Below are 57,671 nucleotides of genomic sequence, written 5' to 3'. Positions count from 1 at the left end.
TTTGGGTGGAAAACGGTACGTTCCCGGCGCGAGGGATTCCCCTGCTGTTTCACTTCCGTTTTCGTCCCACAGATTTTTTTCACACATGTTAATCGCTCCCTAGTGTTGTTTTAAGAGTGGTGGGTTCTCGACACTCTTGATGGACAAGGGATTTCGCGGTCTAATCACCACGAAAAAGGCCCGTTTGCAAAGAATATGCAAACCACGGGCCGAAAAAGCTTTTTCCCGTGGTAAGTGTAACATATTTTCACAGCTTTTGTGCTGCACTTTTTGGTAAAGGAGAAATGAGGAACCCCATCGATTGGCTGCAAAGCGCCAGGGATCGAAAAAAGACACGCGGAAAAGCGTGTCTCTTCAGGTTGAGTCAACTCAAGATAGCAACTGCCGTAGCTCCTCTGTTATTTTCTGAACCAACTCCGGTCTTCCGTGAAATTGAGCTGGGGTATTCTGAAAGAGCACAATGCGCCACTTGTCCGCACGCTTCACAGTGACAAGTGTGTGATGCGTATTGAGTCTGGGCTCAATGTCCGTCTGCCCAGGTGACACCATACCTGCGACCGCGCGTAGGATCGCCACTTCAGGACTCAAAAAGCGCACGCCTCTGACTTTGGCCACGAAGGCGGCAGTGGGGTGATCGGCAAAGATTTGCTGAAGATGCGAAGCGATCTCTGTCCGACCTGTGATATTGCTTCCATCGAAGCCGATGAGTTCCCCGTCCTCAGCGAAAGGACTGGTCATGGCATCGGCACTTCGCTTGTTCCAACCATCCAACAGTTGTTGATAGAGTGCACGAACTTCGGTCTCATCAGTTGAGTATGGCGGTTCAAATGTAGGGGAGCTCATGTTTCAATTCCTCCTTGGAAGACTGTGTACAGGCGTATGTGCTACTTCCTTACAATATATAGCAATTTCCACTTGGAAGCCAACATATCGGTGGGATGGACATTTTTGATTTGCTTTAGGATATGTTCTCGGTTTCTTGTTCCACATCGGGATCGGGGATTATGAAAACAACTGAAAAGGGAAGCAGCCGTTGTTGACACAATCTGCGGGCACCGATTTCCCGTTTTCGTGTCTGGTCAGGACGCAAGGTTTTCCAGAAGTTCGCCTGACCAACCCCTAACCAGCTACGACTCGGAAAGCACCGGTACATTCATGGGCAATTTCCTTTAAGCCATGTACATTGCCCGCGTCATGCGCTCCCCCGTTCAAAAAGGCAAAAACGAGCTTCCTTGCGGGGCGCAGGTGGAACCATCCGGGATAGCGAAGCGGACAGGCTCATCAGAGATACAACTTCTATCGTAGTTAAATGTTTCAGGCCGGTATTCACCGGCCTGAAGTTAACAACCATCCCGAAAAATGTTTACCCTGGGGGAAGCGGACACATACTGGGATGGGATGTTCCCCGAGCGATTGATCAGGTCTGAGGGCCCTTTCCGTCTTTGTCCGCGTCCATGGCCTTGCCGATATACGCAAAGATCTTCTGATCCAGCCCCATCTGTGCCCCGAAATCTGGATTCTCCTCATACATGCGTTGCAGGGACTGCCGGATGCCGGGATCGCCTCCGGTGAACATCTTTACCAGCCCTTTCCATCTCCGAGCCAATTTCCGTACGTTTTCGTCATGCGGGGGTGTTCCTTTCTCCATCTCTTCCCGCACCCGCCGGATCAGCTCCGGCCACTCGCGTTCCGTTTCACGGATTGTTTCTTCTCCCAATAGTTTACGACGTTCTTCCAGTTGCTTCAGTTGTTCTTCGGTGTAATACTTTCCACGCAGCTGTTCGCTCATGCGGATCACCTCCAACGTATGAAGCAATGTCTCCGTATTGACTTTCTGACGGGTGTCCAACCAGCGCCGGATCAGGATCAACCGTTCCCGAAGTGTTTGCATGAGTTGGATTTTGTTCTCCAATTGCTCCAGCTGTCGGTCGATGATGTGTTCCGGGGAGAATGTCGGTTTTTGCAAGCATGCCTGGATCTCTTCCAGTGAAAACCCCAGACTTTTGAGCGACAAAATTTGTTGCAGTCGTATGACGTCATCCGGTGTGTAGACGCGATGGCCAGATTCCGTGTGGCGGGACGGTTTTAACAGCCCGATCTGATCGTAGTAATGCAAGGTTCGGATAGTAAGCCCTGTCTCTTGGGCCAGTTCCCCGATTTTCCACTGGCGCTCTTCCATCGTGTTCCCTCCTTTCTGCAGGTTACAGCATACAACCTGACGTAACGTCAGGTTCAAGCCTTTTTTCGGTGTCAAGACAAATCGACGAGTTTTGTGGTAGGATGGATATGGAAGGTATGTACGGTCCGAGACCCTGAATAGCTGGAGGATGATCGTATGGCCAAAATCGACGCGCTGCTCGAGCGTGCATTGAACGGGGAACGACTCGGGTTGGAAGAGGGAATCGCCCTTTGGGAATCTGACGAGATCGAAAAACTGGGTTGGGCGGCCAATAAGCTGATGGAACGCCGTCACCCGGAACCGATTACCACATTTGTGATCGGGCGAAACATCAACTACACCAATGTCTGTGATACGTATTGCCGGTTCTGTGCATTTTACCGGGCACCGGGATCGGATGAAGGATATGTGCTGTCCAATGAGGAGATTTTTCGCAAGATCCAGGAGACGATCGATGTAGGCGGCACGGAAATTTTGATGCAGGGCGGGACCAACCCCAATCTGCCGTTCTCGTATTATACCCAGTTGCTGCGGGAGATCAAAAAGCGGTTCGATATTCATATGCATTCGTTCTCCCCGGCAGAGATTTTGAAGATGAAAGAAGTCTCGGGTCTGCCTCTGGAAGAAGTCATCCGCCAACTGAAAGAGGCCGGCCTGGACTCCATCCCCGGTGGCGGAGCGGAAATCCTGGACGACCGAACCCGCCGGAAGATCAGCCGGTTGAAAGGATCATGGCGCGACTGGATGGATGTGATGCAGACGGCGCACCGTCTGGGGATGCACACCACGGCCACCATGGTGATCGGGTTTGGCGAATCGCTGGAGGAACGGGTACTGCACCTGCTGCGCATTCGCGAAGCACAAGATGAGACAGGCGGATTCCTCGCTTTCATCGTTTGGACGTTCCAGCCGGAAAATACCTATCTCCAACGGGAAAAGCTCCCGCCGGAAGAGTATCTGAAAGCGGTGGCCATCTCCCGTATCATGCTGGACAACATTCCCAACTTGCAATCGTCCTGGGTGACGATGGGACCGGAGATCGGGAAATTGTCTCTCTCATACGGCTGCAATGATTTCGGAAGTACCATGATCGAGGAGAACGTCGTCTCCGCCGCTGGCACGACGTACAAGGTGAATACCAACATGATCCTCCGCCTGATTCGCGAAGCGGGCAAGATTCCCGCCCAACGCAACACCAAATATGAGATTCTGCGGATTTTCAGGGAAAACGAATCGGTGGAAAAGGATTTTGTGATGCAAAACTGATTCAATCAGCGGGTAGTGAAACCACGAGCGCCGGAGCGGAATGACCGCGCCCGGTGCTTTTTCCTTCTTTAAAAACCAAACATATGTTTCCATAACTGTTAATGGAGGGGAGTTTGGTGACCGGAAAAACCCACCTGGCGGTCGGGATCGCGACCGGAACGATTGTGGCCGGTGTGACAGGGGTTTCCGACAAATTGATCCCGACGGTAACTACCATTGCTGTTGCCGGCTTTGCGTCCTTATTGCCGGATATTGACGAAGACGGCAGTATGCTGAATGAATGGTTATTCCGATTTGTCCCCAAATCCTTTCAACTCCGCTCCATTTTGCTGGCACTCCTGGGAGCGGTGGTCTTGTTCCTTTCCTATTGTTATCATGGGCCTGTTTGGGCATGGGCTAGCGGAATTTGGGCGATGGTAGTCGCCTTTGTTCCACATCGGACGATTACCCATTCCGTTGTCGGCACGGTTTTTTTGGCGTGGGTGATGCAGCAGGCATGGCCCGAATATGCATTGGCAGCGGTGGCCGGCTACGGATCCCACTTGCTGACAGATGCCATGACGCCGAAAGGGATTCCACTTTTTTGGCCATGGAAATTGAAAGTCGGTTTCAAGGCATTGGGAATTCGCGTGAAAACGGGTGGTGGATTGGACAAGGTGTTGGGAATTATCGCTTTGTGGTGTGCCTGTTTGTTGATGGTATGGTTCGTATTCTCCTTTTTTTATGAGGAAGCGGTGGCGGCGGGACTCTTTTCACTTCCCCAACCAAGTGAGTTGCGCTGCCGCTGACTAAGGCACTTCACCGCCGTGAAGGCTGTTTTTCGGGATCACATTTCCGGGATACAGCTTTTTTCGGGATTAATGATTTCTTCCCGCAAACGGTCACCCGTCAAATACTTTTTTATGATTGCTTGGAACATCATTGAGCGAAAACAATTCGGGTGAGGTCCAGAGTGAATGTGAAAGCAGAGCGGTTCTTTTGCCAGTAAGCGACTTTTTTTAGATTGAGAAACAAAGAAAAAGGGCCCACCCGAATGTCACGAGGATACGGAGCGGAGCCTGGATACTGTCTGTCTATAGTCGCTTATATGCTATCTGCGGATCAGCTGGCCCAGATCCGCTTTTTTTGTTCCAACATTTCTTCGTTGGTGATTACTCCCTGCTCTTTCAACCGGGCCAACCGTTCCAATTTGATCAGGATGTCGTCATCCAGGGGTACTTTTATGGCCGATTCGGCCGATTGGACAATCCGTTGCCGAATCGTGGCGACGAGTGGTTGGATGCGTGTTTTATCAATGCCACTGATGCGGAGATGATTGCCGGAAACATGGATCTCCAATGAGCCGAACAAAATACCGGTGGAAAAGCCAACTGAGGCGATTTTGTGGTAATCAAACGTCTCGACGTGCAGGGAAAACAGCCGTTTCTCCAGAAAGATCAACCGTTGATTTGTAGCCGCCAAAATGCCGTGACGGTTCTGGTACCGACCGTACACCAAGGATTCGATGTTTTCCCCTTCCAATAGCACTTGTGGCAACTGCTTGATTTCCCGCCAAACCATCCAAGAACGAACCCGATTAAATCCCAACCGCTTGATTTGTGCACGTACTTCCTGCGGGGTTGGCATCGCACATACCTCCTTTTTGCACAAGGGGGAGATGACTCCATCTTAAAAAATAAACCGATTTCAGTCTATTGCCAAAAGGTATTAATTTTCCTTCCGCAGGCCGTCTGATTGATTCATGTATACCTCCGCTTTTGAACCCATATACTAGGAATAACACTTATTGGACAAAGGAGCGGACGGGGATGGCGGCGTATCTGATCACATTGCCCAATCAAGCGCAGAATGAAGTGGATCAGCTCAGGCGCTGCCTGAACCGCAGGCAGGAACATCTTGCTGCCGCCGGGTGGGACTGCCGGTTGCAGGAATGGGAAACGCCAGATCGCGTTGTGTTTCGGTTTTCCTGTCTCAAACGAGGGACAAAGGCGGAAGAAACCGTCTGTCGGGAACTGGGAAAAGGGATTGCCCATTTTATCTTGTCTTACCGGGAACCGGCCATGATCCGGAGCTTGATCCGGCGTGGTTATCAGGCACAACAGCCGGGCGAAATCAAACAGATTGAAGCGTATGCCGGCCGGATTGCCAGTGAGAAAAGCGGGCAGTCGTCTCGTCTTCGTTTGCAGAGAAAGGAAAAAATCGCCCGTCACCTGGAACGTTTTCTTCACACCAGCTCCATGCTATCCGTCGATGGGTTTATCACTTTCCGTTTAAAGTCGTATCTGCGGGCGCTGCACAAACTGGTGAACCACGCCATTGACGAATATCTCCTGGACCAGGAGTACAAGGAATTTATTCAACTCTTGCGTTACTTTGTCTCCATGCAACAACCGAAGGTCCCGTTGGTCCATGTGATGCATGTAGAGGATCGTTGTTTCCAACTCTTGCAATCCGATGGGAAACCACTCACCGTTCAGGAGACGGACAGTACGATCGATGAGTTGCTGGAACAAGCGTTTTCGCACGAAGACCTGATTGTCAGCACGCTGCTTACTGTGGCACCCGAACAAGTGATTATGCACACTCGTCACGAAGAGGCCAATGTTGTCCGAACCCTGAAGCAGGTGTTCGAAGGCCGAATCCATATATGTAAGGGGTGTGCGCGCTGCGGGGAGGAGGCCCAATCGCACTCGGATGCTTGACTAGGGTTTCCTCCTGCCGTTATAATACATACAAATTTCAATTTGAGGACTGGCCATGACGAGGACATGAAACGGTCACACATGGTTGCCAGAGAACGGGGGCCATCGGCTGGAAGCCCTCGAACCCGCTGGTGATCGTTTTACCACCTCCGATGCTGCAACCGGGAACGTTCGTGTAGGGGACGAATCAGTATCGGTTGCCGGGTTCACGCCGTTATCCGTGATGAGAGGGACATGTCCGATATGGGCGTGTCCGAAAAAGGGTGGAACCACGACAACCACGCTCGTCCCTTTGGGCCGGGCGTTTTTTATTTGTCGAAAAGGAGGAAGAAGCATGAGCGTAGCGGTCAAATTGCCCGATGGTTCGGTTCGCGAGTATGATCGGCCGGTTACGGTGGAAGATGTCGCCGCTTCAATCAGCAAAGGGCTGCACAAAAAAGCAGTTGCCGGTATGATCAACGGCAAGACGGTCGATCTTTCCACCGAAGTGCCGGATCAGGCAGAGGTGAAGATACTCACCCTGGACGATCCGGAAGGGTTGGAAGTGTATCGTCACAGCACCGCGCACCTGATGGCACAGGCGATCAAACGGCTGTATCCCGATGTGAAACTGGGGATCGGTCCGGTGATTGAGGACGGGTTTTATTACGACATCGATCTGCCGGTTCGCCTCACCCCGGAAGATCTGCCTAAAATCGAGGCGGAAATGGAGAAGATCGTCAAAGAGGACCTTCCCATCAAGCGCAAAGTCGTCTCGCGTGAGGAGGCCATCCGGATCTACGAGGAAATCGGCGATCATCTGAAACTGGAGATCATCCGTGATTTACCGGAGGATGCAACCATCACGATCTATGAGCAGGGAGAATTTTTCGACCTGTGCAGGGGGCCGCATCTGCCGTCGACCGGGAAGATCAAAGCATTCAAACTGCTCAGCATCGCCGGCGCCTATTGGCGGGGAGACGCCAACAACCAGATGCTGCAACGCATCTACGGCACCGCATGGCCGAAGAAATCGCAACTGGACGAATATCTGAAACGGTTGGAAGAAGCCAAACAGCGGGATCACCGCAAACTGGGCAAAGAGCTGAAGATTTTCACCCTCACGCCTGAAGTAGGGCAGGGATTGCCGCTGTGGTTGCCCAACGGAGCGACCATTCGCCGCGTGATTGAGCGATACATCGTTGATCTGGAGGAACGGCTGGGGTATCATCACGTGTACACACCGCATCTGGCCAATGTGGAGTTGTACAAGATCTCCGGTCACTGGGATCATTATCATGAGGACATGTACCCGCCGATGCGGATGGACAATGAAGAATTGGTACTTCGCCCGATGAACTGTCCGCATCATATGATGATTTACAAAAGCGAACTCCGGAGCTATCGCAATCTGCCGGTGCGGATCGCTGAGCTGGGCACGATGCACCGTTACGAGATGTCAGGTGCATTGGCCGGTCTGCAACGGGTTCGTTCCATGACGCTCAACGATGCCCACATCTTCTGCCGCCCGGATCAGATCCAATCCGAATTCACCAAAGTGGTACGGTTGATCCAGCGGGTGTACGAGGACTTCGGTATCAAGGATTTCTGGTACCGCTTGTCGTTCCGTGATCCGGCAGACAAGGAGAAATACGTTCAGAATGACGAGATGTGGGACATGGCGCAACAGATGTTGAAAAATGCCATGGACGACCTCGGTTTGGAGTATGTGGTAGCGGAAGGGGAAGCGGCTTTCTACGGACCCAAGCTGGATGTGCAGGTGCAAACCGCTTTGGGTAAGGACGAAACGCTGTCGACGGTTCAATTGGATTTCCATCTGCCCAACCGGTTTGAACTGGAATACATCGGTGAAGACGGTCAGCCGCATCGTCCCGTGGTCATTCACCGTGGCATCGTCGGGACGATGGAACGGTTTGTCGCCTTCTTGCTGGAATATTACAAAGGCGCCTTGCCGGTCTGGTTGTCTCCCATTCAGGCGCGTGTGCTGACCATCTCTGAGTCCTTCAACGAATATGGACAGCAGGTGGTCGACCGCTTGAAAGAAGCGGGCATCCGTGCCGAACTGGACAACCGCAATGAGAAAATCGGATACAAGATACGTCAGGCCCAGCTGCAAAAAATCCCGTATATGCTCGTTGTCGGCGAAAAAGAGCAAGCAGCCGGCACGGTAGCCGTTCGTCACCGGTCCGAAGGAGATCAGGGTGCCCGGCCGGTGGAGGAAGTGATCGATCAGATCCGTCGGGAAATCGAAGCGAAGAAGTGATCTGTGCAAAGGTTTGTATGCTTGACAAAAAAAACCGCCCATGATATGATTGAGCGGTGATCAAGCAGAAGCGCCCCGCTTCTCACCTTTCGACGCATTTGCGCAGTTGGAAGGTTGTCATCGTCGATGATTCGGAGACAAAGTGTGGGCGTGTGCCCGCACTTTTTTCTTATCCAGCCCAAATACCCCTCGGAGGTGGCAGGTTATCAGCAGGGAACATCAGGTCAACGAAGCGATTCGTGCCCGTGAGGTTCGATTGATTGGCCCCAACGGAGATCAGATCGGGGTCGTACCACTTAGGGAAGCGCTCCGCATGGCGCAGGAAGCCAATTTGGATCTGGTCAACGTTGCGCCGCAAGCGAAGCCGCCGGTGTGCCGGATCATGGATTACGGCAAATTCCGCTATGAACAGAGCAAACGGGAAAAAGAAGCGCGCAAGAAGCAAAAAACCATCCAGGTCAAAGAAGTTCGTCTCAGTCCGTCCATCGAGGAGCACGATCTGCAGACCAAACTGCGCAATGTGAAGAAGTTCTTGCAAAGCGGGGACAAAGTGAAGCTGACCATCCGCTTTCGCGGACGGGAGATCACGCACCAAGAGATCGGCTTGGGTATCCTGAACCGGATGGCCAAGGAAGTGGAGGATCTCGCTCAAGTAGAGCGCCAGCCCAAATTGGAAGGGCGCCAGATGATCATGATCTTGAGTCCGAAACAGCAGTGAGGAGGAGCTTTGCATGCCGAAAATGAAGACTCGCCGCGCTGCGGCCAAACGCTTCAACAAAACGGGAACAGGTAAAGTAAAACGCAATCATGCGTTTAAAAGTCACTTGCTGGAAGGGAAAACCATGAAGCGCAAGCGGAAATTGCGCAAAAGTGCCATCTTGGCCAAAGGCGATGTGAAACGGATCAAGCAACTCATCGCCTACAAATAAGGTTTTTCACAAATTGTTGGATTGATTTCGGGAGGGATTGGTTGTGGCACGTGTAAAAGGCGGGGTAGTGACGCGCCGTCGTCGGAAAAAAGTGTTGAAACTGGCCAAAGGTTACTTTGGTTCTAAACATACATTGTTCCGCACTGCGAAACAACAAGTGATGAAGTCGCTGATGTACGCGTACCGCGATCGTCGTCAGCGCAAACGCGATTTCCGCAAATTGTGGATTACCCGGATCAACGCCGCTGCACGGATGAACGGTTTGTCCTACAACCGGTTGATGTACGGCTTGAAACAAGCGGGTGTGGAAATCAACCGCAAAATGCTGGCTGACTTGGCGGTGAACGATCAAAAAGCGTTTGCCGAGCTGGCCAACTTGGCGAAAGAAAAACTGAACGCTTGATATATGCAATCTCCCCCTCGTCCCTATGGGCGAGGGGGTTTTGATTGGAGGATCAACGTTGACATGATTGAAGAGAGATTTGAATCGAAGCGACCATACTTTTTCTTGTATCCTAGAGATGAATCAAATACCGAAGGTACAGATACGCTTGTGCGATCGCCAAAGACAGAAGCGTCACGGGAGCACCCACTTTCAGATACTCCACGTAGCTAAAACCCTTGCCTTCCCGGGCCGCGATATTGGCCACGATCACGTTGGCGGAAGCGCCGATGATGGTGCCGTTCCCACCCAGGCATGCGCCCAGTGCCAACGACCACCACAGCGCATTCATTTCCGGAGAGTTGGTGGGAAGTCCGAGGGTGGTTGCCATATCCTGAATCAATGGGATCATGGTGGCCACAAACGGAATGTTGTCAATGACGGCCGAAGCGATCCCGGAGACCCACAAGATCAGTGTGGCGGCCAATGGGATATTGCCATTCGTAAGTTCCAACAGCTGAACGGCCAAATGCTTGATGACCCCCACTTCCTGTAATCCGCCCACAAGCGTAAACAATGCAGCGAAAAAGAAAATGGTTTCCCATTCCACATAATCGAATGCCGATTCGATTTTCTTTTTGTCCAAGCCGATGAGCATCAGCACCGTTGCCCCGGTGATGGCGATGACGGAGGCTTCTATATGGATGAAGGAATGCAACACGAATCCGAGGATGGTCAGTCCAAGAATGAACAATGATTTTTTGGCCAATCTACGATCCTGAATAAAGGCTTCTTCATCCATTTCCATCAATCGGTCTACATGTTCCTCATGGGTGCTCAATTGTTCTCGATAGATCCCGTATAACAACAACAGGGTAGCAGCGAGAATCACCACGATGACAGGCCCCAGATGGATCAGGAAGGCATTAAATGTCAGATGTTCATTGGCCGATCCGATCATGATATTGGGAGGGTCGCCGATCAAAGTGGCAGTTCCACCGATGTTTGAAGCGATGATTTCAGAGATGAAAAAGGGAACCGGACTCACTTTCAATATGTAGGTGACTGCCAGTGTGATGGGAGCCACCAACAGAACAGTGGTTACATTGTCGAGAAAGGCGGATGCCAATGCTGTCAGCAGAGAGAAAATAATTAGGATGCGGATCGGGTTTCCCTTGGCCGCTTTGGCGGATTTGACGGCTACATATTGAAAGACCCCCGTTTGGTTGAGAATGCCCACCAGGATCATCATGCCAATCAGCAAGGTAATCGTATTCCACTCGATGTATTGTTCAAACACCCGATCAGTGTCCAGCACCCCGAAGAGGACCAATAAAGACGCACCCAACAGTGAAATCACGGCCCGATTGATTTTTTCCGTGACGATGATGGCATAGGTGGTCAGAAAAATCGTGATGGCAATTGTGGTTTGCCCCATACTCACTCTCCTCCCGAAAAGTGGGAAGCCCTCTGCAGGGCCCTCGAAAAAAGCAAAAAGGAGCCCTTGGTGACAGGCTCCTCCGATAGTCGAAAACTTATTCAATTCTTCTTTAATCATATCTCAAACAACAAAGGATGTAAACGGAAGTACAGTGAAAAATCTTTGAAATAAAGACCGCCTTATGTTGATCCACTCTGTCTATAGCATCTCCCCTTGCACATGACTCCTTTTATATGAATATTAGGAAAAATGCAGTATGGTGAATTATGCGACGATGCGCTAAGGATATATTAGATCCACTGATTTTACGGGGGGATTTTATGAGCAAAAAATGGATGATTACGCTGATTTTCGTAACAGTCCTGTGGATGTGGATACAACCGATGGCTTCTTCTCCGGTCTATTCTCAAAGTGGAGGACACCCTGATTCACAAGAGACGGAAGAGTTGATCGTCGGATTTCGTGACGATACTTCCGTGGATACGGCATTCGACGTTCATCGGAAAATGGGAATGCAAGTTGTGAAAAGCGTACGGGGACCGCTCCGATTTGACGTCGTCAAAGTCAAAGGCAAGACAGTGGAGGAAGCCGTCCAAATGTATCGACGGATGCCAGGGGTGGCGTATGCCGAACCCAATGCCGTTTTCCGCCTACAGGACTATTTCCCCGGCTATCCCGTTTATCCGAAAGATCCCTACTACATCACCGGTCAGTGGGGAGTCAAACAGGTATGGGCAGACATCGCGTGGGACAAGGCGAGAAGCAGTTCGCGCACCGTGGTTGCAGTGTTGGACTCCGGTGTGGATGATACGCATTCGGAACTTTCCGGCAAAGTGATCAAGGGTTACGATTATGTCAACAAAGATACCAACCCGATGGACGATGACACCCAATTCGGTGGACACGGTACGCAAATGGCCGGCATCATCGCCGCGCAGACCGACAACCTGTCGGGTATTGCCGGAATGGCGCCATACGCGAAAATCCTGGCGATCAAGGTATGTGGGAGAGATGGAACATGTTCCATCGCCAACATCGCACAGGGGATTCAGTACGCAGTCAATCATGGTGCTGGCGTGATCAACATGAGTTTCTACGGCTATCAATCCAGCACCACTTTGTCCAACGCGGTCAATTACGCTTACAGCAAAGGTGTTGTGATGGTGGCCTCTGCCGGCAACGACGGTAAAAACCGTGTCACTTGGCCGTGCTACTATTCTCAGGTGGTATGCGTGGGTGCAACCGATATGGATGATAAAAAGGCCTCTTTTTCTAACTATGGTATATGGGTGGACGTGGCTGCTCCCGGTGTGGACATCGAAACCACGCGGCGCGGTGGCGGATATGGATACGCTAGTGGCACCTCACCGGCGGCCGCGTTAGTCTCCGGTGAAGCCGCACTTTTAAAAGCGCAAGGCCGTTCGTATGCCAACGTGATTAGCGCCATTACGAAAACGACGGATGCGGTTCCCGGAATGGGAACGTATTGGCGATATGGGCGCATTAATGCTTATCGTGCGGTACAGTATTGAGATGAATAGACGGCCGGGTTCCCGGCCGTCTTCTTTGTTCCGTCGGTTACTGGTTGGCCGCACCCTTCGTCGGGGTGGTATCTTGGGTAGCGGACCAATTTCCACCGTCAGGATAGCGGTACCACGACGCATCATAGGCTGTGGAGGAATAGGTATATTGGTCGATGACCTTTCCGGAGGAATCTTTCAAAGTGACATCATCACCGGTATTGTTGAAATAGTTGTTGGTTTCCCATACCCAGTATCCATGGGCGGGGATGGTGGTGCCGGACGGGATCGTGTAGGGAGACGAACCACCGCCGACGATGTCGTCGATGATGTAGCCGCCGATATTGACCGGGCTGTCGGACGGATTGTACAATTCCACGAATTCCTTGGAAAATGCCGTGTTGGGTGCCGGCAGGACCTCATTGATCAAGACCGAGCCGGTGGCTCCCCCGTTGTTGCGCGTGTATCCGGCTGATTGCGCATCGGCTTCCGTCCAGAAAAAGACGCGGTTTTCGACCGGAATCTGTTGATAGTCGGCTGGATCCACGTAGGTTTTGGTGTAATAATCACCTACATATTTGTCCGGTTGGCGTCCACCGATGCGCAGGCGAAATTCAAACGGCAGTTCCGTCAGCGGGTCGGCTGGATTCCAAATCCCCCGTCCTGCTTGTTTCGCTTCGAGCATCGCGGCGCGATATTCCTCGTAATACTTCATGTTGGGATAGATGTAATACGTCACAGCATGGCCTTGGCGTAAGATCTCCTTGTTGACGTCGAGATTGCCTTTCCATACATGACCCAGAACGCGGCCGTAGTTGTCCTTTTCCTCCACGTCAGTCTCGATGGTCACCGGTGTGCCGGGAGGCAGGAGCTGTTTGAGATAGTCCGATGCTTCATAGGCGTGGTGTCCCTGGTTTTGCCCATTGTAATTGGTTTCAGGGGTATCGATGGACACCAGCCGAACAGTGGTGGAGCCCAATACCGGTGTTTGCAAATGAATGGTGTCACCATCCACTACGTCCGATACAACGGATGTGTAAGAGGCGGCATCTGCCCGATGGACGGGGGACAGGATCGGCATCATCCCGAAGACCACCAATACCAGGACCAGTCCGACAATCGGCCGCTTCCAACCATAATGATTCACGCGACATCCTCCTTTGGTCTTGGGACTTTCGTCTCTCTCTTTTTTTATCATCACTTTTCGATTTTTTCGTAAAGTCCTTTTGTTTTTTTCATAAAAAATACCTGCCCGGATGGACAGGTGTGATGACCAAGTTACGGGGTTGCTTGTTCCTCAGCAACATGACCGACTGATCCTTCCCGTTGCGGGGTGTCCTCAGATCGGTTGGAGGTGCGCAGCGGAATCTCTTTCAGCCACAAGGTGAAGACCAGTGCCGTGAACAGCACGATTGCTCCCGTTAAAAATACGCTGTCCAGTGCGTGTGCCAGTGTCGTCCTCAACATCCGAATAACATGGTCAAACATTCCCGACATGGCTTCCGGAAGACTGTGCCGAATCTGCGCCAATCGGTCCGGGTTCAACAGGATCTGCGGGTTGTGCAGGGCACTCAGTTTCTGCGCCAACGCGTGGGACAGGGCTGGTTGTGCTGGATGTTGTGTCGCTAAACGTGACATTTCGTCTTTCATATGGCTGGACAGGATCGTTCCCATCACGGCTACTCCAACGGTTCCTCCCATTTGCCGGAACAGTTGGGTGGAAGAAGTGGCCACACCGAGATGGCGGTGTTCTACTGCATTTTGCACCGTCAGCGTGAAAATGGGGAAAGCGATTCCCAATCCCGTCCCGATCACGATCATATATAGAACGACGGATCCGTTTGTGGCATCGGTGTCCAACAACGACATCAGATACATGCCGCTTGCCATGAGCAAAATGCCGAACAGGGCGAGACCTTTGTATCTCCCCGTCCGTGAGACGATTTGACCGCCGATGATACTCGCGACGACCATGCTCAAGGTAAGCGGGATGGTCACGAAACTGGATTGGGTGGCAGAAGTGCCGATCACACCCTGGATGAAGAACGGGGTGTAGATGATGGCCCCGAACATACCGATCCCTAATGTGAAATTCACCAGGTTAGATAAGGTAAATACGCGGTTGCCGAACAGATGCAAGGGTAAGACCGGATTTTTCGCTCTTTGCTCTACCCAAATGAACAGAACCAGTGCCAGCATCGAACCGCTGAACAGGCCGATGATGATGGGGGAGGACCAGGCGTATTTACTCCCTGCCCAAGAGAAGGCCAGCAATATCGGCGTGATGGTCAACACAAGCAAAGCCGCCCCCGCCATGTCGATCGGTTCCTTCTCTTTGCGGCTGACCGAGGGGAACAGCCACCAGATCAACATAAACGCCACCAGTCCGAAGGGAAGAAAGATCCAAAAGACCCAGTGCCATTCCCAATGATCCACAATATACCCGCCCAATGTGGGTCCCAGCACGCTGGCCACTCCAAACGCGGCACTCAGGGCGCCCTGCCATCGTCCCCGTTCGCGGGGCGGAAACAGATCACCGACGGAGGTGAATGCCGTGGACATGATCATTCCACCGCCCAATCCCTGAAACCCGCGATACAGAATGAGTTCAAAGATGTTGGTGGCGGTGCCGCACAAAAGGGAACCCGTCACGAAGAGACCGATCCCGATTAACAGAAACGGCTTCCGGCCGTAGATGTCGGAGAGTTTCCCGACCAGGATGGCTGTGATGCTGGACGTCAGCATGTAGATGGTGAACACCCAGTTGAAATAGGACATGCCCCCCAGTTTGGAAACGATGCGGGGCAACGCGTTGCCGACGATCGTCTGGTTGAGTGCGGCAAACAACATGGATGCCATGATCGCCACCATGATTGTCATTTTCCGCTTCGTATCCAGGTGCTCCATCCATTTTCCCCCTTTTTCATTAGACCACAGAAAAGTTTATGTAGTGAAATAATGATCAAATAAAGCGCGTCTGTCAGATCAATTTCTGAAACAGACGCGTCAGCGTTTCAATCTCTTCCGTCGTCAAACAATCGAACCGACGCTGGAAATAAGCCCGTTTTTTCTCTCCCAACTCCCGGATGATCGTTTCCCCTTCGTTTGTGATCCGCAGTTCTACCACTCGTTTGTCGCGGCGGGAACGTTGGCGCTCCACCCATCCTTTGTTCACCAATCGATCAGTCACATTGGTAATGTGGCTGGCGGAAACCTCGAGTTCCTGGGCGAGCTCCGACACGGTTTGCGGTCCCCTCTCCTGCAGCTGTTTGAGGATGAAGAAATCACCGTTGGAAATGGTTTCACCCAAAACGGCTTGCAATTCCTTTCGCAATTTGCGAATCAAGGTTCGAAGGGAAATCTCCAATTCATGAAGCAGTTCCTGCCGGGTGCTCACATCGCGCCTCCTTTCCGATGCATAAAATGTTAACTTTATTAATTATATAAAAAGAAAGGCAATCATGCAATCTTTGATTGGTCGGTTGCATGATCTGATGACTGATTCTTCAAACTACCCTTGATCTTGGATTGTTTTTTATGTAAAATAATAAAGAAACTTCTTTATGTTTAGTGATTGTTCAGAGGGGATCAACCACTTGAGGTAGGCTCAACTCAAATGGCGGGGGGAATACATAGATGGCGAAACATATTGCAGATACGACGGTTTTGGCTAACGGCGTGAAATTCCCATGGCTCGGCTTGGGCGTTTGGAAAGCAAAAGAAGGAAGCGAAGTGGAAAATGCGGTAAAATCGGCGATCCAAACCGGCTATCGCAGCGTGGACACGGCGGCAGTTTATCAAAACGAAGAGGGTGTCGGCAGAGCGATCAAGGAATGCGGTGTACCGCGCGAGGAATTGTTTATCACGACCAAAGTGTGGAATGCCGATCAAGGGTACGAATCCACCTTGAAGGCATTTGAAACCAGCCGCAAGAAATTAGGTCTGGAATATGTGGACTTGTACTTGGTACATTGGCCGGTGAAAGGAAAATACAAAGAAACGTGGAAAGCGCTCGAGAAGCTGTATAAAGAAGGATGGGTGCGGGCAATCGGTGTGAGCAACTTCCAGGTGCACCATCTCAAAGATGTGATCGAAGATTGCGAAGTAAAACCGATGGTGAATCAAGTGGAGTTTCACCCTTACCTGACGCAAATGGAACTTCTCGCTTATTGCAAAGAGCAAAACATTCAGCTTGAAGCTTGGAGCCCACTCATGCAAGGGGAAGTGGTCAACGTTCCGGAGATTCAGGAGCTGGCAAAAAAATATGGCAAAACGCCGGCGCAAATCGTATTGCGTTGGGATCTCCAGCATGGCGTTGTTACCATTCCAAAATCCGTGAAAGAACATCGTATCAAAGAAAATGCAGACATCTTTGATTTTGAACTGACGGCGGAAGACATGGCGAAACTGGATGCGTTGAACAAAAACCACCGCTTTGGTCCCGATCCGGACAACTTTGATTTCTGACGTGGACATTCGAATCATCCACCGTTTTTAGAATAGCGGTGAGCGACTTTAGAGGTTGCTAGAAGCAGAGACGGGAATTTCGAGCCCGTGAACTTTGTCAATAACCTGAAAAGCTACCCTATGTTTTCTAGGGTAGCTTTTCCTATTTTTTGGTCAGATACAAGCAGCGCACGGTCGCTTCGGACCAAATATGCAGAACGCGCAAGCTAGCCTCGCATAGAGGAATTGCCCGCGAAGAAACTCTCACATGCCAATAGATCTACCGATGACGTCTACGATAGACGACAAACGAATAGACTCCCGGAATCACCGCCGTAAGCCCGATTGCCGTCACCAAAATCCCCACCGCCAACCAGCCGGGCAGGAAAGCAGCGATGAGCATCAACACACCTGCAATTACCCAGAGAGGAGCCGCCAAGCGGTGGGTGCGTCGCCATACCTCTTCATCCGCCAGTGTCCAAGGGGTTCTGATCCCGAAGAAATAATTGAACCGAACCTGACCCAGGAAATTTCCGATCACCATCCAGATCAGACCAACCATCAACAATACGGCCATCTGCATATGGATGCGGAATCCCAGGTTGAAGGCCAGTATCAAGCCGAACATCACGGTCAGAAACGTGGTGATGGTCAAGCGAAAGATCACATAAAAACGGCGAAATTTGGCGTAGTTTTCCCGTTTCGGGTCCACCATGGGTAAAAACTTGGTTAACAGGGGAACGGCCAACAACAGTAACCCTTGGATGATCAGAAAGGTGCTTTTGGACTGGTATCCGTTGGGTTGACCCGTGATCCCGAAATGGACGGCCATCTTGGGCGGCAAGGCGGGATACAATATCCATGCGATTACAATCGGTAGGATCGCAACCGCCAACACTGCCCAGTCGTTCCAACGCCAATGCTGATTATTTCGGATCATGCTCATCATTCCTTCCGATTGGGAGAGTCGCTGATATCCATCAGCCAGCGCAAAACTTCTTGAACGACGGTGGTGTTGAGCGAATAGACGATATATTGGCCTTTTCGTTCACTCAATACCAATCGTGCCTGTTTCAGCAAATTGAGATGATGGGAGATGCTGGGTTTGGTCATGTTGAAATGTTCGGCGATCTCACCGGCCGTCAAATCTCCTTCTCGCAATAGACGGAGAATTTGCCGGCGCGTCGGATCGGCCAATGCTTTAAATGTTTCGTTCAGGGAAATCACCTCTAAAACAATTAGATAAATATCTAAATATAGGATACGGCAATTCGTGTATTTTGTCACGACTCCAAACAAATTAAATCCCCCTGTGGACAGATTGCGGATTTTGTACTAAGATTGTCAACAATATTTCTTTTATTGAAAAAGGGGGCGAACTGATGCGAAGCGATAAAATCAAAAAGGGATTTGACCGTGCTCCGCACAGGAGTTTGCTCAAGGCGACGGGACTGAAAGATGAGGACTTCGACAAACCGTTTATCGGGATTTGCAACTCATTTGTGGAAATCATCCCTGGGCACAAACATTTGGACGAATTTGCCCGCGTGGTGAAGGAAGCTGTTTGGGAAGCGGGCGGCGTACCCTTTGAATTTAATGTGATCGGTGTGGACGATGGGATCGCGATGGGTCACATCGGCATGCGTTACTCCCTGCCCAGCCGGGAGCTGATCGCGGATTCCCTGGAGACTGTGGCCAACGCGCACTGGTTTGACGGGCTGATCTGTATCCCCAACTGTGACAAAATTACGCCAGGCATGATGATGGGGGCGATGAGGGTCAACATCCCGACGATCTTCATCAGCGGTGGTCCGATGGCTGCGGGACGGCTGCCGGACGGACGCACCGTCGACCTGGCTTCCGTCTTTGAAGGAGTGGGTGCCTACAAAGCAGGGCACATCGATGAGCAGGAGTTGAAACTGCTGGAGGATAACGGTTGTCCGAGCTGCGGTTCATGTTCGGGGATGTTTACCGCCAACTCGATGAACTGTTTGGCCGAAGCACTCGGGATTGCCCTGCCGGGAAACGGCAGCATTCTGGCAGCCACTCCGGAGCGGAAAGAACTGGCCCGACGCGCGGCACGGCAGATTATGAAGCTGATTGAAGCGGATTTGAAGCCGCGCGATATCGTGACACTCGAATCGCTTGACAACGCATTTGCGTTGGATATGGCGATGGGCGGTTCCACCAACACGGTTCTGCATACATTGGCCATCGCGCATGAAGCGGGTGTGGAATATCCTTTGTCCCGGTTGAACGAATTGTCGGAACGGGTGCCCAATCTGTGCAAGGTGAGCCCGGCTGGGCAATGGCACATGGAGGATGTAGATCGTGCCGGAGGGATTTCGGCGATTTTGAAAGAGCTGAGCAAAATTGACGGTTTGCTCCACCTCGACCGACCCACGGTCACCTTGAAAACGCTGGGTGAAAATATCGCCGATGCCGAGATTCGGGATGAAGAAGTGATCCGGCCACTGGAAAAAGCATACAGCCAGACGGGCGGATTGGCCATCTTGTATGGCAACTTGGCGCCGGACGGCGCGGTGATCAAAACGGGTGCGGTCGATCCCTCGATTCAAAAGTTCCGCGGTCCGGCCGTCGTGTTTGAGTCGCAGGACGAAGCATTGGCTGGGATTATGCTTGGCAAGGTGAAATCCGGCGATGTGGTCGTGATCCGCTACGAAGGTCCCAAAGGCGGCCCCGGCATGCCGGAGATGTTGGCGCCCACGTCGGCGATTGCAGGCATGGGATTGGGTAAGGAAGTGGCGTTGATCACGGACGGACGTTTTTCCGGTGCGACGCGTGGCATCAGTATCGGTCATATTTCGCCTGAGGCGGCGGAAGGCGGTGTGATCGCCGTAGTAGAGCCGGGTGATATCATCGAGATCGACCTGCCCAACCGACGCATCCATCTGGATGTTCCCGACGAAGTGATTCAGGAGCGCCTTACAAAATGGCAGGAACCGGAGCCCAAAGTGAAAGGCGGCTATTTACGGCGTTACGCGCGGTTGGTCACTTCTGCCAGCACCGGAGCCGTGTTGAGGGAAATCTGATTTGATTCATTGTCACAAAAAGTTTGAAAACAAGATGCTGCCCTGCCTTAAGCTGATGGAATCGCTTTCACAAAATTTTTAGACAAAAAGAGTGATTTAACCGGTTGACATTCGCAAACCGAGGTGACTATAATAACACCTAAATAATCAAAATGGTTCCTTAAATCGGACAACGAGCAGTTCTGGTTGGGAGGGTGTCTAGGGTTCCGCCCGCGAGGGGACTGTGACCGAGCGACACCAGCACTCGCCGGAGGGCGGGTGTACACCGTGAGGATAAAAGCCTCTGCGGCAGGTTCTGACCAGACTCGGTACCTCTGTGTGTATTTTTAGCTGGGGATCGAGTCGTTCACCTGTTGGAAGAGGCTTGTTTTTATTTACGAAAAAACTGATGAGTTCAAAGGCTGTGAAAAGGACGGGAGCCGGATGCCGTGTCACAGAAAGTCCCGGGTTGATGAGACGGGATCACGCGCCGGTTGTCCCTCTCACCTTGGAGCCGACCATCGAAACGGGATGCAATGAAGCATCCCGGAGTAGGTGTTCTCCGGTTGTCGCCGTTATCGACGCGGTGCACTCACCGAGAGTGCACCGGTGGAGGCCGTACGCCGCGAGGCGGCGGTGAAGTTGGGTGGTACCGCGAACCTTTCGCCCCAATCTAGACGACAGGTGTGTTCGCTGTTGTCAACGGGTGAAAGGTTTTCATTTTTTCAAAGGGGGTTCCAGAATTGGCCACGACAGCAACGATGACGACGGATCAGAAGCATGCGTCGACAGATCGTGAGCTGACCGGTTCCGAGATTTTGCTTCGCTGTCTGATTGAAGAGAATGTGGAATTCATTTTCGGTTATCCGGGTGGGGCGGTGCTTCCCATATACGATTCTCTGTATTACGGAAGCATCAAACATATTTTGTACCGCCACGAACAAGGGGCGATACACGCCGCGGACGGATACGCGCGGGCGACGGGCAAACCGGGAGTGGTAATTGCCACGTCCGGACCGGGGGCAACCAACTTGGTGACGGGGATTGCCACGGCGCAGATGGATTCGATCCCGTTGGTGTGTATCACCGGCAACGTCCCGCAACAACTGATCGGCACGGATGCGTTCCAGGAAGCGGACATCACGGGCATTACCATGCCGATCACCAAGCACAATTATCTGGTACAGGATGTCAGAGATCTGCCGCGGGTAGTGAAAGAAGCGTTTCATATCGCCTCTACCGGACGGCCGGGGCCGGTGCTGATCGACATTCCCAAGGATGTCTCCAATGCCAAGGCGCCGTTTTCCTATCCGGAGACAGTATCCATCCGTGGATATCAGCCCACGACGAATCCACACCCGCTGCAAATTGAGAAACTGCATCAAGCGATCGCCGAGTCGAAACGACCGTTGATTTTGGCTGGTGGAGGGGTGGTCACCTCCGGTTCCGATCAAGAATTGATCGCGTTCGCGGAGCGGGCGCAAATTCCGGTGACGACCACATTGATGGGGCTCGGTGGCTTCCCAGGTACGCATCCGTTGTGGTTGGGGATGCCGGGGATGCATGGGACGGTAGCGGCCAACCGTGCTTTGCTAGAATGCGATTTGCTGATCGGGATCGGTGCCCGATTCGATGACCGAGTGACAATGGGCAGGATCGACAAATTCGCCACGGGCGCCAAGATTGTTCACATCGACATCGACCCCGCAGAAATAGGCAAAAACGTTGACACCTACATTCCGATCGTCGGTGATGTGAAACGGGTGTTGGAAGTGGCCCTGCAGGATCTGCCGGTTTGTCAGTCCGAAACTTGGTTGGAAAAATTGGAGCAGCTGAAACAACAGTATCCACTCACCTACAAGCAGAGTGACAACACGCTGAAACCGCAATGGGTGATCCAACACCTGTATGAAACAACGGGTGGGGATGCCATCGTCACCACTGACGTGGGTCAGCATCAGATGTGGGTGGCACAATATTTCCGCTTTTCCCGGCCGCGTTCGCTGATCAGCTCGGGCGGATTGGGTACGATGGGCTTCGGTTTCCCCGCCGCGATCGGCGCGCAGTTGGCGTACCCCGACCGAACGGTGATCTCCGTAACGGGAGACGGCGGGTTCCAGATGACTGCCCAAGAGCTGGCTGTGGTGGCACTGGCCAACATTCCTGTCAAAGTGGCCATCATCAACAACCAATGCTTGGGCATGGTTCGTCAATGGCAGGAAGTGTTTTATCAACGCCGCTACAGTGAGGTAGACTTGTCCGGCAGCCCGGATTTTGTCAAGCTGGCGGAAGCCTATGGCGTCAAAGGTATGCGGGCACGTACGCAGGAGGAAGCACGTCAGGTGTGGCGGGAGGCCCTGGATCATCCCGGTCCGGTTGTGATCGACTTTCAGGTGGACCCGGAGGAAAATGTCTATCCGATGGTGGCACCGGGAGCAGGGCTGGATGAGATGATGCTGGGGGATGAGTAAGTATGAGACACATCATATCGATTCTGGTCAACAACCAGCCGCGCGTGCTGGCACGGGTGGCCAGCCTGTTCGGGAGACGCAATTTCAACATCGAGAGCATCAGCGTCGGTGAGTCCGAAGAGCCCGGTCTGTCGCGGATCGTCATTGTGACCCACGGAGACGCTCGGACGATGGAACAAGTTTCCAAACATTTACACAAATTGATCGATGTGATCAAGGTGCAGGATTTGAGCATCCAACAGTCGGTGGCCAGGGAATTGCTGCTGGTGAAGGTGGGGGCCACTTCCTCCAATCGGGCGGAGATTCAGGGGATCATCGAACCGTTCCGGGCGTCGGTGGTCGATGTTGGCACCAACAGCTTGATGATCCAGGCAACCGGTGACCGCGAAAAACTGGATGCACTCATCGAACTTCTGCGTCCTTACGGCATCAAGGAACTGGCCAGGACGGGGATTACCGCCTTGCCGCGCAGCATGCAGATCCAAACCAAAGCACATTTGCATGCGTGAGGAGTTTGTCAAAGCGGATTCACTTTCATCACATACATTTTACGAGGAGGAATTCAATATGGTGAAAATGTACTATGACCAAGATGCACAATTGGACGTGTTGAAAGGGAAAACCGTAGCAGTGATCGGGTACGGCAGTCAAGGTCACGCACAAGCGCAAAATCTTCGGGACAGTGGCGTTCATGTTATTATCGGCCTTCGTCCGGGGCGCTCTTGGGAACAGGCGGAACAAGACGGGTTTGAAGTGTTTGAGGTAGACGAAGCCGTACGTCGCGCGGAGGTCGTGCAGCTTCTGCTTCCGGATGAAGTACAGGCCAAAGTGTATCAGGAGCAGGTGGCCCCTCATTTGAAATCGGGATCGGCCCTGTTTTTCTCACATGGATTCAACATCCATTTTGGTCAGATCCAGCCGGCAAGCAATGTGGATGTGGTGCTGATCGCACCCAAAGGGCCGGGTCACTTGGTACGTCGCGTCTACGTAGAAGGCTTCGGCGTTCCGGCATTGATCGCGGTGCATCAGGACGCCAGCGGTCATGCCAAGGAATTGGGATTGGCTTATGCCAAAGGCATCGGTGCCACCCGGGCCGGCGTGATTGAAACCACCTTCAAAGAGGAGACGGAAACGGACTTGTTCGGTGAGCAAGCCGTGTTGTGCGGTGGTGTGAGCGAGCTGGTCAAAGCCGGTTTCGAAACGTTGGTGGAAGCGGGCTACCAACCGGAAATCGCTTATTTCGAATGTTTGCATGAATTGAAATTGATCGTCGACCTGATGTATGAGGGCGGATTGGCCAATATGCGGTATTCGGTCAGCGACACCGCTGAGTACGGTGACTATTCCAGCGGCAAACGCGTCGTGGGAGAAGCCTCGCGTCAAGCGATGAAGGAAGTGTTGAAGGAGATCCAAAACGGCACCTTCGCCCGCAACTGGATCGAGGAAAACCGGCAAGGGCGCCCCAACTTCCAGCGTTTGCGGGAAGAGGAGCGAAACCATCAACTGGAACGTGTGGGAGCCGAATTGCGCCGCATGATGGCTTGGCTGGACGGTAAGAAAAAAGAACCGGTACGGTCCTGAGAAAACAGGGGGGATGGCCATGCGAATGGTTCAGATCTTTGACACCACATTGAGGGATGGCGAACAATCACCCGGCGTCAACCTGAGCACGGAGGAAAAGGTAGAAATCGCCTTGCAGCTGGAACGGCTGGGTGTAAATGTGATCGAGGCGGGGTTCGCCGCCTCCTCCCCCGGCGACCAGGCGGCCGTCCGCGAGGTGGCGCGGGTGGTGACCGATGCCTCCGTGGCCAGCCTGTCGCGTGCGGTGCAACAGGATATCGACGCGGCGTGGGAGGCGTTGAAAGAAGCAAAGCAGCCTGCCATTCACATCTTTCTCGCCACCTCGCCCATTCACCGGGAATACAAACTGAGAAAAACGAAGGAGCAGGTGTTGGAGCAGGCGGCAGAGGCAGTGCGGTATGCCAAACGTTATTTCCCCGTCGTGGAGTTTTCTCCGGAAGACGCGGGGCGCACGGAGATCGACTTTCTCTGCGAGGTGGCGGACGTTGTTATCCGATCCGGTGTGGATGTGCTCAACATTCCGGATACGGTGGGGTACCTGACGCCCGATGAATATGCCAACATCTTCGTGCAACTGCGGGAGCGGGTTCCGGGGATCGACCGGGTGAAGCTGAGCGCACACTGTCACGATGACCTCGGATTGGCGGTGGCCAATAGTTTGGCTGCCATCCAGGCCGGAGTGGATCAAGTGGAGGGAGCCATTAACGGGATCGGAGAACGTGCAGGGAACGCGGCATTGGAAGAAGTGGTGATGGCGTTGTATACGCGACAATCCTATTATCAAGTCACCACTACCATTCGACCGGTTGAAATTGCGCGGACCAGCCGACTGGTCAGCAAACTGACGGGGATGCCGGTACCTGCCAACAAGGCGATCGTCGGTGCCAACGCCTTTGCCCATGAATCGGGGATCCATCAGGACGGCATGTTGAAACACCAAGAAACATACGAGATCATCCGGCCAGAGACTGTTGGTTTTTCTCAGACCAAGCTGGTCCTGGGCAAACACTCGGGTCGGCACGCATTTCGGGAACGGTTGGAAGCTTTGGGTTATTCGTTGTCCGAGGAACGGATCAATGCCCTGTTTGTCCGTTTCAAGGAATTGGCGGACCGCAAAAAGACGCTCACCGACGAGGACTTGATCGCGTTGGCAGAGGAAAAGCAGGGAGAAGTCGCGGAGATTTTCGAACTGGAATCGATCCAGCTCTCCTACGGCAACCATGCATTGCCGACGGCATCGCTTCGTCTGAGAAACCGGCAGACAGGAGAGGAAGTGGAAGAAGCGGCATGCGGAAATGGCTCGATCGACGCCATCTTCAAGGCGATCGATCGGGCGACGGGCGAAAAAGTGGAATTGCTCGATTACAAAGTGGCTTCCAACACGCAGGGCACGGATGCGCTGGGTGAAGGGTACGTCCAGCTGCGTCAAGGTGAGATGACCGTACAGGGTCGGGGGGTAAGTACCGACGTGCTGGAAGCGAGCGCACGGGCGTATATCGATGCGATCAACCGCCTGCTGACGCGGAAACAGTCGAAAACTCAAGATGCCGCGCTGAATGCGGTGTTGAGATGAAGGCAAACGGAGGGAGAGAAGCACATGGGAACGGTGAAAAAAATCGCAGTGCTTCCCGGTGACGGCATCGGGCCGGAAATCATGGAGGAAGCGCTGAAAGTGTTGCGAAAGGTGGAAGACCAATTCGGTCATTCCTTTCAGTTTACGTTCGCGATGGCGGGAGGTGGGGCGGTTGACCGCGTCGGAAACCCACTTCCCGAAGAGACGCTCTCGCTCTGTCAACAGTCGGATGCCGTGTTATTGGCTGCGGTCGGCGGTCCCAAATGGGACAACAACCCGCCAGAGCTGCGCCCCGAGCAGGCGTTATTGGGATTGCGGAAATCGCTGAAGCTGTTCGCCAACCTGCGGCCGGCCGTTCTGTTTGAGGGATTGGAGAATGCCTCCACCCTCAAACAGGAAGTGGTAAAGGGAGTCGATCTGCTCGTGGTACGAGAGTTGACCGGCGGCATCTATTTCGGCGAAAAGAAACGGGAGCAGTTGGAAGACGGCGAACAGGCAACGGATACGTTGGTATACCACGAGCGCGAAGTGGAACGGATCGTGCGACGGGCTTTTGAGATTGCGCGTGGTCGTCGGAAAATGCTGACCTCCGTCGACAAGGCCAACATTTTGGAAAGCTCCCGCCTGTGGCGGTCGGTGGTGAACCGCGTCGCTCTCGACTACCCGGACGTGCAGGTGGAGCATGTGTTGGTGGACAACTGCGCCATGCAGCTGATCCGTCGTCCGGCTGACTTCGATGTGATCGTCACTGAGAACATGTTCGGTGATATTTTGAGTGATGAAACCGCCATGCTGACGGGTTCCATCGGTTTGTTGCCATCAGCCAGCCTGGGTGAAGGCACGACGGGACTGTACGAACCCGTCCATGGTTCCGCGCCGGACATCGCCGGCCAAGGCGTGGCCAATCCCGCTGCCATGATCCTGTCCGCAGCGATGATGCTGCGTCATTCTTTCGGATACGAGGAAGCGGCGACAGCAGTGGAGAAGGCGGTTCGCAAGGTGCTGGCCGACGGGCATCGTACCGCCGACCTCGCCGGACCGGGTGAGTTGGCGGTTGGCACGGAAGAGTTCGGCGATCTCGTCGTGGAAGCGATGAACGCCTTTGAACCGGACCCGAAGGTGCCGATGGAAGTTGTGATGTAGTGGAAATGATGCGGATAAGATAACAACCCTAGGTTCTGAGGTCATGAACTCCCAGCGGTTTTCCGCTGGGTTGTTTTGTTTTGATTATCAAGAGCGATCGGGAAAACCGAGCCCTTCAGTGTTGGGATGAAAACGAGCGTCGGACGAGGTGGGTTTCAGCCCTCTCGTAAGACCGACAGAATTTTGGTGATATCAAGTCGAAAAGTGCGAAAATACTTTAAACTACATTTCATCTGGCAGAATACCGTGCGAAAGCGGAGAAAACGACAAGGCCGGTACAACCGTTTGGAGAGAGGGTGAACGGACGGTCATCTTACGGGAGATCCAGTATGAAACGGAGCGGTTCGTTGAATGGGGTGGAGCTGTTGGACGGGATATCATCGGCTGGGTTGGGTTGGCGGAAGCGAGACTGTTTTCACAGTGTGCGGCGGATGACTTTGACAAGGAGTGGTTGGAACAACAGCGGTAGAAAGGCAAGACTTTCGGCTGTTGAGATCCCCTACTCTTGAAACCGAGGGGTTCCTGGCTAGCTAGCGTCCCCATTTCATTACTGCTATTGAACGTCCAAGCTCAGGGATTTCTCTTCAATTCGTTCATACCATTCTACAAGACATTCGCATGGTCTGAACATTCGCCGAACTGTTGCCAGTACGTAAGTTTTTCAATAAAGCCTATTCATTTCCCCTCCGCTTTCCAAAGTGGACGGAGGGGGATAGGATCGGGATCATCGTCAGAATACGCGGAGTATATTATCCAAAAAGGGCAGTCTGCGCACGTCTTTGATTCGTCTATGTTCTTTTCTCCATTCACGGGCGGGCTGGATGAATCGTCGCAGGGACGGTGCCCACTCTTTCAAAATTCGAATTGCCAGTTTTCTTTGTTCGGTGGTTTTGCATGGCACGACCACGCCGCGCACCATCAATTTAACGGGTGTGCCCATCGGAGTGATAGTTGTTTGCGTTTCCACTTGCTCCCCGTTATAATGCGTGACCATGATCCTGCGGCCGTTCTCAGAGTTCCATGCTTGGATGACGAGAGAATCACTGCGTTTGGCGGACAAGATGCGGATCCGGAAGTTGTCGGCCTTCTCGAAATCTTGATATTCTCCCACTTTCTTGACGATCATTTTGACAGTATCAAGAAAATCCATGATGTTCACACGCCATCCTTTCCGCGGTATGGTGCGTACCTGTCTCATTTCATCCCTTTAGACGATCAGATCTGGACGATTGTTGCACGGCTCGGGAAAAAATCGGGGAAAAATCTTTTGTCGGAAGGAAAAAATGGGGAGCTTTACGAAAGATATACATATAAATAAGAAAGAGATGCTGGCCGCATCGAAGGAGGGAATGCCATGTCTGCCATAGGGATTCTGATTTTTCTGACCGCAGTGGGCGTGGCGTTGTTGGTGGGGTATATGGTAAATGATTTCGTCGGAAAGTTGAAAGCGGGCGAGCATGAGCCGGTAAGAGGAAAAAACGACCGGGGAAGATAACTTGATCAATCAACAGGCGGGGAACACTCCCCGCCTGTAAATTGTACTATCGTGCCGTTTAGCGGGCCGCCACGGGCGTCGGCTTGTTTTTGCTGTTGGAGAAGGGTTGCTTCAGTTGTTCCTTCAGGCCGCCTTCCCACAGTTCTTCGATCTTCTTCATTTCTTCCTCAGACAGCGGTGTTTTCTCCGGTGCTTGGGCAAATTCGCGCAGGTTCTCCTCGCTCGTGATGTTGGGCAATACCGACTTGATCGCCGGACTGGCCAACGAGTAGAGGATCGCTGCTTGGCCGATGGTGCGGTCGGTATCTTCGTACAGGAATTTCATCTGACGTACCGCGTCCAGACCGGCTTGCATCCACTTGACCGGACGGTGCGAACGATGGTCCTGTTTGTCGAAGTGCTTTTCCGGATCGTACGTACCGTCCAACAGACCGGACGCGTGAGGAACTCGGGCGATCAAGGCTTTGTTTCGTTTTTCCGCCTCCCTGATCAGGTCGCGGGCGGGGTCTTGCTCCAGCAGGTTGTTGATGATTTGGGCCATGTCGTACCGTTCATCTTCCAGCGTGGCCAGTCCTTCATCCCGCCAACCGATGTCCGGCCCCAGTGCGACGCCGTAAGTGCGGATCTTCCCTTCTTCCTTCAACCGTTCCAGCGTCTCCAGTACTTCCTCACTTTGGATGGCTTCCATCCGTGCGTTATGCAATTGATAAATGTCGATCACATCGGTCTTCAGCCGACGCAGGCTCTCTTCACAGGATTTGCGGATCGAGGCGGCGTCCCACCGTTGGGGCAATTCAGAGTGTCCGCCGTGTCGGTCACCCCGCTTCGCATAGATGTCGTACCCAAATTTGGTGGCAATCACTATCTTGTCGCGAAGCCCTTCCAGTGCTTCGGCCAAGAGGGTTTCCCCCTTGCCCTGACCGTAGACGTCGGCAGTGTCAAAGAAGGTAATTCCGTACTCTTCGTATGCCATGCGCAACAAGCGTTTGCCGAACGCATCATCTTTGACCCCCCACCAAGGGGTGGCGACGGACCAAACGCCAAAGCCCACTTCGGATACCGGTGTGTCAATGCCGGGTAGATTGCGGTATTTCATCGGGAAACCTCCTTCTCGTATCTCAACATCGCACGGAGGCGATTAGGTGATCTCACCTGTTTTCGTCAAAAGGATCGACATCAGTACCTATTGTACCATTTTTGCCGCGACGGAAACGAACGGGAGGTATTACATTTTTGTGGAGTTGATCGCCTGAACCAATGCTTCGGCTGCCTGCTTGGGGTCTTCCGCTTTGGCGATGGCGGAGATCACGGCGATGCCATCCGCTCCGGCAGCCATCACTTTATGTGCATTGGATGCGGTGATTCCACCGATGCCCACAATGGGGAAGGGTTCCTCCAGTTGCTCGCGAATCGACTGAAGTGCCTCCGGATAGATAGGGAACCCGGCATCTGCTTTGGAAGACGTCAAAAACATGGGTCCCACCCCGATATAGTCTGCTCCGTCCTCAATGGCTTGCCGCGCTTCCGCGATATTTTCAGCTGACACCCCGAGGATTTTGTCGGGGCCGATCAGGCGCCGGACTTCCCGGGCGGGCATGTCTTCCTGTCCCACGTGTACGCCGTCGGCATCGAGAATGAGCGCCAAATCGGCTCGGTCATTCACAATGAACGGGATGTTGTGTTGACGGCAAATCTCACGCAGGTGACGACCCAAGGCGACGGTTTCGCTCAATGTGAGGTCGGAGTTTTTTTCGCGAAACTGAAACATCGTGATACCGCCGGCGATCGCTTGTTCCAACACGTCAATCGGATCCTGATCGGGACAGTCCTGACTGCCCATAATAAAGTACAGGCGCAATTGAGTTGCTGTGAAGGACATCCATCAACCCACCTTTCTATTTTGATTGCCGGTAAGCCCAATGGTTGGTGGGGCCATGGCCTTTCCCGAGGTCAAGGGGATGGCGAATCGCTTCCGTAATAAAGGCTTTGGCCGTTTTCACCGCCTCCCACAATGACTCGCCTTTGGCCAACCCGGCCGTGATGGCCGCGGAAAATGTGCAGCCAGTCCCGTGAGTGTGGCGCGTATGAAAACGAGGTGCCGACAGGGTACGGAATTCCCTCCCGTCGTAAAACAGATCGACGGATTCCTCTTCGTCGGTGTGCCCACCTTTGATTACGACGGCGTGTACCCCCAAATCCAACAACCGTTTGGCCGCTTCCTTGCGTTGTTCCATGGTGTTCAGGGACATGCCCGTCAACACTTCCGCTTCCGGAAGATTGGGTGTGATCACGGTTGCCAGGGGAATCAACAGGCGTTTCAGCGCATCACGTGCGTCCTCTCTCAACAGTGCATGTCCACTTTTGGCGATCATCACCGGATCGATCACCAATTGGTGGATGCGATGTTCTCTGACCTTTTCCGCAATCACTTCCATAATTTCAATATTGGCGATCATTCCGGTTTTGGCCGCATCAACTCCCAGATCCGTGGCCACGGCGTCGATTTGTTGGGCGACTGCTTCCGGAGGCAGTTCGTAAATACCTGTCACGCCCAATGTGTTTTGCGCAGTGACCGCAGTGATCGCGCTCATTCCGAACACGCGCAATTCCTGAAAGGTTTTCAAATCTGCTTGGATGCCGGCGCCTCCTCCACTGTCCGAACCGGCGATGGTAAGTGCCCGAGCGATGGTCATATTCGTCCTCCTCTCACTAAGGTCCATGTCTGGTCAATATCGCATGCATTTTTTCTTGGCTCGCTCCACCTGCGACCTGCAAGGAAGCTGATCATGGCCGCTCCGAACCTTCAAGCTCAGAACGTGGGCAAAGTACGCCTGGCTTAGAGGAAATTGCCCGCGATGGGGTTCCTGCGATTTCCGAATCGATGCTCGGTCGTGCATAAGTTCACCCGGGAAAACATGGCTCCCCTTACGGAATTACCAGGCATAACCTATCTAAAAACCCAGCAGGCGTATACCCATATTAAGACCGCAGTGTTCCCCGCCCCCGCTTCATACCCCGTATCTGGGTGTTTCTGTTATCGTGAACGGCTCCATCTCATCTTAGGCATACCGGAAAGCGGGTGTCAACGGAGCCCACCCGATTAAGATTCGACAGTTGTCAGTCATCTGTCTATACGAACGGGAATGAGCGGACATATGTTGTAAGAGAGTTCGATTTGAGGAGAAGGAGGAAACGGTGTGATTCAAGGGGCAAATACCAGTAGCTTTTTCGGGTTGTTCGGTTTGAAATGGATAATCGTGGTGATTGTGATCCTGATCATACTCGGCGTTTTATTCTTTTCGTTGTTTGGAGGCTTCGGGTTCACGCCGTTCTTTGGCGGTTTTTAAACAATCTACACATGAGCCTCCGGCAACGGAGGTTTTTTTATTCGAATATTTGCGTGAGAAGGGGCGATGATGATGCCTTTTGAGCCTTTGTCGTTTCATCGTTTATCTTCGTTTGTTTGGCGCGACAGGAGAGAGATGATTCGGGAGATGGAGAAATTAATTGAAGATTTTCCAGGGTGCGGACGGGTGGTGAGCCGGGTCACTCCGACTGATCGCGGCATGGTGATCCAGACCCGGATTGATGTCGTCGGGAAGGATGATGTGATCGCTGTGCGGATGGAGGGGCCGTTTTTGGTGATCCGCATCAATTCCCATCTCGTGCAGGATGCGGACCCGGAGAACCAGCGGCGAATTGATGGACAACGCATGTTCACCCAAAGTTTTCACATCCCATTCCCTGTCGATGAATCGCGAATTCAGACCGAGTGGCAGGATCAAATGCTGACAGTGTTTGTCCCCAAACGTGTACCAGATGCTCCTTCTCATCAGTCATCCCCCCATCGTGTGACCCCCTCGGACAGGGATCGATCCCCAGCAGGAAAACAAGTGAAAAAATCGAAAAATAACGATAATAATAGATGGAAGAGGACTAGTCCATGGCAGATGTGGTAATCAAGGTGAACGATAAGGACCATTGGTCGTGTCCGGTCCGGTGGAATTAATCGACGCTTTGGGAAACCGGTTTGAGACGAAAAAGGTGTTTGCGCTTTGCCGGTGCGGATTGTCCCAAAACAAGCTGTTTTGCGATGGGAACCACGCCGGGAATTTTGATGATTGTGCCCGGGCGAAACAGGCAGAATGACAGCAAGGGAGCTCCGTGTGATCCATTTCGTGTATCCGATTTCCCGTCTGAAGCCCGAAGTAATAGCTTGAGTCGCTCGACAGGACGTTCGGAATCACTTCCCTATGCGCGATTGGTTTGACCACTTTGTCAGCAGATTCGGCGAAGAAGTTGCTTCTTCGCTTTTTTCTGTTAAGCGGAAAGAAACTACTCCGTTTTTCCTTTTCCGCTTGCGGTGTGGTAAGATAGGACTCACAACGATGGTGATGAGGGTGTACCTGGACGAATCCGATTCGCCCTCATCACAAACGGGAGACAAGGGGGGAGCAAGGGTGACGGATGAGCTGCGTTCGATGTTGGCGGAGATGACAAACGCGGGTGGTCCACCCGGACATGAGGGAAACGTTCGTGAAGTGATGCGGCGTTGGACAACGCCCGTGGCTGACGAAGTGACGACCGACCGGCTGGGTGGTTTGATCGCCTGGAAAAAGGGAACGGCGGATGAACCGCGCGTCATGGTGGCGGGACATCTGGATGAGGTCGGCTTCATGGTGACGCGAGTGACGAAAGACGGATATCTGCGATTCCAGCCGTTGGGCGGTTGGTGGAGTCAGGTATTACCGGCCCAGCGTGTGGAGGTACATACGAAACAGGGAATCGTCATCGGCGTGATCGGTTCCAAGCCACCGCATCTGATGCCGCCGGAACAACGGAACAAGCCGGTCAAAACAGAGGATCTGTTTATTGATGTGGGCGCCTCCAGCCAAGAGGAAGCGGAGTCGTTCGGCATCCGGCCGGGAGATCCGGTGATCCCGCATTCTCCGTTTACGGTTCTGAAGAACGAAAAACTGTGGATGGCCAAAGCGATGGACAACCGGGTCGGATGTGCGGTAGCTGTTGAAGTGTTGCGCCGGTTGCGACATACTGATCATCCAAACGCCGTGGCGTCAGTGGGTACCGTAATGGAGGAGGTGGGCCGGAGGGGAGCGTTTACAGCATCCGCGGCCGTCCAGCCGGATGTGGCGTTTGCAGTGGATGTCGGCATTGCGGGGGACACACCGGGTGTCGGCAAAGACGAAGCCGCATCCCGGTTGGGAGAAGGTCCGACCGTGGTGTTGGCCGACGGAGGACATCTCGCTCACCGGGGATTGTTGGCACTGGTACAAAAGACGGCAGAGGAACAGGGAATCCCGCTTCAGCCGGATACACTTCCGCGGGGAGCGACGGATGCCAGTCATATTCACCTCCACGGCCGAGGGGTTCCGGCGTTGACCTTGGGTATTCCCGCCCGGTATATTCACAGTCATGCTTCCATTATCCACCGGGATGACTTGGAGAACCTGGTTCAGTTGCTGGTCGAAGTGATTCGGAAATTGGACCGTACGACGGTAAATCGTTTGAGTCAAGGATAAAATAATTGGATAGAACGGGAGCCGGCCCGCGGGGGAAAACGGCTCCTTCCCTTCGCAAGGCCGGATAACGGGAACAGATTTATGGCTGGGGCGGAATCGCCTTTTCATTGGGCAGGGAGCTGTGAAGAGTTTGAATCATGTGTTCTTGTTCGTCCGGTTGGCTGTTTTTCCAAATCACTTCAAAAACGACGCCCAGACCGGGCAAGAGTTTTTCTTCCCTTCGCTGGATCGAATCAAACACCATATCCTTCAACTCTTGCGGGTTCATGTCTTGAATATTGTGGATGACAGCTCCACGGATATCGATGTTCACTGACAACAACCTCCTTTTGTTTCTATTGTGAGCCGTCATTCATCGAGTTATCCCTGGATGCTGCATCAAACAATTACATACAGGTGGTGAATAGGGGTGAGAAGCAGTTTGTCGTAATCGGATTGGGACGCTTCGGCGGCAGTGTAGCCAATACCTTGAACGAAATGGGATATGAGGTGTTGGCGATCGATCAGGATCCCCAGCGGGTGCAATTGCCCAAGTCGTCACGCATGCGGTCGAGGCCGATTCCACCGATGAGAATGCACTGAAGGCATTGGGTATCCGCAATTTTGACGTGGTAGTGGTATCCATTGGTGAAGATATTCAGGCCAGTATCATGACCACGTTGATTTTGAAAGAGCTGGGAGTGAAAAAGATCGTCGTTAAAGCGCGCAATGATCTGCATGGAAAGGTGTTGTATAAAATCGGCGCAGACAAGGTGGTCTATCCGGAACGCGATATGGGCGTCCGGGTGGTGCACCATTTGATTTCGCCCAACATCTTGGATTACATCGAATTGGCGGACGGGTACAGTATTGTGGAAATCAGCGCTGGAGACTTTTTTGCCGGTAAATCACTGCAGGAGTTGGACATTCGGGCCCGCTACGGGTGTAACGTGATGGCGATCAAATCGCGAGACGGCAATATCAATATCGCACCGGCGGCAGGGGATGTCATTCAAAAAGGAGATGTGCTCGTAGTGATCGGCAGCAATGACAATCTGAAACAATTGGAGGAGAATGCGTAATTTGAAATCGATCGTTCTCACGTCGCAGCATAATGACCAAATCAAACGCTGGAGGAAACTTCAGTCGCGCAAAGGTCGCCAGTCACTGGGAGCTTTGTGGATCGAAGGAAAACACTTGCTGGAAGAATCTGTCAAAGCGGGATGGCGAGTGCGGGCATTGATCGTCGATCAGGATCGGGAAGCTGAACATCGACCGTGGTGGGAAAAACGGATCAAAAACGTGCCGGTGTACTGCCTTCCATCCCGGTTGTATCGAACTTTGGCGGATACGGAGACGCCGCAGGGAATCGCTGCTGAAGTGGAAATCCCCAAAGGTGAGGTGGATCAGGCCATTCCCGCCGACGGCGTGCTGTTGCTGTTGGATGCCGTGCAGGACCCCGGCAATGTGGGAACCATGTTGCGGACTGCCCGGGCGGTAGGTGCGGCCGGCGTATGGTTGGGGAAAGGAACCGTCGATCCCTACAACCCGAAAGTGGTTCGGGCCGCGATGGGGGCGCTGTTCCACGTGCCCATCCGTATGATCGATTTGCATGAGGAACTTCAGCGACTCCGATCTGCCGGTTACTGGGTGGTGGGAACCCACCCCCGGGGGGAACACGTACACTTTGATGTATCGTATCCGGGTCGTACCGCCTTTTTACTGGGCAACGAAGGAAGGGGTGTGGATCCCACGTTGATGCGGTGGGTTGACCGCGAAGTCTCCATCCCGATGCCGGGAGGAGCCGAATCGCTCAATGTTTCCATCACTGCATCGTTGCTGTTGTATGAGTACCTGCGCCAACAACGCGGAGGATCACTCGACTGTTGAAACGAGTCATGGTTTTCGTTATACTGAAGAAGAAATTTTCTTCATAATAATTTTATCGGCTGTGAAGGAGAGGAGTAGGCAGTGCGCCCTTGTCAGGGAGGAGGTGCCGTGACTGAAAGCACCTCCAGGAAGCGGCTCGCCGAAGTTCGCTCCGGAGCTGTCCCCTGAACATGGCAGTAGGGGGTACCGGCGGTGCTCGTTATCGCACGAAAAGCGGGATGACGAAGCTCAGGGCGTATCCGGTGATTCATCGGCCTGATCAGACACGTCTTCAGGTTTCGTTGTCCAAAAAGGGTGGTACCGCGAATCTCTCGTCCCTTTGGGCGCAGAGATTTTTTTATTACATAGACAGAAGAAGGGAGTGTCCATGATGCGTGAGCGGTTGGAGGCCTTGAAAGCGGAGGCGGAACAAGCGATTCAAGGCGCGAAGGATTTGGAAACGTTAAAGCAATTGCGTGTCAAATACTTGGGCAAAAAAGGGGAGCTGACTGCCGTTCTGCGCGGAATGGGCGAGCTGTCTGCAGAAGAGCGTCCCGTAATCGGGAAGCTGGCCAATGATATTCGCCAGACGTTGGAGCGGATATTGGACGAAAAAGAGTCTGCGCTGGAAGCGGCGGCCATGGAAGCGCGACTGAAAGAGGAAACAATCGACGTCACCCTTCCGGGCGTGCCCCGTCCATTGGGCTCGCTTCATCCGTTGACCGCAGTGATCCAGCAGGTGGAAAACATCTTTATCGGCATGGGGTTTGAGGTAGCCGAAGGACCGGAAGTGGAAAAGGACTGGTACAATTTCGAAGCGCTCAACATGCCCAAAGATCATCCGGCCCGAGATATGCAGGATTCTTTTTACATCACGCGGGAGATTCTGCTCCGTACGCAAACCTCACCGGTGCAGGTGCGTACGTTGCAGGCCAAAGAGGGCAAAGTACCGGTGCGCATGATTTGTCCGGGAAAAGTGTATCGGCGGGATGACGACGACGCCACTCATTCGCACCAATTTACACAAATCGAGGGATTGGTCGTCGATCGCGGCGTATCCATGAGCGAGTTAAAAGGGACGCTGCTGGCGTTTGCGAAACGGATGTTCGGCGAGGATTATGAATTCCGGTTCCGTCCCAGTTATTTCCCGTTTACCGAACCGAGCATGGAGATGGACATGTCTTGCATGGCGTGCGGTGGCGAGGGATGTCGCATTTGCAAAGAAACCGGATGGATCGAAATTTTGGGGGCGGGGATGGTTCACCCCAACGTGTTGGAAAAATCGGGTTATAATGCTGAGCGCTATACCGGTTTTGCGTTTGGAATGGGAGTGGAGCGCATCGCGATGCTCAAATACGGGATCGATGATATCCGTTATTTCTACACCAATGACCTGCGCGTCTTGCGGCAATTCCAATCGGTTTGAGGGAGGAGACGTGGCATGCTGGTATCATACGAATGGCTGAACGAATATGTGGACCTGGAAGGACTGACACCGGAAGATGTTGCCCACGCTTTGACGCAGAGCGGTGTGGCCGTGGACGTGATTTACACGCGAGATACGGGGATTCGAAATGTGGTCGTGGGGAAAGTGTTGTCGACTGAGCCCCATCCGCAGGCGGATCGATTGAAAGTATGCCTTGTGGATGTCGGCAAGGATGAACCGTTGAACATCGTTTGTGGCGCGGCCAACGTAGCTGAGGGTCAACTGGTTCCCGTCGCATTGGAAGGGGCATCCCTGCCGGGCGGGGTCACCATCAAGCGGACCAAACTCCGGGGCGTCGAGTCGCAGGGAATGATTTGCTCCGCCAAGGAGTTGGGTTTCCCGGACAAAGTGTTGTCCAAACATCAACGGGAAGGCATTATGGTTTTGCCCGACGAGGTGGAAATCGGTACTGACGTGCGCACCGTGTTGGGCATGCACGATCAGGTGTTGGAGCTGGATCTGACGCCCAACCGTTCCGACTGTCTCAGCATGATCGGCGTGGCTTATGAAGTAGCTGCCGTGTTGGATCGCGAAGTGCGTTTGCCGGAACCGGAAGCGCTGGAACCGACGGGGGATGAAATTCGCGTGGACATCATGGTGGAATCGGAAGAAGATTGTCCCCTCTACGCCGCGCAGGTGGTCGACAACCTGAAAGTGGGCCCGTCTCCGCAATGGATGCAAAACCGGCTGATTTCTGCCGGGATTCGTCCGGTCAACAACATCGTGGACATCACCAACTATGTGATGATTGAGTGTGGTCAACCCCTGCACGCATTTGACCTGGACAAACTGTCCAACGGCGGGCGCATCGTCGTACGTCGGGCACGTAACGGCGAGACGATTGAAACGTTGGACGGTGTCACCCGGGCGTGCGACGAGGAAACGTTGCTCATCACCGACGGTAGCAAACCGATCGGTATTGCGGGGGTGATGGGCGGCGCCAACTCCGAAGTGTCCGAGAAAACGACACGGGTGTTGTTGGAGGCAGCCTTTTTCTCCCCGCCTATCATTCGTCGGACCTCGCGCAAGTTGGGGCTGCGCTCGGAAGCGAGCAACCGCTTCGAAAAAGCGGTCGATCCGGAGCGCATCATCCCGGCTCTGCAACGTGCGGTGGAATTGCTCACCCTGTACGCTGGCGGGCGGGTTGTATCCAGGGTGACCACAGAGCGCGTTGGAGATATCGACGAGCTGACTGTGAGCCTCCGTCATGAACGATTGACGCACGTGTTGGGCGTGAAATTGAAAGAAAAGCAAGTGCTGGATATCTTCCGTCGGCTGCGTTTTCCTGTAGAGGTGAAAGATGGGGTCTACCATGTACAGGTGCCGACGCGTCGACCGGATATCGCCATTGAAGTCGATTTGATCGAAGAAGTGGCTCGACTATACGGTTACGATAACATTCCGCCCACATTGCCGTGGGGACAGCAATCTCCTGGTGGGTTGACCCGCGAACAACTGCTTGTCCGCGTCATTCGGAACACCCTGCGGACGCTGGGTATGCATGAAGTGATCACCTACAGCTTGACTTCCCCCGAATTAGGAAGTGAGATTGCCTCGATCAACCAGGCAGGACAACCGATCCGGGTAGCCATGCCGATGAGCGAAGAGCGGAGCGTTTTGCGGACCAGCCTGTTGCCGCATCTGATCGAAACGGCTTCATACAACCTGAAACGGCAACAAGAACGCGTCGCCATCTTTGAAATCGGGAAAACTTTCCATACCCATGAGAAGAAGTTGACCGATTTGCCGGAAGAGCGATGGGAATTGGCTGGACTGCTTGCCGGAAAATCGGTGCCGACCAACTGGCGTCAGCCCTCGTCGTCCAGTGACTTTTACGCGTCCAAGGGCGTGCTGGAAGCCCTGTTTACCCGTTTGGGCATCCACAACGTCGAATACCGTGCGGTGCAACCGGTCGGTTTCCATCCCGGACGTACCGCGGAGATCGTGGTAGACGGTCGGGTCATCGGCATTTTGGGACAACTGCATCCGCAAGTGGCCCAACAATACGATCTCGGCCCCACAATGGTGTGTCAGTTGGATCTGGAAGCGATCTTTGCTGTGGCACAAACGGATGTCCATTTCGAACCGCCCAGCCGTCATCCCGCGGTAACCCGCGATTTGGCGTTGGTTGTGGATCAGGATCTTTTGGTTGGCAAAGTGGAGAAAGAGATCAAAAAGGCGGCGGGCGAATGGCTGGAATCCGTGACGTTGTTTGACGTGTTTACAGGAGAGCAGATTGGGGAAGGAAAGAAAAGCGTAGCCTATTCATTGGTGTACCGGGCCAAGGATCGTACGCTGACCGACGAAGAGGTCAACCGGGTACATCAAGCGGTGATCGACCATCTCGCAGCGACATGCGGTGCGCAGTTGCGCCAGTAAAGCTGTGTCCGCTAAATTCTTCTGGTCATACGAAGGGTGTGCCTTTCTCCCATAGCGAGAGGGAGAAAAAGCACGCAAGGATACCAGCATACCTGATCAAATCAATCGAATTCTCCAGAATAACAGGGAAAACGGACCCCTCGTGTCGAAATGGATGTTGTCAGGCAGTCTCACCTTCACTTGGTGAAGGAGGTTGCAATCGATGACCAAAAATAAATTGAGCGTGGAGATCTTCGGACAACAGTACAATATCACAGGAAAAGCCAGTCCCAGTTACATGCGGGAAGTAGCCAGCCATGTTGACGAAACGATGCGGATGATCTCACAAGCCAATCCCCGTTTGGATACCACGCGTCTGGCGGTACTTTCGGCTGTCAATATCGCGGATGCCTATATGAAACTGAAACGGGAACATGACGAGATCCTGCATCTGATCGAAGATGATCAACCGTGAGGAGCGGATGAACATGCATGTACTAGACGGGATCATCCTGCTCTTGTTAATCGGGGGATTGTTGCGGGGGTATCGGCGCGGCTTGATTCTGCAGGCCGCGTCGTTAGCCGGCTTGGTGTTGGCGTGGGTGGTGGCGTTTTACTTCACCGACGAAGTAACACCGGTTCTGCAGAAAAATGTCCCCTTGCCCGAATCGGTAACCGGAGACGGTTTGATGCGCCTGTTGCCATTAGAACGCGCTTTGTATTCGGTGATGGCGTTTCTGCTCCTGTTTTTCGGGACCAAACTGGTGGTCTCGATTTTGTCCAGGGTACTCAATCAGTTGGCGCAGCTGCCTGTATTATCTGTATTGAACCGAATCGGTGGCTTGGTTTTGGGAGCTCTCCAAGCTGTATTGCTGGTATGGATCATGGTCAACCTGTTGCATTTCCTACCATGGGAGAAAGGACAAGAAGCAGTACAACAATCCGGTATCGCCCAAAATCTGTTGGAAGCAACCCCCCAATGGACAGCGGAACTGAAACAGCTGTTGCATGATGCAATGCGGCAGCGGTCATAGGGACTAGAATAGATGATTCGATTTGCCTGACATGGTTGCTGTCAGGCATTTTTTTCTAATGATGATTTTGCTCTTTCTACCCGTTTTTCGTGAATCATAATGGGTTATATGATAGATTGGATCATGATTCAGTCGAAACCTCAGTTTATTCCAAGTGGGGAGATGGCCATGTAAACGTTGTTTTTATGCGAATCGAATTGGGTCTCCCAGAAGATTCAGCAGGGTATGCAATTTCATCTGAAATAGTAGTGGCATAAGGAGGATGTAACGTTGTTTACCCTGAAAAAGAGCGGTGTGCAACCCTCTTCCGTGTTACTGGAGAAGTATACGAAAAATGAACAAAGACCTTTCAACCCAACAAAATTAAATTTTATCGGGGTTGGGGAAAAGGATGTGTACAATATTACGGCACCTTTTGAAGATAGTGGGGAAACTGTGATCGCCGGCCGCGTAGAACCCCGTGACAGTGAGCATTCGGAAGTGATTTTCTTTGTTCGGCGCGGGGAGCAATGGATTCCCAAAGAAGGCGCCCCGGTCTTCTCATTGCAGGACCCCTTTTTTACCCGTATCAGTGGAGAACTGGTTTTTGGCGGTGTCGAGGTTTTTCCGCATCCCGCCAATGAACACGATTTGAGCTGGCGTACGGTATTGTACAAGGGAGCCAACATTCATCACTTGGAAAAGATTTTTACCGGCCCGGATGGTATGAAAGACCTTCGTCTGATCGAATTGCCGGATGGTTCCATCGGGGTGTTGACTCGACCCCAAGGGGAAAAAGGGGGAAAAGGTAAGATCGGATTCGTGAGAATCCCATCATTGGAACATTTGACTGTAGAGGTGATCTACGAAGCTCCCATTTTAGACCAATTCATGGAGGAAGAATGGGGCGGAGCCAATGAAGCCCATCTTTTGTCCAATGGGTTGATCGGGGTGTTGGGGCATATTGCCCGTATGGATGAAGAAGGAAAACGCCACTATTATCCAATGGTGTTCGCCCTTGATCCACTGACCGGTGAACATTCGGATATCCAGCTCATTGCAGCGCGTTCCGACTTTTTGGAAGGACCCGCCAAACGCCCAGATTTGGCCAATGTTGTATTTAGCGGCGGGTTGGTTCGCAAAAAGGATGGAACAGCAGACTTGTATGCGGGTGTGGGTGATGCTGAAGCACAACGAATCTCCATGCGAGATCCATTCCTTGCATTTGAAAAAATAAGGTGGGGAAATCGATGATAAAAGTGTACCGGTATGAACAAAATCCGTTGATTACCCCAGCAGATGTCAAACCGCACCATGAAGGATTTGAAGTGATCGGCGCTTTCAATGCCGGAATTGCGAAATATAAGGATGAAATCCTGATGTTGCTTCGCATTGCTGAACGTCCGATCAGTTATGATCCCAATATCGTGAAAGCGCCCGTGTATCATCCGGACACAAATGAACTGGAAATCATCGAATTTCATCGGGATGATGATCGTTATGATTTTTCGGACCCGCGAATGATTCGAAGGGCATCTAATCCCCAAGAAATTGAATACCTGACTTCTCTGTCCTATATTCGCATCGCACGCAGTATAGATGGACGGAACTTTACCATAGACGAAAAACCTTTTCTTTATCCATCCGACAAACTGGAATCATTCGGTATTGAAGATCCGCGTGTCACACAAATTGGAGATACCTATTATATCTGTTTCACGGCTCTGTCTCCGCTTGGCATTGGGGGGGCGATGGTATCGACCAAGGATTTTGTTACCATCAAACATCATGGAATGATTTTTCCTCCCGAAAACAAGGATATCGTGATCTTTCCGGAAAAAGTGAACGGAAAATATTATGCACTCCATCGCCCTAGCCTCAAAAGTATTGGAAAACCGGAGATCTGGATCGCGGAATCAGACAATTTACTTTATTGGGGTAACCATCAACACCTGATCGGTCTAAGGGACGGTATGTGGGACAGCGGACGCATTGGCGGCGGCGCTGTTCCTATCAAAACGGATAGGGGCTGGTTGGTGCTCTATCATGGCGCGACACCGGAGAACCGCTATTGTATGGGCGGATTGCTCCTTGATCGAAACAATCCGGCAGTTGTGGTTGCTCGTTCGGATCAACCCATTCTGGAACCAGAAGCGGATTATGAAAAAGAAGGGTTTTTTGGGGATGTCGTATTCTCGTGTGGGGCCATCGTGGAAGACGATGTGGTGAAAATGTATTATGGTGTCGCGGATACCTCAATGGCCTGTGCGGAATTGAGCCTGGAAGAGATCCTGGATTCCCTGACATATTAAAGAGCGAGCGGGAAAACTCAGCCCTTAGGGTTGGGATGATAGCGAGCATCGGACGAGGGAGGGCTTTAGCCTCTCCCAAGGACGACAGAATTTTGGTACAATAAAATTAATAAGTGCGAAAACACATGCGAGCGAAAACTCGTTAAACTAAAACCGCCCAGGCTTGGACGAAGCCATCTTGGATGGAAGTGGGTTGCCAAGCCAGATGAAACGAGAAGCCCACGGGGACCAAAGGGAGTGCCCTGGGTGCTTTAGCTGTGTGGGGCAAGTCACTGAAACTGAATAGGATCAACGCTTTGGTGTGGGCACTACACTTTCATGATTTCGACCGCTTCTCTGAAGCAAATGTGCACAACATGGTATGGGCTTGACGGATTGGGTGCAGAGAATGCAGGGAATAGAATCGCATCCACACGGCATAATAACAGAAGAATTCCAACCTGAAAGAGGGTTGAACCGTGTGATGATGCGGAAATGGCTTCTCTGTTGTGCCTTGATGTTGGCTTTTTCCGTCTTGGGAGAAGCGGTCGTCAATAGCGATGTCCCCGGATTGTTGTTATCCGCTGTTCCCAACAGCGGACACGCTGTTTCCGTGCAATCGACGGCGAAAGCCAGTGTGGAATCGCGGCACGTTTCCAAACGGGTTTCGATGGCGGTCCCTCGTGCCAGAGTGTACAAACCCGGCGACCGAGGAGGATATGTGTGGGAACTGCAGAGAAGGCTCCGGTTTTTGGGTTTTTACACCGGCAAGATCAACGGGATTTACACATGGCGGACTTACCGGGCGGTTCGATTGTTCCAATATGCGTTCGGTTTGCGGGTGACAGGCCTGACCGATGCCAAAACCCGGGCAAAATTGTGGAAAGCAACAAGAAGATGGCGGCCGGGTGGTGTGAGGGCGGTACAGGCGAGACGTGTATACCGGAAAACAAGCAGGCAACTGTCCTGGAATGATATCAAACTGATGGCACATACCGTTCATGCCGAGGCACGAGGGGAACCGTATATCGGAAAAGTGGCCGTTGCGGCAGTGATATTAAACCGTCTCAAAAGTGAGCGTTTCCCCAATACGCCTGCCAGTATCATTTTTCAACCCATGGCGTTTGAAGCTGTGGCAGACGGACAAATCTGGATGCAACCGGACCCCACCTCATTCAAAGCGGTACGAGACGCGCTGAATGGCTGGGACCCCACCAATGGAGCGTTGTATTACTTTAATCCTGCCCGGGCCAAATCGAAATGGATCTGGAGCAGACCCCAGATCAAACGGATCGGGCGCCATATTTTCACCAAATAAAAACAGGGACCCACATTTCAATGGGTCCCTGTTTTTATTTGGCCACAATCGTTCCTTTCATCTTCGAGTGACCCACACCGCAGGGAATATTGCAGAAAAATGGATAGGTTCCCGGCTTGGCATGAACCACGGCAGTTTCGCCATCCCCTTGCAGGCTGACATCAAGTCCGGGTACTTCCAAGCTGTGCATGCCGTTGGCAACTTTCAATTTCAGGGTGACATCTTTATTGGCAGGAATCTCGATTTTGTTCGGTTTGAATTGGAAGTTGGAAGCGGAGATTTCAATCACCTGACCCGAGGTTTTCCCCGATTGTTGGGGCTGATTGCCGCCGGCGCATCCGACCACCCCCAGCATCAGGGACATGGCGATGGCCAGTGTGGTCATTCCTTTCTTCATCATGGACTCCCTCCTCATCCTCATGTTAACAAAAAGTTTGCGAAAGTGGGGAGTTTATCCATGAACAGTCGATGAACAAAAGAAAAACCGCACTAGTGTGCGGTAAGAGTGGGTGACATTCAACCTTCTTTTGTTTATTTTTCCGGCTGGCTCGTGATACGTGCTTTTGTCGGTACAAACAGATCGATGATCCCGATCACGAGCGCGCCCAACAATGCTCCCAGTAACGTAACACGCATGCCGGGGACAAAGAACTGCGTCAGATAGATGACGACCGCGCTGACGACGAACCCGATAACTCCCCTTGCATAAGGAGACATGTCCCGTCCGAACAGCGCTTCGATGATCCAGCCGATCACAGCGATTACCACGGCGGCGAGGAACGCGCTCCAAAAACCTTGTACCTGAAAACCGGGGACCAGCGCCCCCACGATCATCAGCACGATAGCCGCCACAATGAATCGAATGAGATGACGCACAATGGTCATGATACAAATTCCCTCCTTTTGTTCTTTAGTGTGTCATTTATCCGTCGAGTTATTACATCATGATATAATATGGTGGAAAAAACTCCTCGGAGGGAGAGGAGAGGAAACCAGTGAACCGTTTTATGCTCAATGTGTTGGAATATCCACGAATCAGGGAACAAGTGGCGGAAGAAGCCTCTTCCTCGCTGGGAAAAGAGCGGATTGCCGCGCTGGAGCCCACTGCCGACGCGGAGGAAGTGTCGCGTCGTCTGGCGGCGACGGCGGAGGGGATGGATCTTCTCAGGCTCAAAGGTGATGTGTCGTTGGGAGGCGTTCGTGACATTCGCCCCTCTCTGCGCCGCGCCGAAGTGGGAGGTTTACTGAATACAAATGAATTGTTAGATATCGCCGGTACGGTGAACGCCGGCCGGAAATTAAAAAATCAGGTATTGCAGGTTGATGAAGAACATCCGCTTCCCATCATTCGCGGATGGATCGAACGCATCGAAGGATTGCGTCCGCTGGAAGAAGAAATCACGCGACGGATTGACGAGCAGGGAGAAGTATCCGATCACGCCAGCCCGACCCTGCGTCAGATTCGCAATCAGATTCGTCAAGTACAACGCGAGATCCGAACGACGTTGGAGGGCATTCTGCGCAATCCAGGTTACCAAAAAATGTTGCAGGAATCATTGATCACTCTGCGCAACGACCGGTATGTTATCCCGGTCAAGCAGGAATACCGTTCGGCATTCGGTGGGATTGTGCATGATCAGTCGGCCTCCGGCTCCACGTTGTTTATCGAACCAGCCTCCGTGGTGACGTTGAATAACCGTTTGCGTCAATGGGAGATGGAGGAACAGCGCGAAGTGGAACGCATCCTGCGTGAGTTGACGGCGCAAGTGGCCGCCCATGTCGATGTACTCCGGCAAAATGTCGAAGCGTTGGCCGAGTTGGATCTCATTCTGGCAAAAGCCCGGTATGCCCGTCGTATTCGAGGTGTTTGTCCGCGGGTGGAAACGGAGCGTGTCATTCGGTTGAAACGAGCCCGCCATCCGTTGATCCCGATAGAAAAGGCGGTTCCCATCGATATCACGTTGGGCGATCCACATCAAGGGATCATCATCACCGGACCCAACACGGGCGGGAAAACCGTTTGCCTGAAAACGGTGGGGTTGCTGGCGTTGATGACGCAAGCGGGTCTCCCCATCCCCGCGGATGAAGGTAGCTCGTTCCCTGTATTCAGCGGGATTTTTGCGGACATCGGTGATGAGCAAAGCATTGAGCAGAGCTTGAGCACGTTCTCTAGCCATATGACGCAGATCATCCGCATTTTGAAACAAGCAGACGATCATAGCTTGGTGCTGCTGGATGAATTGGGTGCAGGAACGGATCCGACCGAGGGGGCGGCGTTGGCCATCGCCATTCTGCAAGATCTCTTGGATGAAGGTTGTCTTGTGGTGGCCACCACCCATTACAGCGAGTTGAAACAATTCGCCCATGCTCATCCGGGAGTGACCAACGCCAGTGTGGAATTCGACGTGCGGACACTGCGTCCCACCTATCGCCTGTTGGTCGGTGTACCCGGCAAGAGTAATGCGTTTGCCATCGCCGAGCGGCTGGGACTGTCGACATCCATCATTGAAAAAGCCAAAGCGCAGTTGTCCACGGAGGAGCATCGCCTGGAGGAAATGATCGCCGCGTTGTCCCGCGACAGGGCTATTGCGGAAGAGGAGCGCAAACGCGCGGAAGCGCTTCGCCAGGAAGCAGAATCCTTGCAACGGGAACTCAAGGAAAAATTGTCCCGTTGGGAGGAGGAGAAAGAGCGGTTGCGGGAATCGGCACGACGGGAAGCGCAAACCATCGTCTCGCGTGCCCGTCGGGAAGCAGAAGACGTATTGCGCCAGTTGCGTGAATGGGCCAAAAATCGGCCGGACGAGTTGAAGGAACATCAGTTGATCGAAGCAAGGAAACGGTTGGATAACGCGGTTCCCGAGGCTCGACCCGTTGCCGCCGCAACCGTGGCTCAACAACGGAATGAACGGATTGAGCCGGGAGATGAGGTGATGGTACTTACCGTCAAACAACGCGGCCGAGTTCTGGAGGATCTCGGTGAAGAGGAGTATCAGGTTCAGGTGGGCATTTTGAAAATGAAAGTGCACCGCCGTTATCTGGAAAAGGTGAAGACAAAGAAGCCCGAATCCGAATCCGGTGTCACCACTTCGTATCGAAGCGCTTCAAACCATGTGCGTCCGGAATTGGATTTACGTGGTAAGATGGTGGAGGACGCTTTGGCGGAAATCGATAAGTATCTGGATTCCGCCGTCGTCGCTGGATATCAGCGGGTTTCGCTCATCCATGGAAAAGGGACGGGTGCCTTGCGGACGGGTGTCCACCAATTTTTGCGCCGACATCCACACGTCAAGGGGTTCCGGTTGGGCGGACCGGGAGAAGGCGGTTCCGGCGTGACGGTGGTCGAATTGGCATAGTAGATCGGGAGGTTGTCTATGGAGCATCTGCCGAAGATTCTCGGTTCGATCGCCTTGGTGTTTTTTGTCGTCGGTTTGATCTGGTTCATGTTACACGCTTAAAAGGAGTTGGGATGTGTGATGGGAGCCGGTTCCGCTTTACTGGTCTTTTTCAGCGCGTTCCTATTGGCCGCTGAATTACTCGTCAAGGCTCGCGGTTTGGCCGGAGTGGCGGGATTATTGTTGATGGGATGGTATGTGAACGGTCATTGGGGAACGACTCCCGGTTGGTGGTTGGCTGTTTTGCTTGTCGGAATGGGACTGGTAATTCTGGACGGAAAACTGTTGCAGGACGGTACCCTGGCTTCCATCGGTGCCATCCTGGTTTTGGTCGGGTTGGTGATTCCGACGGGGAACTGGCTGACGGGGACGCTGGTTGCTTTTGCATGGATGATGGGACTCGCTTTGAGTCCACTGTCGTTGAAAGTGTTGCCCAAACGCGATTGGCTGGAAAAGATCGTACTGAAATTCGCCATGTCCAAAGAGACGGGTTACAGCTCGCTCAAGCGCAGCTATCAGGAACTGGTCGGACTCGAGGGGACGGCATTGACCGACATGCGCCCGGCCGGCACCATCCGCATCGGGGATGGTCGCTACAGTGCGGTCACCAATGGTCATTGGGTCGATAAAGGAGCACGGGTGCGCGTGTTGTCCGTGGATGGTGTCAAAATCTTAGTGGAAACGGTAGAGGAACCCTCCGATCAAATCACCGAAGAAAAGGGATGATCTTTGACAGCGACTCCATAATCGGTTGAGGGAACACTCACCGGGAAAGCCACACCCTCTCCTCAAAATCCTCAAAAAAAGTACACCCGGAATCGCAAGCTGGAAAGACCCGAGCAGGCTAAAGGCAGGAGCAATGCAGCTCCTGCCTTGCGCATTTTCGCTGACTTTTTAGTATTGAACAGCTCGATAAGCGTTGATCCGGCCGTAGGTCCAGTATGTGCCGGTGCCGGAGATGCGGTCGGCCGTGTTTTGGATGGCGGCGCGAATGTTGCTGTTGGAGCGGCCCTGTGCGGCCAAAAGTCCTGCCAAGCCCGCCACGTGGGGTGTAGCCATGGAGGTACCTGACAGCGACGCATAGCTGTTGGTCGGATAGGTGGAATAGATGCTGGAGCCCGGCGCGGCCACATCCACCCAGGAACCCCAGTTGGAATAGCTGGCCTTTACGTCGCTGGAAGTGGTGGCGGCAACGGCGATGGCGTTGCTGTAGTAGGCCGGATAGCTCGGAGCGCTTATACCGCTGTTGCCAGCGGCGGCCACGATGACAGCACCTTTGTTCCACGCGTAATTCACCGCGTTTTTCAATGTGGTGGAACCGACCGATCCACCCAAGCTGAGGCTGATCACTTTGGCACCGTTGTCGGCGGCGTAGATGATGCCGTTGGCGACGGCGTCCAGGGTGCCGCTGCCGTTGCTGTCCAAGACACGGACGGCGAGAATGGACGCGTTGGGAGCCATACCGGCAATTCCGGTGCCGTTGTTGGTGACGGCGGCCGCAATCCCGGCGCAGTGCGTGCCGTGACCGTTGCCGTCATACGGATCGTTGTCACCGTCGACATAATCATGCCCCAAGACAACTTTGCCCGACAGGTCCGGGTGATTGTATTGCACCCCGGTATCGACAATGGCGATGCGGACGCTGCTGCTCCCCCTCGTGATATCCCAGGCTGCCGGTGCTTGGACTTTTTGCGGTCCCCACTGTTGCGTGGAGAAGTACGGATCGTTGGGTGTCCAGTCGGCGTGGTAGATGTAGTTGGGTTCGGCGTATTCCACATTGGGGTTGTTTCGGTATTCACGTACCACTTGCGATACCGATTTACCAGAAGGGATCTTTACGACGTCAAAACCGATTTCTTTGCTGTGGAACAGCACCCGTCCGCTTTCATGAGAGTGAACTGCTTGCTTAGTGGAGGTGGTTATTCCGTTTTTGAACTTGACAATCACTTCATCGGGGGCGAAGGCGGCTTTGGTATCGGGGGAAGCTGCCTTTGCACCACCGTTGGCGGGAAGGGACAACGCTGCCACCATCAGCAAAGCGACAAGAACTGCCAATATGCGTCTCATGACAAAACCTCCCTATTTTAGGAATGATAAAAATATTCGATCTCCTATTGCTGGTTTCCTTCGGATGATTAAAAAATATTTGATAAAATATTTATGAAGATGTTGGTATCCTGTCCATCAAGGGGGTGATTGTGTTCATTTGGTGTACAAGCGAGAAACCTTGAGAAGGAAAAGGGAGTGATAGTTTCAGGGATGGGGCGTTGAGGGGATATTGCTTTTTAAAAAATATCAAAAAAATGAATATAGATGAAGATAAGGGGAGAAATGAGTGCATTTTGGAGCTATTTTTGTCTGCAGTGTAGGAGCAACCACTTTTCACCGAAAGCTGTCGAGGATCGGGAGGCGATGTGTCTGTTCATTTGTAGGATCCATCGAAGGGGCAATTTTCGGCGAACGAACTTTGAGTTTGTCGAAAACAAAACGTCGTTGTCATGGCAGTTTCAAGGCAGGAGCCGTATCGCTCCTGCCTTGTTCTTTCACAGCTTTCGAAACGAATCAGTATTGAACGGCGCGGTAGGCATTGATTCGGCCGTAGGTCCAATACGTGCCTGTTCCGGAGATGGGGTCGGCCGTGTTTTGGATGGCGGCACGGATGTTGCTGTTGGAGCGGCCCTGTGCGGCCAAAAGTCCCGCCAGCCCCGCCACGTGCGGCGTGGCCATGGAAGTGCCGGACAAGGAGGCATAGCTGTTGGTCGGATAGGTGGAATAGATGCTGGAGCCCGGCGCGGCCACATCCACCCAGGAACCCCAGTTGGAGTAGCTGGCCTTCACATCGCTAGAAGTGGTGGCGGCGACGGCGATGGCGTTACTGTAGTACGCCGGATAGTTCGGAGTGGAGAGACCGTTGTTCCCGGCGGCTGCGACGACTACCACGCCGTGGTTCCATGCATAATCGACCGCATCTTTCAGCGTTTGCGCACCGGCGGTGGAACCCAGGCTCAGGCTGATCACATTGGCTCCGGCATCGGTGGCGTAAATGATGCCGTTGGCGACGTCATCCAGAGTGCCGCTGCCGCTGCTGTCCAAGACACGGACGGCGAGAATGGATGCGTTGGGGGCCATACCTGCGATACCGGTACCGTTGTTGGTCGTCGCGGCCGCAATCCCGGCGCAGTGCGTGCCGTGACCGTTGCCGTCATACGGGTCCCAATCGTTGTCTACATAATCGTAGCCGGCGTACACTTTACCGGCCAGATCAGGGTGATCATACTGAACGCCGGTGTCGACAATGGCGATCCAGACATTGCTGTTACTTTTGGTGATATCCCAAGCGGCCGGTGCCTGGACTTTTTGCGGTCCCCACTGTTGCGTGGAGAAGTACGGATCGTTGGGTGTCCAGTCGGCGTGGTAGATGTAGTTGGGTTCGGCGTATTCCACATTGGGGTTGTTTCGGTATTCACGTACCACTTGTGTTACCGATTTACCGGAAGGGATCTTCACAACGTCAAAGCCGATTTCTTTGCTGTGGAACAGCACCTGCCCGCTTTCCTGTGAGTGAACTGCTTGCTTGGTGGAAGTGTTTGTTCCGTTTTTAAACTTGACAATCACTTCACCGGGGGCGAAGGCGGTTTTGGTATCGGGGGACGCTGCCTTTGCACCACCGTTGGCGGGAAGGGCCAACACCGCCACCATCAACAAAGCGACAAGAACAGCCAACATGCGTCTCATGACAAAACCTCCTCATTTTAGGAATGATAAAAATATTCGATTTCTTGTCGCGATTTCCTTCTGATGATAAAAAATGTTTGATAAATATTTATGAAGGTGTTGGTATCCAGTCCATAAAGGGACAGGTGATGTGCAAGCCGTTTATGGTGAAGAAGGACAGCAGAGAGCTCCATCATGAATGAACGATGGAGAGAGTATCATTTTAAAAAGAATAAAAAAATGAATACGGACGCTTAATAGAAAGTAAACAGGAGCATGATAGAGATATTTGTTCTCGAATGCGTAAAAAAACGTTTTTCGCTGAATGTTGTCAAGGGAAGGAGTGAGGGAAAGAGGCTGTTTGCTGATCCTTGTCGAATACAAAAAGACTGGACTCGTTTCGAAACGGATCCGTACACGGTGCGGTGAGGTATTTAAGATATACACCCAACCTAAAAATTGAAGCGAAAAAAAAAGCGGGGTGTCCCCGCTAACAGATTCCTCTTTGCATCAAAAGTCGCTGTCGATGACGTTTTCAGTAACGGACGGCCTTAGAGGCGTTGATTCGACCGTAGGTCCAATACGTGCCGGTGCCTACTGTTTTGTCCGCCGTTTTCTGAATGGCGTCTCGGATTTCGCTGTTGCTCCGTCCTTGCGCGGCCAGCAGCGCCGCCAACCCCGATACGTGCGGTGCCGCCATCGAAGTGCCCGACATCGTGGCATATTGGCCGTATGCAATCGGATAGGTGGAATAGATGTCCACTCCCGGTGCGGCAACGTCCACCCAACTACCAAAGTTGGAGAAGCTGGCTTTGTTGTCGTACTTGTCAGTTGCCCCTACGGCGATGACTTGATCATAATAGGCCGGATAGCTGGGTTGGGAACTGTTGCTGTTCCCCGCCGCCGCGACGACAACCGCGCCTTTGCTCCAAGCATATTGAACAGCGTCTTTTAATGTTTGCGAATCATATCCCGCTCCGAGGCTCAGGTTGATCACTTTGGCACCTTGATCAGCCGCATGAATGATGCCGTTGGCCACGTTTTCCAACGTACCGTTGCCGTTGTTGTCCAATACCCGGACTGCATAAATCATGGCGTTGGGAGCTATGCCGGCAATTCCCTTGTGGTTGTTGGTCGCAGCTGCGATCACGCCGGCGACATGAGTGCCATGCCCGTTGCCGTCACTGGGGTCCCAATCTTTTCCCACATAATCGTATCCTTTGATCACCTTGCCGTAGAGATCGGGGTGATTGTACTGAACACCGGTATCCACGACGGCGACTCGGATGCCGTTATTGCTTTTCGTGGCGTTCCAAGCATCGTTGGCGCGAATTTTCGGCAGTGCCCATTGTTTGGATAAAGCGGGATCATTGGGTGTCCAGGTCGCGTGAAAGTAGTAGTTGGGCTCCGCATATTCCACCAACGGATTGTTGCGGTAGTCTCGGATCAGCTCCGTGACCGATTTCCCGGAGGCACGGATCACGTCGAAGCCGATTTCTTTGCTCCGGAACAACAGCTTCGCCTGGTTGGTCCGATGCAAAGAAGTAATTTGGCTCTGGACGATGCCGGGTTTAAATTTGACGATAATTTCACCGGGAGCATATGGTGCCGTGTCCGCGGGCGCCGCCTGTGCGTGCGGGGCAATGGGCAGGGCCATTACCATCAGGAGTATGAAGGCGGTCAGCAACGCGAAACTCCTTTTCATCCAATCCCTCCTTTTTATACGGAACAACATAATATTCGACGTGATTCACCGAAATCCTGCAAAACAGCCTGGTTCAGTCTTTCACCGTTAAGCATGATCCCGCCTCATGGTATCAATCATACACACAAAACACAAACATGCCCATTGTCTGGGCATGTGAGACTTTGAAGCTTCGATTTAAAAGAGGATGGGAGCAACTTTTGTTCAACTGATTGGATAGACAGATATCTTAAAGAGGAGGGATGTCCATCTATGGAACATTATCGAGACTATATTTATCGAGTTTTTGAAAAGGTCATAAAGTCATGGGATGTAAAGGGGACGTTTATGCCTTCTCTATTTATTTTTGGCAAGACATTGAGGACTACAATGGATTCGACTTTGAGCAAACATGGGATATTGTTGAGTTGATAACACCATACAGCAATGGGAAAATCAAAAAATGGTAAAAGGCCTACTGCCTCTTCTTCCTTGGAGGCGAAATGGAACTATTCCTTCTGGCTGCACGTTGATCCAATCGTCATCGGCGATTGTCAAGATACGGAAGGAAATGCATTGCGTCAAAAATGGATTCAATCCTTAGAAATCCCTTCAGGCGTGGACAATTTTCAACGTGACGATCTCATCTTCAATGCTTTTATACACTTAGTTGTTTCTGTTGTAAAAGAATCACATCACAATCGCGTAACTGAAAAACGTTTCGGCAGACCCATTCCATTTATTTTCTTTATAATCGGGGGTTACAGTCTGGTTGAAGAAACGATTGAAGCAAACAAGCCAGACATCCTTGATGATTATATGGTGTACTGGAACACTGCCCATTGACAGAACGTGGGTCAGGTGTATTGGGCTTGTCCCATTCAAAAAAAGAGCGGGGAAATTTGAGCTGACTTATTTACTCCCGCCGGGCATGTAAACGGATGCGGATCGCAGAAGCTGGGGGATTGACTGGGGCGGAAGCCAGTGTGGGACGGGGTTGAGGATCTGCATTCGGGGGTTCATCTTCTTCATAATCGAAATAATGGTAATAAAGCCATTCCGGTTGTAACAATCCCATTGCATTCATCGTGGGTGGGATATAGGGAGGCCATGGTGGACGGGTTGGTTTGGGCAAATCGGAAATGGTTCGCCACCTCCTTGGGTATGTTCATATTCAATATATGAGCGGTGTCGTTTGTCTTATGTGGAAGATGGATGTGTACCCTTGGTGCAAGGGTCTTGGATGTTTTTGATGGTGGAGAACATGGTCTTCGGATTCCCGCCCCTCCTGTGGGGCGGGATTGCCCTAATCCCAACGCAACCATTTGGGATAATGGTTTTTCAACATGCCACCGGATACTTTGGCCCATCCCAGCGGAAACTGTTCCACCCCCACCAGCGTCCATCCCTTGTCACCGTCAAAGGGAATCGTTTCACCCCGCAAATATTGGTACAGACGCGGATCGTCCACCTCAAACGATACATATCGCTGAACATCATTCGGTTTTAAGGCCATCGCCCAAGTGTGGGAAGGTTCCAACCGGTTTCGTTTGACTTGTCCCAAATACAAGCCGGGGCGCTCTACCTTCAGACCTTTCAGCGAAGGCAATTCGTCCGGGACCCGGTATAAATGTTCGCCGTACAGCGTCAGTGGCCAATCATCACATTCGAATGTCAGTGTCTCATGGATAAAGGCGCGCAAATGCTTCACTGCATCGGCGGACACGGGCGGCATTTTTCCCGGCCGGCGTTTGGTTCCTTCAGGGCCATCCGTCTTTTCCATCAACGCCACGAAATGTCCTTCTCCCCGTAGATGGTGAGGCCACAGGCGGGAAGCCAACCGCAAAGTATCGCATCCGTTCGCCCATTCCGGGCGTCCCGGCCGGTAATGGGACGCTTGCGGAACGGACACCAGGGAGAACTCCGGGTGATCAGCCAAAAAGCGGGCGATGACCTGTTCGTTCTCCACCGGATTGAACGTGCAGGTGGAGTAGACGAGTACACCACCCGGCCGGAGCATGGGGGCGGCGGCCGCCAAGATCTCCAATTGGACATCCGCGCACAAGTGAGTGGCCCGTACACTCCAGCGCTCACACACTTCCGGGTCTTTGCGGAACATTCCCTCACCCGAACACGGAGCGTCGATCAAAATCCGGTCGAAAAACCCGGCGAAACGTTTCGTCAATCGCTCCGGTCGTTCATTAAGGACAACGGCGTTGGTCACTCCGCACCGCTCCAAATTTTCCACCAAAGCCTTGATGCGCTGTGGGGAAATTTCATTGGCCACCAGCAATCCTTTTCCTTGCATTTTGGCGGCGATTTGTGTGGTTTTTCCACCCGGAGCCGCACACAAATCCAGCACCCGTTCACCCGGTTGGGTGTCTAGTGCCTCTGCGGGCGCCATGGCGCTGGGGTCCTGAATATAATACAAACCGGCCGCATGATAAACGTGTTTCCCGGGACGGTCCTGTTCGTGATTGTAATAAAATCCTTCCGGACACCACGGGATGGGCATGAGATCAAACGGATTCTTCTGCAAAAATGCCTCCGTCTCGATCTTGAGCCGGTTCACCCGCAAGCCGCGTGCCGGTACCTCCTCGTAACTGGCGAGAAACGCCGGGAACTCGTCTTGCAACCAGGTTTTCATCTGTTCGAGGTAATCTGTAGGAAGGTGCATGGTTTCAGTTCCTCCCGCGTTTCAGGTACCTCCCCATTGTAACAAAAAAAGCGATGGGGAGAAAAATGGTCCTTCGGCGAAGTGACATTTTTTTGCTATTTAATAAATGAAAAAGTTTGAAAAGTGAGCGGGTGGGGAAAAGAGAAAATGCCGCAACCAATTCACGGGAGGAATGGAAGATGAACCATTGGGTGGAACCTTCGGGGATTTATGAAACGCATCTGCATGTGCGGGATTTGAAAACATCAGTCGCTTTTTATCGGGATAAGCTGGGGCTGACACTTTGCTACGCGAATCCTGATAGAAGTCTGGCATTTTTCTGGGTAGGCCAAGCGCGTCAACAAATGCTGGGGCTGTGGGAGAAGCCCGAGGATCAGATTGTTCGCAGTCATTTTGCTTTTTCCGTGTCATTGCGGGATTTGGAACTGGCTCCGGCATTTCTGGCCGAGCGGGGAATTATCTATCGTGATTTTTTCGGTAATCCCGGAGGGGAGCCTACTGTTCATTCGTGGGTCCCTAGCGTGTCACTGTATTTTGAGGACCCGGACGGGCACAGTCTGGAGTACATCGCTTTGCTGCCGGAAGGGCCGCGCCCCGAGCTGGGAGCGATCCCGCTCAGCCGATGGCGGGAATTGCATCGGCAAACCGGTAAACAGAGGGACGTTTGAAGACAAAATGAGCGGGAACATGGCGTTCCCACTGAGTCTGCTGACAAAGTAGTCGAGGTTGTATCAGATGAGTCACCGCTTCGCTTTCCCGGATCGCTTCACCTGCTCCTTGCAAGGAAGCTGGGCTCGGGTACTTTGGACAGGGGAGCGGAGGGTACGGGTAATGAGCGTTACGCTTAAAGGAAATGGCCCACGAATGAATTCCTGCGCTTTCCCAATCGAAGTTCGACAGAATTGGTCAGTCACTCTCCTGGGGATACGGAAATTGGACCCTGCAGACGTTTCAATAATTAAGCCGTCCCCCCAATGGGAGACGGCCTTTTACAGAAAAAGTCGCCTGAAAGCCCACAGTTTCAATCGTGGGATGAAAGGCGGCGTTGCTCGGTGCCCTCTGAAGAGGGCGCTTAGAGCAACATTTTTTGTTTTTGGTTGTTGCAGTATTAATGTTGCATTATTAATAAAATACTGATACAACTAAAACCATGGGACAAGCATACAGAAGGACCAAAAAGACGGTATCTTTGATTAACTACCACTTTGTTTTCTGCCCACGTTATCGCAGAAAAGTGTTGGTAAACCAAGTGGAAGAGCGATTTAAACAGTTGGTGAAAGACATTTGTCAGGAAAACGGCTGGGATATCCTTGCCATGGAAGTGATGCCAGATTACTGTCATCTGTTTTTAAACTGTCTACCTAGTGATTCGCCTACTGACATCATGGCAAAATTGAAGGGGGTGACTTCTAGAAAACTGAGGCAAGAATTCAATCACTTGTCTCATTTACCAAGCTTATGGACACGCTCATTCTTTGTTAGTACGGCTGGAAACGTTTCAAGCGAAACAATCCGACGATATGTGGAAGAACAAAAGAAAAGGGGGTGAATGGATGCCCACCATCACACTCAAGCTGGAACTGTATCAACCAACCAAATTCAAACAGGCCATGTATGAACGAATGACCCAGATCAACACGGAGTTTGCAAACTGGCTCTTGCTTCATCCTGACGTGAACAAGGCGACCAGCAAGATTTTCAAGGAGTTTTCCGACGAGAAGTTCCCGTCTGCGATCATTAACCAACGCAGAAGAAACACCAACAAGCTCGGGTATTCAGGAAGATGTGGTGTTCGTTCAACAATCAAAACCTGAAAATCGAGAAAAATGGTGACTTCTACACGGTGTCGTTCCCTATGCTGGAGAAGCGCATCGGTGTGCCGGTTGTGGCTCGGTCATATCAGCAACAATGGCTGGATCGGATCATC

General features: G+C 52.6%; 54 protein-coding genes, 3 pseudogenes and 2 other annotated features (1 of these 59 running past the window's edge). Of the genes and pseudogenes, 35 read left to right on the top strand and 22 right to left on the bottom strand.

The genetic code is table 11. The annotated features are described in order from the left end of the window. The 3 genes from queD to NWF35_RS03065 form a co-directional block, all read right to left on the bottom strand. On the bottom strand, positions 1-87 hold the start of the coding sequence (queD, locus tag NWF35_RS03075) for a 6-carboxytetrahydropterin synthase QueD (RefSeq protein WP_301237618.1). It extends 450 nt beyond the left edge of the window; the window shows 87 of its 537 coding nt (coding positions 1-87); it begins with the start codon at positions 85-87; its stop codon lies beyond the left edge, outside the window. A 282-nt stretch (positions 88-369) separates the two neighbouring features. After that, on the bottom strand, positions 370-843 hold the full coding sequence (locus tag NWF35_RS03070) for an SgcJ/EcaC family oxidoreductase (RefSeq protein ID WP_301237617.1): 474 nt from the start codon (positions 841-843) through the stop codon (positions 370-372). Between the two features lie 574 nt (positions 844-1,417). Next, positions 1,418-2,179, bottom strand: coding sequence for a MerR family transcriptional regulator (locus tag NWF35_RS03065; protein WP_301237616.1), 762 nt, complete (start codon positions 2,177-2,179; stop codon positions 1,418-1,420). Positions 2,180-2,335: 156 nt separating this feature from the next. On the opposite strand from NWF35_RS03065, the gene mqnC reads away from it, so the two are divergent. Together mqnC and NWF35_RS03055 are read left to right on the top strand one after the other, a co-directional pair. Then, entirely contained in the window at positions 2,336-3,445 is a 1,110-nt protein-coding gene (gene mqnC, locus NWF35_RS03060; RefSeq protein WP_301237615.1) for a cyclic dehypoxanthinyl futalosine synthase, read from the top strand. A gap of 116 nt (positions 3,446-3,561) precedes the next feature. Further along, positions 3,562-4,233, top strand: a complete 672-nt coding sequence (locus NWF35_RS03055) for a metal-dependent hydrolase (RefSeq protein WP_301237614.1) — start codon at positions 3,562-3,564, stop codon at positions 4,231-4,233. Between the two features lie 313 nt (positions 4,234-4,546). Here NWF35_RS03055 and NWF35_RS03050 read toward each other — a convergent pair whose 3' ends face one another. Further along, a complete protein-coding gene (locus NWF35_RS03050) occupies positions 4,547-5,071 on the bottom strand; it encodes a PH domain-containing protein (protein ID WP_301237613.1) in 525 nt (174 codons plus the stop codon). Positions 5,072-5,253: 182 nt separating this feature from the next. Here NWF35_RS03050 and ytxC point away from each other — a divergent pair, with 182 nt between their 5' ends. From ytxC to rplT, 5 genes are all read left to right on the top strand, one after another. Continuing rightward, complete coding sequence (gene ytxC, locus NWF35_RS03045; RefSeq protein WP_301237612.1) at positions 5,254-6,147, top strand: putative sporulation protein YtxC; 894 nt, start codon at positions 5,254-5,256, stop codon at positions 6,145-6,147. 334 nt (positions 6,148-6,481) lie between these two features. Then, positions 6,482-8,410 carry a threonine--tRNA ligase gene (thrS, locus tag NWF35_RS03040; RefSeq protein WP_301237611.1) on the top strand — a complete coding sequence of 643 codons (1,929 nt, stop codon included), beginning with the start codon at positions 6,482-6,484 and terminating at the stop codon, positions 8,408-8,410. A 56-nt stretch (positions 8,411-8,466) separates the two neighbouring features. Then, positions 8,467-8,584 (top strand) — a sequence feature (ribosomal protein L20 leader region). A 31-nt stretch (positions 8,585-8,615) separates the two neighbouring features. Beyond that, positions 8,616-9,128 (top strand): translation initiation factor IF-3, encoded by a 513-nt coding sequence (infC, locus tag NWF35_RS03035; protein ID WP_301237685.1) that lies wholly within the window; start codon positions 8,616-8,618, stop codon positions 9,126-9,128. A gap of 13 nt (positions 9,129-9,141) precedes the next feature. After that, positions 9,142-9,339, top strand: a complete 198-nt coding sequence (gene rpmI / locus NWF35_RS03030) for a 50S ribosomal protein L35 (RefSeq protein WP_301237610.1) — start codon at positions 9,142-9,144, stop codon at positions 9,337-9,339. A 43-nt stretch (positions 9,340-9,382) separates the two neighbouring features. Next, positions 9,383-9,742, top strand: a complete 360-nt coding sequence (rplT, locus tag NWF35_RS03025) for a 50S ribosomal protein L20 (protein ID WP_205493719.1) — start codon at positions 9,383-9,385, stop codon at positions 9,740-9,742. 112 nt (positions 9,743-9,854) lie between these two features. Here the strand turns inward: rplT and NWF35_RS03020 are convergent, their stop codons facing one another. Beyond that, positions 9,855-11,159, bottom strand: coding sequence for an ArsB/NhaD family transporter (locus NWF35_RS03020; protein WP_301237609.1), 1,305 nt, complete (start codon positions 11,157-11,159; stop codon positions 9,855-9,857). A 323-nt stretch (positions 11,160-11,482) separates the two neighbouring features. Here NWF35_RS03020 and NWF35_RS03015 point away from each other — a divergent pair, with 323 nt between their 5' ends. Further along, positions 11,483-12,694: a S8 family peptidase gene (locus NWF35_RS03015; RefSeq protein ID WP_301237608.1), complete on the top strand. Its 1,212-nt coding sequence runs from the start codon at positions 11,483-11,485 to the stop codon at positions 12,692-12,694. A 46-nt stretch (positions 12,695-12,740) separates the two neighbouring features. On the opposite strand, the gene NWF35_RS03010 is transcribed toward NWF35_RS03015, so the two are convergent. The 3 genes from NWF35_RS03010 to NWF35_RS03000 all read right to left on the bottom strand — a co-directional run bounded on the left by NWF35_RS03010 (position 12,741) and on the right by NWF35_RS03000 (position 16,079). After that, positions 12,741-13,829, bottom strand: coding sequence for a thermonuclease family protein (locus NWF35_RS03010; RefSeq protein ID WP_301237607.1), 1,089 nt, complete (start codon positions 13,827-13,829; stop codon positions 12,741-12,743). Between the two features lie 131 nt (positions 13,830-13,960). Beyond that, positions 13,961-15,589, bottom strand: a complete 1,629-nt coding sequence (locus tag NWF35_RS03005; RefSeq protein ID WP_301237606.1) for an MDR family MFS transporter — start codon at positions 15,587-15,589, stop codon at positions 13,961-13,963. Between the two features lie 73 nt (positions 15,590-15,662). Next, positions 15,663-16,079: a MarR family winged helix-turn-helix transcriptional regulator gene (locus NWF35_RS03000; protein WP_301237605.1), complete on the bottom strand. Its 417-nt coding sequence runs from the start codon at positions 16,077-16,079 to the stop codon at positions 15,663-15,665. 239 nt (positions 16,080-16,318) lie between these two features. Here NWF35_RS03000 and NWF35_RS02995 point away from each other — a divergent pair, with 239 nt between their 5' ends. Then, entirely contained in the window at positions 16,319-17,149 is an 831-nt protein-coding gene (locus NWF35_RS02995) for an aldo/keto reductase (protein WP_301237604.1), read from the top strand. 259 nt (positions 17,150-17,408) lie between these two features. Here NWF35_RS02995 and NWF35_RS02990 read toward each other — a convergent pair whose 3' ends face one another. Together NWF35_RS02990 and NWF35_RS02985 are read right to left on the bottom strand one after the other, a co-directional pair. Then, complete coding sequence (locus NWF35_RS02990) at positions 17,409-18,068, bottom strand: SdpI family protein (RefSeq protein ID WP_301237603.1); 660 nt, start codon at positions 18,066-18,068, stop codon at positions 17,409-17,411. 5 nt (positions 18,069-18,073) lie between these two features. Next, entirely contained in the window at positions 18,074-18,346 is a 273-nt protein-coding gene (locus tag NWF35_RS02985; protein WP_301237684.1) for an autorepressor SdpR family transcription factor, read from the bottom strand. 164 nt (positions 18,347-18,510) lie between these two features. Here NWF35_RS02985 and ilvD point away from each other — a divergent pair, with 164 nt between their 5' ends. The 6 genes from ilvD to leuB all read left to right on the top strand — a co-directional run bounded on the left by ilvD (position 18,511) and on the right by leuB (position 26,928). After that, positions 18,511-20,181, top strand: coding sequence for a dihydroxy-acid dehydratase (gene ilvD / locus NWF35_RS02980; protein ID WP_301237602.1), 1,671 nt, complete (start codon positions 18,511-18,513; stop codon positions 20,179-20,181). Between the two features lie 740 nt (positions 20,182-20,921). Next, on the top strand, positions 20,922-22,631 hold the full coding sequence (ilvB, locus tag NWF35_RS02975; protein WP_301237683.1) for a biosynthetic-type acetolactate synthase large subunit: 1,710 nt from the start codon (positions 20,922-20,924) through the stop codon (positions 22,629-22,631). Positions 22,632-22,633: 2 nt separating this feature from the next. After that, positions 22,634-23,140 (top strand): acetolactate synthase small subunit, encoded by a 507-nt coding sequence (gene ilvN / locus NWF35_RS02970; protein WP_301237601.1) that lies wholly within the window; start codon positions 22,634-22,636, stop codon positions 23,138-23,140. Between the two features lie 58 nt (positions 23,141-23,198). After that, positions 23,199-24,212: a ketol-acid reductoisomerase gene (ilvC, locus tag NWF35_RS02965; protein WP_301237600.1), complete on the top strand. Its 1,014-nt coding sequence runs from the start codon at positions 23,199-23,201 to the stop codon at positions 24,210-24,212. A gap of 19 nt (positions 24,213-24,231) precedes the next feature. Further along, entirely contained in the window at positions 24,232-25,785 is a 1,554-nt protein-coding gene (locus NWF35_RS02960; protein WP_301237599.1) for a 2-isopropylmalate synthase, read from the top strand. 24 nt (positions 25,786-25,809) lie between these two features. Then, positions 25,810-26,928 carry a 3-isopropylmalate dehydrogenase gene (leuB, locus tag NWF35_RS02955; RefSeq protein ID WP_301237598.1) on the top strand — a complete coding sequence of 373 codons (1,119 nt, stop codon included), beginning with the start codon at positions 25,810-25,812 and terminating at the stop codon, positions 26,926-26,928. Between the two features lie 730 nt (positions 26,929-27,658). Here the strand turns inward: leuB and NWF35_RS02950 are convergent. After that, positions 27,659-28,078, bottom strand: a complete 420-nt coding sequence (locus NWF35_RS02950; RefSeq protein WP_301237597.1) for a hypothetical protein — start codon at positions 28,076-28,078, stop codon at positions 27,659-27,661. A gap of 204 nt (positions 28,079-28,282) precedes the next feature. On the opposite strand from NWF35_RS02950, the gene NWF35_RS02945 reads away from it, so the two are divergent. Then, on the top strand, positions 28,283-28,423 hold the full coding sequence (locus tag NWF35_RS02945; protein WP_301237596.1) for a hypothetical protein: 141 nt from the start codon (positions 28,283-28,285) through the stop codon (positions 28,421-28,423). 58 nt (positions 28,424-28,481) lie between these two features. Here the strand turns inward: NWF35_RS02945 and NWF35_RS02940 are convergent, their stop codons facing one another. From NWF35_RS02940 to thiD, 3 genes are all read right to left on the bottom strand, one after another. Beyond that, on the bottom strand, positions 28,482-29,519 hold the full coding sequence (locus NWF35_RS02940; protein WP_301237595.1) for an aldo/keto reductase: 1,038 nt from the start codon (positions 29,517-29,519) through the stop codon (positions 28,482-28,484). Positions 29,520-29,648: 129 nt separating this feature from the next. Beyond that, positions 29,649-30,302: a thiamine phosphate synthase gene (thiE, locus tag NWF35_RS02935; protein WP_301237594.1), complete on the bottom strand. Its 654-nt coding sequence runs from the start codon at positions 30,300-30,302 to the stop codon at positions 29,649-29,651. Positions 30,303-30,318: 16 nt separating this feature from the next. Further along, positions 30,319-31,116 (bottom strand): bifunctional hydroxymethylpyrimidine kinase/phosphomethylpyrimidine kinase, encoded by a 798-nt coding sequence (gene thiD, locus NWF35_RS02930; protein WP_301237593.1) that lies wholly within the window; start codon positions 31,114-31,116, stop codon positions 30,319-30,321. Positions 31,117-31,620: 504 nt separating this feature from the next. Between thiD and NWF35_RS02925 the strand changes: the two genes are divergently transcribed. The 4 genes and pseudogenes from NWF35_RS02925 to NWF35_RS02910 all read left to right on the top strand — a co-directional run bounded on the left by NWF35_RS02925 (position 31,621) and on the right by NWF35_RS02910 (position 33,963). Then, on the top strand, positions 31,621-31,770 hold the full coding sequence (locus tag NWF35_RS02925; protein ID WP_301237592.1) for a hypothetical protein: 150 nt from the start codon (positions 31,621-31,623) through the stop codon (positions 31,768-31,770). 66 nt (positions 31,771-31,836) lie between these two features. Next, a complete protein-coding gene (locus NWF35_RS16750) occupies positions 31,837-32,382 on the top strand; it encodes an Hsp20/alpha crystallin family protein (RefSeq protein WP_363321535.1) in 546 nt (181 codons plus the stop codon). Next, positions 32,367-32,572 (top strand): annotated as a pseudogene (locus NWF35_RS02915) (CDGSH iron-sulfur domain-containing protein). Before NWF35_RS16750 ends, NWF35_RS02915 begins: the two are co-directional and overlap by 16 nt. A 332-nt stretch (positions 32,573-32,904) precedes the next feature. Next, positions 32,905-33,963, top strand: a complete 1,059-nt coding sequence (locus NWF35_RS02910) for a M42 family metallopeptidase (RefSeq protein ID WP_301237682.1) — start codon at positions 32,905-32,907, stop codon at positions 33,961-33,963. A 79-nt stretch (positions 33,964-34,042) separates the two neighbouring features. Here NWF35_RS02910 and sspI read toward each other — a convergent pair whose 3' ends face one another. Continuing rightward, complete coding sequence (gene sspI / locus NWF35_RS02905; RefSeq protein ID WP_301237590.1) at positions 34,043-34,276, bottom strand: small acid-soluble spore protein SspI; 234 nt, start codon at positions 34,274-34,276, stop codon at positions 34,043-34,045. 83 nt (positions 34,277-34,359) lie between these two features. Between sspI and NWF35_RS02900 the strand changes: the two are divergent. From NWF35_RS02900 to sleB, 9 genes and pseudogenes are all read left to right on the top strand, one after another. Continuing rightward, positions 34,360-35,024: pseudogene (locus NWF35_RS02900) on the top strand (potassium channel family protein). A 1-nt stretch (position 35,025) separates the two neighbouring features. Beyond that, positions 35,026-35,832 carry a TrmH family RNA methyltransferase gene (locus NWF35_RS02895; protein ID WP_301237589.1) on the top strand — a complete coding sequence of 269 codons (807 nt, stop codon included), beginning with the start codon at positions 35,026-35,028 and terminating at the stop codon, positions 35,830-35,832. A gap of 52 nt (positions 35,833-35,884) precedes the next feature. Beyond that, positions 35,885-36,154, top strand: a binding site (T-box leader). A 48-nt stretch (positions 36,155-36,202) separates the two neighbouring features. Continuing rightward, positions 36,203-37,237 carry a phenylalanine--tRNA ligase subunit alpha gene (pheS, locus tag NWF35_RS02890; protein ID WP_301237588.1) on the top strand — a complete coding sequence of 345 codons (1,035 nt, stop codon included), beginning with the start codon at positions 36,203-36,205 and terminating at the stop codon, positions 37,235-37,237. 15 nt (positions 37,238-37,252) lie between these two features. Next, positions 37,253-39,676 (top strand): phenylalanine--tRNA ligase subunit beta, encoded by a 2,424-nt coding sequence (gene pheT / locus NWF35_RS02885; protein WP_301237587.1) that lies wholly within the window; start codon positions 37,253-37,255, stop codon positions 39,674-39,676. Positions 39,677-39,869: 193 nt separating this feature from the next. Further along, the gene (gene zapA / locus NWF35_RS02880) at positions 39,870-40,130 is read left to right on the top strand and encodes a cell division protein ZapA (RefSeq protein WP_435873823.1); all 261 of its coding nucleotides are present in this window, start codon (positions 39,870-39,872) and stop codon (positions 40,128-40,130) included. Between the two features lie 13 nt (positions 40,131-40,143). Continuing rightward, positions 40,144-40,689, top strand: coding sequence for a CvpA family protein (locus NWF35_RS02875; RefSeq protein ID WP_301237585.1), 546 nt, complete (start codon positions 40,144-40,146; stop codon positions 40,687-40,689). 270 nt (positions 40,690-40,959) lie between these two features. Continuing rightward, positions 40,960-41,922 carry an MTP-1 family protein gene (locus tag NWF35_RS02870; RefSeq protein WP_301237584.1) on the top strand — a complete coding sequence of 321 codons (963 nt, stop codon included), beginning with the start codon at positions 40,960-40,962 and terminating at the stop codon, positions 41,920-41,922. After that, a complete protein-coding gene (locus NWF35_RS02865) occupies positions 41,922-42,980 on the top strand; it encodes a BtaManbiosPhlase (RefSeq protein ID WP_301237681.1) in 1,059 nt (352 codons plus the stop codon). The genes NWF35_RS02870 and NWF35_RS02865 overlap by 1 nt, the downstream gene beginning before the upstream one ends. A gap of 649 nt (positions 42,981-43,629) precedes the next feature. After that, a complete protein-coding gene (sleB, locus tag NWF35_RS02860; RefSeq protein ID WP_301237680.1) occupies positions 43,630-44,277 on the top strand; it encodes a spore cortex-lytic enzyme in 648 nt (215 codons plus the stop codon). A 34-nt stretch (positions 44,278-44,311) separates the two neighbouring features. Here the strand turns inward: sleB and NWF35_RS02855 are convergent, their stop codons facing one another. After that, positions 44,312-44,677 (bottom strand): cupredoxin domain-containing protein, encoded by a 366-nt coding sequence (locus NWF35_RS02855; protein WP_301237583.1) that lies wholly within the window; start codon positions 44,675-44,677, stop codon positions 44,312-44,314. 131 nt (positions 44,678-44,808) lie between these two features. After that, a complete protein-coding gene (locus NWF35_RS02850; protein ID WP_301237582.1) occupies positions 44,809-45,162 on the bottom strand; it encodes a phage holin family protein in 354 nt (117 codons plus the stop codon). Positions 45,163-45,272: 110 nt separating this feature from the next. Here NWF35_RS02850 and NWF35_RS02845 point away from each other — a divergent pair, with 110 nt between their 5' ends. Continuing rightward, positions 45,273-47,630 (top strand): endonuclease MutS2, encoded by a 2,358-nt coding sequence (locus NWF35_RS02845; protein ID WP_301237581.1) that lies wholly within the window; start codon positions 45,273-45,275, stop codon positions 47,628-47,630. A gap of 120 nt (positions 47,631-47,750) precedes the next feature. After that, a complete protein-coding gene (locus NWF35_RS02840; protein ID WP_301237679.1) occupies positions 47,751-48,395 on the top strand; it encodes an NfeD family protein in 645 nt (214 codons plus the stop codon). Positions 48,396-48,563: 168 nt separating this feature from the next. Here the strand turns inward: NWF35_RS02840 and NWF35_RS02835 are convergent, their stop codons facing one another. From NWF35_RS02835 to NWF35_RS02825, 3 genes are all read right to left on the bottom strand, one after another. Next, positions 48,564-49,736 (bottom strand): S8 family peptidase, encoded by a 1,173-nt coding sequence (locus NWF35_RS02835; RefSeq protein ID WP_363321534.1) that lies wholly within the window; start codon positions 49,734-49,736, stop codon positions 48,564-48,566. A gap of 495 nt (positions 49,737-50,231) precedes the next feature. After that, entirely contained in the window at positions 50,232-51,404 is a 1,173-nt protein-coding gene (locus tag NWF35_RS02830; protein ID WP_301237580.1) for a S8 family peptidase, read from the bottom strand. Positions 51,405-51,918: 514 nt separating this feature from the next. After that, positions 51,919-53,088, bottom strand: a complete 1,170-nt coding sequence (locus tag NWF35_RS02825; RefSeq protein ID WP_301237579.1) for a S8 family peptidase — start codon at positions 53,086-53,088, stop codon at positions 51,919-51,921. A gap of 555 nt (positions 53,089-53,643) precedes the next feature. Here NWF35_RS02825 and NWF35_RS02820 point away from each other — a divergent pair. Beyond that, positions 53,644-53,913 (top strand): hypothetical protein, encoded by a 270-nt coding sequence (locus tag NWF35_RS02820; protein ID WP_301237578.1) that lies wholly within the window; start codon positions 53,644-53,646, stop codon positions 53,911-53,913. A gap of 70 nt (positions 53,914-53,983) precedes the next feature. Here NWF35_RS02820 and NWF35_RS02815 read toward each other — a convergent pair whose 3' ends face one another. Both NWF35_RS02815 and NWF35_RS02810 read right to left on the bottom strand, forming a co-directional pair. After that, entirely contained in the window at positions 53,984-54,145 is a 162-nt protein-coding gene (locus NWF35_RS02815) for a hypothetical protein (protein ID WP_301237577.1), read from the bottom strand. 228 nt (positions 54,146-54,373) lie between these two features. Continuing rightward, complete coding sequence (locus NWF35_RS02810; protein WP_301237576.1) at positions 54,374-55,744, bottom strand: RsmF rRNA methyltransferase first C-terminal domain-containing protein; 1,371 nt, start codon at positions 55,742-55,744, stop codon at positions 54,374-54,376. A 179-nt stretch (positions 55,745-55,923) separates the two neighbouring features. Between NWF35_RS02810 and NWF35_RS02805 the strand changes: the two genes are divergently transcribed. The 3 genes and pseudogenes from NWF35_RS02805 to NWF35_RS02795 all read left to right on the top strand — a co-directional run. Beyond that, a complete protein-coding gene (locus NWF35_RS02805) occupies positions 55,924-56,412 on the top strand; it encodes a VOC family protein (protein WP_301237575.1) in 489 nt (162 codons plus the stop codon). 482 nt (positions 56,413-56,894) lie between these two features. Then, positions 56,895-57,293 carry an IS200/IS605 family transposase gene (gene tnpA, locus NWF35_RS02800; protein ID WP_301237574.1) on the top strand — a complete coding sequence of 133 codons (399 nt, stop codon included), beginning with the start codon at positions 56,895-56,897 and terminating at the stop codon, positions 57,291-57,293. A 4-nt stretch (positions 57,294-57,297) separates the two neighbouring features. After that, positions 57,298-57,671 (top strand): annotated as a pseudogene (locus NWF35_RS02795) (RNA-guided endonuclease TnpB family protein); the annotation flags it as partial.

The organism is Polycladomyces subterraneus, from assembly GCF_030433435.1.
GTDB lineage: Bacteria > Bacillota > Bacilli > Thermoactinomycetales > JIR-001 > Polycladomyces > Polycladomyces subterraneus.
The sequence above is the reverse complement of the archived record's forward strand: the minus strand, read 5'-3'. Positions and strand labels throughout refer to the sequence as shown.

Excerpts from the sequence above, each read along its gene's own strand:
- NWF35_RS03070 (WP_301237617.1), bottom strand. The coding sequence starts at position 843 with ATGAGCTCCCCTACATTTGAACCGCCATACTCAACTGATGAGACCGAA.
- NWF35_RS03065 (WP_301237616.1), bottom strand. The coding sequence starts at position 2,179 with ATGGAAGAGCGCCAGTGGAAAATCGGGGAACTGGCCCAAGAGACAGGG.
- mqnC (WP_301237615.1), top strand. The coding sequence starts at position 2,336 with ATGGCCAAAATCGACGCGCTGCTCGAGCGTGCATTGAACGGGGAACGA.
- NWF35_RS03050 (WP_301237613.1), bottom strand. The coding sequence starts at position 5,071 with ATGCCAACCCCGCAGGAAGTACGTGCACAAATCAAGCGGTTGGGATTT.
- ytxC (WP_301237612.1), top strand. The coding sequence starts at position 5,254 with ATGGCGGCGTATCTGATCACATTGCCCAATCAAGCGCAGAATGAAGTG.
- thrS (WP_301237611.1), top strand. The coding sequence starts at position 6,482 with ATGAGCGTAGCGGTCAAATTGCCCGATGGTTCGGTTCGCGAGTATGAT.
- rpmI (WP_301237610.1), top strand. The coding sequence starts at position 9,142 with ATGCCGAAAATGAAGACTCGCCGCGCTGCGGCCAAACGCTTCAACAAA.
- NWF35_RS03020 (WP_301237609.1), bottom strand. The coding sequence starts at position 11,159 with ATGGGGCAAACCACAATTGCCATCACGATTTTTCTGACCACCTATGCC.
- NWF35_RS03015 (WP_301237608.1), top strand. The coding sequence starts at position 11,483 with ATGAGCAAAAAATGGATGATTACGCTGATTTTCGTAACAGTCCTGTGG.
- NWF35_RS03005 (WP_301237606.1), bottom strand. The coding sequence starts at position 15,589 with ATGGAGCACCTGGATACGAAGCGGAAAATGACAATCATGGTGGCGATC.
- NWF35_RS02995 (WP_301237604.1), top strand. The coding sequence starts at position 16,319 with ATGGCGAAACATATTGCAGATACGACGGTTTTGGCTAACGGCGTGAAA.
- NWF35_RS02990 (WP_301237603.1), bottom strand. The coding sequence starts at position 18,068 with ATGATCCGAAATAATCAGCATTGGCGTTGGAACGACTGGGCAGTGTTG.
- ilvD (WP_301237602.1), top strand. The coding sequence starts at position 18,511 with ATGCGAAGCGATAAAATCAAAAAGGGATTTGACCGTGCTCCGCACAGG.
- ilvB (WP_301237683.1), top strand. The coding sequence starts at position 20,922 with ATGACGACGGATCAGAAGCATGCGTCGACAGATCGTGAGCTGACCGGT.
- ilvN (WP_301237601.1), top strand. The coding sequence starts at position 22,634 with ATGAGACACATCATATCGATTCTGGTCAACAACCAGCCGCGCGTGCTG.
- ilvC (WP_301237600.1), top strand. The coding sequence starts at position 23,199 with ATGGTGAAAATGTACTATGACCAAGATGCACAATTGGACGTGTTGAAA.
- NWF35_RS02960 (WP_301237599.1), top strand. The coding sequence starts at position 24,232 with ATGCGAATGGTTCAGATCTTTGACACCACATTGAGGGATGGCGAACAA.
- leuB (WP_301237598.1), top strand. The coding sequence starts at position 25,810 with ATGGGAACGGTGAAAAAAATCGCAGTGCTTCCCGGTGACGGCATCGGG.
- NWF35_RS02950 (WP_301237597.1), bottom strand. The coding sequence starts at position 28,078 with ATGGATTTTCTTGATACTGTCAAAATGATCGTCAAGAAAGTGGGAGAA.
- NWF35_RS02945 (WP_301237596.1), top strand. The coding sequence starts at position 28,283 with ATGTCTGCCATAGGGATTCTGATTTTTCTGACCGCAGTGGGCGTGGCG.
- NWF35_RS02940 (WP_301237595.1), bottom strand. The coding sequence starts at position 29,519 with ATGAAATACCGCAATCTACCCGGCATTGACACACCGGTATCCGAAGTG.
- thiE (WP_301237594.1), bottom strand. The coding sequence starts at position 30,302 with ATGTCCTTCACAGCAACTCAATTGCGCCTGTACTTTATTATGGGCAGT.
- thiD (WP_301237593.1), bottom strand. The coding sequence starts at position 31,116 with ATGACCATCGCTCGGGCACTTACCATCGCCGGTTCGGACAGTGGAGGA.
- NWF35_RS16750 (WP_363321535.1), top strand. The coding sequence starts at position 31,837 with ATGATGATGCCTTTTGAGCCTTTGTCGTTTCATCGTTTATCTTCGTTT.
- NWF35_RS02910 (WP_301237682.1), top strand. The coding sequence starts at position 32,905 with ATGTTGGCGGAGATGACAAACGCGGGTGGTCCACCCGGACATGAGGGA.
- pheS (WP_301237588.1), top strand. The coding sequence starts at position 36,203 with ATGCGTGAGCGGTTGGAGGCCTTGAAAGCGGAGGCGGAACAAGCGATT.
- pheT (WP_301237587.1), top strand. The coding sequence starts at position 37,253 with ATGCTGGTATCATACGAATGGCTGAACGAATATGTGGACCTGGAAGGA.
- NWF35_RS02875 (WP_301237585.1), top strand. The coding sequence starts at position 40,144 with ATGCATGTACTAGACGGGATCATCCTGCTCTTGTTAATCGGGGGATTG.
- sleB (WP_301237680.1), top strand. The coding sequence starts at position 43,630 with ATGGCGGTCCCTCGTGCCAGAGTGTACAAACCCGGCGACCGAGGAGGA.
- NWF35_RS02855 (WP_301237583.1), bottom strand. The coding sequence starts at position 44,677 with ATGATGAAGAAAGGAATGACCACACTGGCCATCGCCATGTCCCTGATG.
- NWF35_RS02850 (WP_301237582.1), bottom strand. The coding sequence starts at position 45,162 with ATGACCATTGTGCGTCATCTCATTCGATTCATTGTGGCGGCTATCGTG.
- NWF35_RS02840 (WP_301237679.1), top strand. The coding sequence starts at position 47,751 with ATGGGAGCCGGTTCCGCTTTACTGGTCTTTTTCAGCGCGTTCCTATTG.
- NWF35_RS02835 (WP_363321534.1), bottom strand. The coding sequence starts at position 49,736 with ATGAGACGCATATTGGCAGTTCTTGTCGCTTTGCTGATGGTGGCAGCG.
- NWF35_RS02830 (WP_301237580.1), bottom strand. The coding sequence starts at position 51,404 with ATGAGACGCATGTTGGCTGTTCTTGTCGCTTTGTTGATGGTGGCGGTG.
- NWF35_RS02825 (WP_301237579.1), bottom strand. The coding sequence starts at position 53,088 with ATGAAAAGGAGTTTCGCGTTGCTGACCGCCTTCATACTCCTGATGGTA.
- NWF35_RS02815 (WP_301237577.1), bottom strand. The coding sequence starts at position 54,145 with ATGGGATTGTTACAACCGGAATGGCTTTATTACCATTATTTCGATTAT.
- NWF35_RS02810 (WP_301237576.1), bottom strand. The coding sequence starts at position 55,744 with ATGCACCTTCCTACAGATTACCTCGAACAGATGAAAACCTGGTTGCAA.
- NWF35_RS02805 (WP_301237575.1), top strand. The coding sequence starts at position 55,924 with ATGAACCATTGGGTGGAACCTTCGGGGATTTATGAAACGCATCTGCAT.
- tnpA (WP_301237574.1), top strand. The coding sequence starts at position 56,895 with ATGGGACAAGCATACAGAAGGACCAAAAAGACGGTATCTTTGATTAAC.